Origin of the sequence: Heyndrickxia sp. FSL W8-0496, assembly GCF_038007825.1 — a bacterium.
In the GTDB taxonomy this organism is placed as follows: Bacteria; Bacillota; Bacilli; order Bacillales; family Bacillaceae_C; genus Heyndrickxia; species Heyndrickxia oleronia.
Genome location: NZ_JBBOXX010000001.1, coordinates 3,922,260 through 3,979,930, shown reverse-complemented (window position 1 = coordinate 3,979,930; position 57,671 = coordinate 3,922,260). Strand labels below are relative to the sequence as shown.

At 35.4% G+C, this 57,671-nt stretch carries 47 protein-coding genes, 1 pseudogene and 1 riboswitch; of the genes and pseudogenes, 31 read left to right on the top strand and 17 right to left on the bottom strand.

What is annotated here, in order from left to right; genetic code table 11:
- Window positions 1-111: 111 nt before the first annotated feature.
- The 3 genes and pseudogenes from NST63_RS20115 to NST63_RS20105 all read left to right on the top strand — a co-directional run.
- A complete protein-coding gene (locus NST63_RS20115) occupies window positions 112-987 on the top strand; it encodes a CPBP family intramembrane glutamic endopeptidase (RefSeq protein WP_341043540.1) in 876 nt (291 codons plus the stop codon).
- A 235-nt stretch (window positions 988-1,222) separates the two neighbouring features.
- On the top strand, window positions 1,223-1,450 hold the full coding sequence (locus tag NST63_RS20110; RefSeq protein WP_341043538.1) for a hypothetical protein: 228 nt from the start codon (window positions 1,223-1,225) through the stop codon (window positions 1,448-1,450).
- A gap of 186 nt (window positions 1,451-1,636) precedes the next feature.
- A pseudogene (locus tag NST63_RS20105) lies at window positions 1,637-1,876 on the top strand (arsenate reductase); the annotation flags it as partial.
- A gap of 389 nt (window positions 1,877-2,265) precedes the next feature.
- Here NST63_RS20105 and NST63_RS20100 read toward each other — a convergent pair.
- Complete coding sequence (locus tag NST63_RS20100; protein WP_341043537.1) at window positions 2,266-3,021, bottom strand: GntR family transcriptional regulator; 756 nt, start codon at window positions 3,019-3,021, stop codon at window positions 2,266-2,268.
- A 75-nt stretch (window positions 3,022-3,096) separates the two neighbouring features.
- Here NST63_RS20100 and NST63_RS20095 point away from each other — a divergent pair, with 75 nt between their 5' ends.
- Window positions 3,097-3,624, top strand: a complete 528-nt coding sequence (locus NST63_RS20095; protein WP_212945810.1) for a YbhB/YbcL family Raf kinase inhibitor-like protein — start codon at window positions 3,097-3,099, stop codon at window positions 3,622-3,624.
- A 670-nt stretch (window positions 3,625-4,294) separates the two neighbouring features.
- On the opposite strand, the gene NST63_RS20090 is transcribed toward NST63_RS20095, so the two are convergent.
- Window positions 4,295-4,903 (bottom strand): bifunctional transcriptional activator/DNA repair enzyme AdaA, encoded by a 609-nt coding sequence (locus tag NST63_RS20090; protein ID WP_341043535.1) that lies wholly within the window; start codon window positions 4,901-4,903, stop codon window positions 4,295-4,297.
- A gap of 203 nt (window positions 4,904-5,106) precedes the next feature.
- On the opposite strand from NST63_RS20090, the gene NST63_RS20085 reads away from it, so the two are divergent.
- The 8 genes from NST63_RS20085 to NST63_RS20050 all read left to right on the top strand — a co-directional run bounded on the left by NST63_RS20085 (window position 5,107) and on the right by NST63_RS20050 (window position 14,764).
- On the top strand, window positions 5,107-5,742 hold the full coding sequence (locus NST63_RS20085) for a flavin reductase family protein (RefSeq protein ID WP_212945813.1): 636 nt from the start codon (window positions 5,107-5,109) through the stop codon (window positions 5,740-5,742).
- A 233-nt stretch (window positions 5,743-5,975) separates the two neighbouring features.
- A complete protein-coding gene (locus tag NST63_RS20080) occupies window positions 5,976-6,398 on the top strand; it encodes a hypothetical protein (RefSeq protein WP_341043534.1) in 423 nt (140 codons plus the stop codon).
- A 485-nt stretch (window positions 6,399-6,883) separates the two neighbouring features.
- Window positions 6,884-7,354 carry a DinB family protein gene (locus NST63_RS20075; protein ID WP_341043533.1) on the top strand — a complete coding sequence of 157 codons (471 nt, stop codon included), beginning with the start codon at window positions 6,884-6,886 and terminating at the stop codon, window positions 7,352-7,354.
- Between the two features lie 1,385 nt (window positions 7,355-8,739).
- Entirely contained in the window at window positions 8,740-9,102 is a 363-nt protein-coding gene (locus NST63_RS20070; RefSeq protein ID WP_058003284.1) for a DUF2294 domain-containing protein, read from the top strand.
- A 658-nt stretch (window positions 9,103-9,760) separates the two neighbouring features.
- Entirely contained in the window at window positions 9,761-11,269 is a 1,509-nt protein-coding gene (locus NST63_RS20065) for an NADH dehydrogenase subunit 5 (protein WP_341043532.1), read from the top strand.
- Entirely contained in the window at window positions 11,269-13,887 is a 2,619-nt protein-coding gene (locus NST63_RS20060) for a DUF2309 domain-containing protein (RefSeq protein ID WP_341043531.1), read from the top strand. Before NST63_RS20065 ends, NST63_RS20060 begins: the two co-directional genes overlap by 1 nt.
- A 74-nt stretch (window positions 13,888-13,961) precedes the next feature.
- Window positions 13,962-14,462 (top strand): carbonic anhydrase, encoded by a 501-nt coding sequence (locus NST63_RS20055; RefSeq protein ID WP_212945817.1) that lies wholly within the window; start codon window positions 13,962-13,964, stop codon window positions 14,460-14,462.
- A gap of 128 nt (window positions 14,463-14,590) precedes the next feature.
- A complete protein-coding gene (locus tag NST63_RS20050) occupies window positions 14,591-14,764 on the top strand; it encodes a transposase (RefSeq protein WP_212945818.1) in 174 nt (57 codons plus the stop codon).
- A 33-nt stretch (window positions 14,765-14,797) separates the two neighbouring features.
- On the opposite strand, the gene NST63_RS20045 is transcribed toward NST63_RS20050, so the two are convergent.
- Both NST63_RS20045 and NST63_RS20040 read right to left on the bottom strand, forming a co-directional pair.
- A complete protein-coding gene (locus tag NST63_RS20045) occupies window positions 14,798-15,250 on the bottom strand; it encodes a hypothetical protein (RefSeq protein WP_341043530.1) in 453 nt (150 codons plus the stop codon).
- Window positions 15,228-16,031 carry a hypothetical protein gene (locus NST63_RS20040; RefSeq protein ID WP_341043529.1) on the bottom strand — a complete coding sequence of 268 codons (804 nt, stop codon included), beginning with the start codon at window positions 16,029-16,031 and terminating at the stop codon, window positions 15,228-15,230. The genes NST63_RS20045 and NST63_RS20040 overlap by 23 nt, the downstream gene beginning before the upstream one ends.
- Window positions 16,032-16,768: 737 nt before the next feature.
- Here NST63_RS20040 and NST63_RS20035 point away from each other — a divergent pair.
- Window positions 16,769-17,758: a tRNA dihydrouridine synthase gene (locus NST63_RS20035; protein ID WP_341044225.1), complete on the top strand. Its 990-nt coding sequence runs from the start codon at window positions 16,769-16,771 to the stop codon at window positions 17,756-17,758.
- 172 nt (window positions 17,759-17,930) lie between these two features.
- Here NST63_RS20035 and NST63_RS20030 read toward each other — a convergent pair whose 3' ends face one another.
- A complete protein-coding gene (locus NST63_RS20030; protein WP_341043528.1) occupies window positions 17,931-19,094 on the bottom strand; it encodes a sensor histidine kinase in 1,164 nt (387 codons plus the stop codon).
- A gap of 130 nt (window positions 19,095-19,224) precedes the next feature.
- Window positions 19,225-19,899, bottom strand: coding sequence for a response regulator transcription factor (locus tag NST63_RS20025; protein ID WP_341043527.1), 675 nt, complete (start codon window positions 19,897-19,899; stop codon window positions 19,225-19,227).
- 143 nt (window positions 19,900-20,042) lie between these two features.
- On the opposite strand from NST63_RS20025, the gene NST63_RS20020 reads away from it, so the two are divergent.
- Window positions 20,043-22,151, top strand: a complete 2,109-nt coding sequence (locus tag NST63_RS20020) for a multicopper oxidase family protein (protein ID WP_341043526.1) — start codon at window positions 20,043-20,045, stop codon at window positions 22,149-22,151.
- A gap of 331 nt (window positions 22,152-22,482) precedes the next feature.
- Here NST63_RS20020 and NST63_RS20015 read toward each other — a convergent pair whose 3' ends face one another.
- The gene (locus NST63_RS20015; RefSeq protein ID WP_212945938.1) at window positions 22,483-22,890 is read right to left on the bottom strand and encodes a nuclear transport factor 2 family protein; all 408 of its coding nucleotides are present in this window, start codon (window positions 22,888-22,890) and stop codon (window positions 22,483-22,485) included.
- Between the two features lie 261 nt (window positions 22,891-23,151).
- On the opposite strand from NST63_RS20015, the gene NST63_RS20010 reads away from it, so the two are divergent.
- Complete coding sequence (locus NST63_RS20010; protein WP_341043525.1) at window positions 23,152-23,547, top strand: VOC family protein; 396 nt, start codon at window positions 23,152-23,154, stop codon at window positions 23,545-23,547.
- A 176-nt stretch (window positions 23,548-23,723) separates the two neighbouring features.
- Here NST63_RS20010 and NST63_RS20005 read toward each other — a convergent pair whose 3' ends face one another.
- The 3 genes from NST63_RS20005 to NST63_RS19995 form a co-directional block, all read right to left on the bottom strand.
- Window positions 23,724-25,136, bottom strand: coding sequence for a PQQ-dependent sugar dehydrogenase (locus tag NST63_RS20005; protein WP_341043524.1), 1,413 nt, complete (start codon window positions 25,134-25,136; stop codon window positions 23,724-23,726).
- A 337-nt stretch (window positions 25,137-25,473) separates the two neighbouring features.
- Window positions 25,474-26,055 (bottom strand): hypothetical protein, encoded by a 582-nt coding sequence (locus NST63_RS20000; protein WP_212945825.1) that lies wholly within the window; start codon window positions 26,053-26,055, stop codon window positions 25,474-25,476.
- A gap of 135 nt (window positions 26,056-26,190) precedes the next feature.
- A complete protein-coding gene (locus tag NST63_RS19995; protein WP_341043523.1) occupies window positions 26,191-27,615 on the bottom strand; it encodes a vWA domain-containing protein in 1,425 nt (474 codons plus the stop codon).
- Window positions 27,616-27,983: 368 nt separating this feature from the next.
- On the opposite strand from NST63_RS19995, the gene NST63_RS19990 reads away from it, so the two are divergent.
- From NST63_RS19990 to NST63_RS19975, 4 genes are all read left to right on the top strand, one after another.
- A complete protein-coding gene (locus tag NST63_RS19990) occupies window positions 27,984-29,630 on the top strand; it encodes a restriction endonuclease (RefSeq protein ID WP_341043522.1) in 1,647 nt (548 codons plus the stop codon).
- Window positions 29,631-29,723: 93 nt separating this feature from the next.
- Window positions 29,724-30,044 carry a nucleoside triphosphate pyrophosphohydrolase gene (locus NST63_RS19985; protein ID WP_341043521.1) on the top strand — a complete coding sequence of 107 codons (321 nt, stop codon included), beginning with the start codon at window positions 29,724-29,726 and terminating at the stop codon, window positions 30,042-30,044.
- 3 nt (window positions 30,045-30,047) lie between these two features.
- Window positions 30,048-31,046, top strand: coding sequence for an HNH endonuclease (locus NST63_RS19980; protein ID WP_341043520.1), 999 nt, complete (start codon window positions 30,048-30,050; stop codon window positions 31,044-31,046).
- An 86-nt stretch (window positions 31,047-31,132) separates the two neighbouring features.
- Window positions 31,133-33,943 carry a DEAD/DEAH box helicase gene (locus NST63_RS19975; protein WP_341043519.1) on the top strand — a complete coding sequence of 937 codons (2,811 nt, stop codon included), beginning with the start codon at window positions 31,133-31,135 and terminating at the stop codon, window positions 33,941-33,943.
- Between the two features lie 19 nt (window positions 33,944-33,962).
- Here the strand turns inward: NST63_RS19975 and NST63_RS19970 are convergent, their stop codons facing one another.
- The gene (locus NST63_RS19970) at window positions 33,963-34,358 is read right to left on the bottom strand and encodes a (deoxy)nucleoside triphosphate pyrophosphohydrolase (protein WP_058003313.1); all 396 of its coding nucleotides are present in this window, start codon (window positions 34,356-34,358) and stop codon (window positions 33,963-33,965) included.
- Window positions 34,359-34,604: 246 nt separating this feature from the next.
- On the opposite strand from NST63_RS19970, the gene NST63_RS19965 reads away from it, so the two are divergent.
- Together NST63_RS19965 and NST63_RS19960 are read left to right on the top strand one after the other, a co-directional pair.
- Window positions 34,605-36,545, top strand: coding sequence for a DUF2075 domain-containing protein (locus NST63_RS19965; protein WP_341043518.1), 1,941 nt, complete (start codon window positions 34,605-34,607; stop codon window positions 36,543-36,545).
- Between the two features lie 517 nt (window positions 36,546-37,062).
- Window positions 37,063-39,303 carry an excinuclease ABC subunit UvrA gene (locus NST63_RS19960; RefSeq protein ID WP_341043517.1) on the top strand — a complete coding sequence of 747 codons (2,241 nt, stop codon included), beginning with the start codon at window positions 37,063-37,065 and terminating at the stop codon, window positions 39,301-39,303.
- A gap of 228 nt (window positions 39,304-39,531) precedes the next feature.
- Here NST63_RS19960 and NST63_RS19955 read toward each other — a convergent pair whose 3' ends face one another.
- Window positions 39,532-40,026 carry a membrane lipoprotein lipid attachment site-containing protein gene (locus NST63_RS19955; RefSeq protein WP_341043516.1) on the bottom strand — a complete coding sequence of 165 codons (495 nt, stop codon included), beginning with the start codon at window positions 40,024-40,026 and terminating at the stop codon, window positions 39,532-39,534.
- A 314-nt stretch (window positions 40,027-40,340) separates the two neighbouring features.
- On the opposite strand from NST63_RS19955, the gene NST63_RS19950 reads away from it, so the two are divergent.
- Together NST63_RS19950 and NST63_RS19945 are read left to right on the top strand one after the other, a co-directional pair.
- A complete protein-coding gene (locus tag NST63_RS19950; protein WP_212945829.1) occupies window positions 40,341-40,853 on the top strand; it encodes an Imm6 family immunity protein in 513 nt (170 codons plus the stop codon).
- Between the two features lie 239 nt (window positions 40,854-41,092).
- On the top strand, window positions 41,093-41,788 hold the full coding sequence (locus NST63_RS19945) for a DUF6946 family protein (RefSeq protein WP_341043515.1): 696 nt from the start codon (window positions 41,093-41,095) through the stop codon (window positions 41,786-41,788).
- A gap of 269 nt (window positions 41,789-42,057) precedes the next feature.
- On the opposite strand, the gene NST63_RS19940 is transcribed toward NST63_RS19945, so the two are convergent.
- Window positions 42,058-43,662 carry a M20/M25/M40 family metallo-hydrolase gene (locus NST63_RS19940; protein ID WP_341043514.1) on the bottom strand — a complete coding sequence of 535 codons (1,605 nt, stop codon included), beginning with the start codon at window positions 43,660-43,662 and terminating at the stop codon, window positions 42,058-42,060.
- 404 nt (window positions 43,663-44,066) lie between these two features.
- A riboswitch (cyclic di-GMP riboswitch) is annotated at window positions 44,067-44,153 on the top strand.
- 144 nt (window positions 44,154-44,297) lie between these two features.
- Here NST63_RS19940 and NST63_RS19935 point away from each other — a divergent pair.
- From NST63_RS19935 to NST63_RS19905, 7 genes are all read left to right on the top strand, one after another.
- Window positions 44,298-44,666 (top strand): hypothetical protein, encoded by a 369-nt coding sequence (locus NST63_RS19935; RefSeq protein WP_341043513.1) that lies wholly within the window; start codon window positions 44,298-44,300, stop codon window positions 44,664-44,666.
- 44 nt (window positions 44,667-44,710) lie between these two features.
- Window positions 44,711-45,421, top strand: a complete 711-nt coding sequence (locus NST63_RS19930) for a hypothetical protein (RefSeq protein ID WP_341043512.1) — start codon at window positions 44,711-44,713, stop codon at window positions 45,419-45,421.
- A gap of 76 nt (window positions 45,422-45,497) precedes the next feature.
- The gene (locus NST63_RS19925; protein ID WP_212945833.1) at window positions 45,498-46,688 is read left to right on the top strand and encodes a methyl-accepting chemotaxis protein; all 1,191 of its coding nucleotides are present in this window, start codon (window positions 45,498-45,500) and stop codon (window positions 46,686-46,688) included.
- 330 nt (window positions 46,689-47,018) lie between these two features.
- On the top strand, window positions 47,019-48,668 hold the full coding sequence (locus NST63_RS19920) for a pyridoxal phosphate-dependent decarboxylase family protein (RefSeq protein ID WP_341043511.1): 1,650 nt from the start codon (window positions 47,019-47,021) through the stop codon (window positions 48,666-48,668).
- Window positions 48,669-48,967: 299 nt separating this feature from the next.
- On the top strand, window positions 48,968-50,137 hold the full coding sequence (locus tag NST63_RS19915; protein WP_058003321.1) for a DUF4317 family protein: 1,170 nt from the start codon (window positions 48,968-48,970) through the stop codon (window positions 50,135-50,137).
- Between the two features lie 209 nt (window positions 50,138-50,346).
- The gene (locus tag NST63_RS19910; protein ID WP_341043510.1) at window positions 50,347-50,844 is read left to right on the top strand and encodes an LURP-one-related/scramblase family protein; all 498 of its coding nucleotides are present in this window, start codon (window positions 50,347-50,349) and stop codon (window positions 50,842-50,844) included.
- A 411-nt stretch (window positions 50,845-51,255) separates the two neighbouring features.
- Window positions 51,256-52,332 carry a mechanosensitive ion channel family protein gene (locus tag NST63_RS19905; protein ID WP_341043509.1) on the top strand — a complete coding sequence of 359 codons (1,077 nt, stop codon included), beginning with the start codon at window positions 51,256-51,258 and terminating at the stop codon, window positions 52,330-52,332.
- Between the two features lie 187 nt (window positions 52,333-52,519).
- Here NST63_RS19905 and NST63_RS19900 read toward each other — a convergent pair whose 3' ends face one another.
- From NST63_RS19900 to NST63_RS19885, 4 genes are read right to left on the bottom strand one after another with little or no spacing between them, the layout of a single operon-like run.
- Entirely contained in the window at window positions 52,520-53,317 is a 798-nt protein-coding gene (locus tag NST63_RS19900; protein ID WP_212945837.1) for a PHP domain-containing protein, read from the bottom strand.
- 12 nt (window positions 53,318-53,329) lie between these two features.
- Complete coding sequence (locus NST63_RS19895) at window positions 53,330-54,154, bottom strand: energy-coupling factor transporter transmembrane component T family protein (RefSeq protein WP_341043508.1); 825 nt, start codon at window positions 54,152-54,154, stop codon at window positions 53,330-53,332.
- Complete coding sequence (locus tag NST63_RS19890) at window positions 54,133-55,839, bottom strand: ABC transporter ATP-binding protein (protein ID WP_341043507.1); 1,707 nt, start codon at window positions 55,837-55,839, stop codon at window positions 54,133-54,135. Before NST63_RS19890 ends, NST63_RS19895 begins: the two co-directional genes overlap by 22 nt.
- Window positions 55,836-56,657 carry a cell division protein FtsQ gene (locus NST63_RS19885; RefSeq protein ID WP_212945940.1) on the bottom strand — a complete coding sequence of 274 codons (822 nt, stop codon included), beginning with the start codon at window positions 56,655-56,657 and terminating at the stop codon, window positions 55,836-55,838. Before NST63_RS19885 ends, NST63_RS19890 begins: the two co-directional genes overlap by 4 nt.
- Before the next feature lie 196 nt (window positions 56,658-56,853).
- Between NST63_RS19885 and NST63_RS19880 the strand changes: the two genes are divergently transcribed.
- Window positions 56,854-57,669: a MurR/RpiR family transcriptional regulator gene (locus NST63_RS19880; protein ID WP_341043506.1), complete on the top strand. Its 816-nt coding sequence runs from the start codon at window positions 56,854-56,856 to the stop codon at window positions 57,667-57,669.
- The last annotated feature ends 2 nt before the right edge of the window (window positions 57,670-57,671 follow it).

Sequence of the window (57,671 nt, the reverse complement as noted above, 5' to 3'; positions counted from 1 at the left end):
ATTTTGTTCTTATCATATATGACTTTGTTATGACCAAACAGCACTTCAATCTTATGACTTTTTGAAGATAAACTAAAAAAAATTAACCCTATAACAAGGAGAGATGACAGAATGGCGCATTTTAAACCTCAAAAAAAAGCGATCCATCAAAATAAAAAGAAGTTGAGGCTTTATTCATTTATTCAATTCCCCCTAGTTTGGATGGTGCTTGGGGCATTTGTAATTATTCTAGCTGATGGTCAGCTAAGCTCATTAGTCGGAGGTTCAAAAGGATTTGAATCCATCAGTTTGGCAATTATAGAAATCGCTGTGGCTGTTGTTTTGTATTTGCTTACAATGAAATACTTGGCTCATCGGAGGGTGTCGGAGCTCTCACTTAAAAATGCTATTAATGAAGTGGCTTTTGGCGTACTAATTGGTTTGATCTTTATCGGTATTTCAACCTTGATTATTTTTTTACTTGACGGTTACTCTTTTAAATGGTTATCAGCAAGCATAAGCTCTGTGTTACTGCCCGCGATTTCAACAGCCCTTGGAGCAGCATTTGTTGAAGAATTGCTTTTTCGGGGAATTGCCTATCAAGCAATAGAGAGTATGATAGGCAGGTGGATAGCACTTGTTGTTACTTCCCTGTTCTTTGGCATCGCACATCTAGGAAACCCGGACGCTACAATTTGGAGTTCTGTCGCGATTGTCATCCAAGCAGGTGTCCTTCTTGGTTCGGCCTTCCTTTGGCGCCGAAGTCTCTGGTTTGTTATTGGTATCCACTTTGCTTGGAATGCAATAGAAGGACTCTTGGGTATACCCGTCTCGGGACACCCTTCAACAGGCCTTTTTTCTGCAAAGGTAACAGGTCCATTCCTTCTAACGGGCGGTGATTTTGGTATCGAAGCTTCCGTAGTTCCCGTGATAATTAGTTTGCTTCTCGCTATTCCTATGCTAATTTTGGCTAAAACTAATAAAAGGCGAAGTTCACATGTAGAATAACCAACATTTTTAACCCAATAATTTTAAACGGCTATAACTATGCTGATAATAATCCAATTATGAATATTGATCCATTAGGAAGTTTTTCTTTTAAATTTAATTTGGGATTTAAGAGTTATGTAAAAGGTACAATTGGGTGGAGGAATATTAAGATATCATATAACTTAACGAGTGGTTTTTTCCTTATTCCTTTATTAAGAGGGATTAAAAAAAATATATTAAAGGTGATATTCGATTGAAATATTTAGCTATCTTATTATTTTTTATAATTGGAATTTATTTACTTTATTCTGGAATCAGACTTTTTAATAAAGAGAGAGAAAACGATAAAAAATGGTGGGATTACTTAGATGTAATTTTAGATATTATATCCGATCCAATTTCAAGCGAAGGGCTTCGTATTTATTTAGGAGGGTTACTAATTATAGCTGGATTACTGCTGGTATTCTTCAATGTATTATGATTCATTTTCTTACTCACATTACTATAATTGTAATGACGGTAGAAAAAAAGGGAAAAAGGAATTTTCGGGGACTTTAATTGGAGAAAGAACAGTGTGCAAAGATTATCACTAAATAAAAATAAAAATGGCCAAGTAAATAAACAAATTACTGGCCATTTTTATTTTTTTATTAAAAGCTAAAAAAAGAATCCTAATGCGTTTAGAGCAATGAAGGAAGTAGGAATAGTTACTTCAAATCAAACCTTAGATATTATCGATCCCCAACTTTTAAACAAGGCAGACCATGTAGTAACTCTTTGTGGTTTTGCTTCTGACAAATGTCCTGTCACTCCAACGAAAGTTAAAAGAATACATTGGGGATTTGATGATCCTGAGAAAGCAAAAGGTACTGAAGAAGGGAATTTGTCAGTATTTAATAGAGTTTGAGATGAAATAGGAGAATGTATAGATCGTTATGGTTAGATTAATAATTTTGTACCAACCAAACCCCTAAAGTACTATTTCAAAAGGGTTATGAAGTCCTGCGAATAAGAGTATTTGAGAGATAAGCGTATTAAACTGAGGGAGTTTAAGAAGAGTTCTTATATTACCTTGCATTTACATGACTATTAATTATTTGAAATATTACTTAAACAACTCTTTTGAAACTTACATAATAACAAAAGACTGTTCGTATAATATGTACTCTAGAGAGTATACACTTAAAATATTATAATGTGATTGATGCTAGCTCTGCAAGACATGATAAAGAAAAAAGAGAGATTGAGTACACTCAATCTCTCTTTTTTCTTTATTTGATACTGATGGTACTTCTTTTATCTATTGTCAAAAATGATATCCGCGGTGAATTGGATATGTTCTCTAAAAAGCTCTACTGCACGATTAGCGTCTCTGCTAAGAACAGCATCTGATAATGCTTTATGTTCGGCACGGCCATTACGAGCTGATTGCTGAGGGACCGAACAATTGCGATAAAATTCGCTCAAATCCCAAAGTCGTCTGCAGATATCCAAGAGAATCGTATTTGGACATGCGGCGATAAGTTGGTAATGAAATTGGCGGTGAATTTCTAACCATTCTTTTCGAATAGTAAGCTTCTCATTCTCATCCTCATATTCGATCGTTTGAGATAATTTGTGGTATGCAGCAATTACATCAGCTTCCCAAGTAAGATCACCATGGGCGATGGAAAGACGTAATGCTTTTGATTCATTAATCAACCGGGCCTCTATAATGTTATTCAATTCTACTTCTGAAACATTCTTTACCGAAAACCCGTGATTCGGATTTTGCAAAACCAACCCTTGACTCGCCAGTCGAGTAAGTGCCTCTCGAACGACAGCAACAGAGACAGTAAAACTTTTTGCTAATTCCGAAACGGTTAAAAGAGACCCCGGTTCATATTTTCCAGCCATAATATCAGCCCATAGTATCTTAGTGACATTTTCGCTTAAAGTCGACGAGCCATTTCTTCTAGCCATGAAATCTACACCTTTCTTTATGTAAATATAGATTAAAAATATTTTACACTGACATCTACCGAAAAACAAGGTAAATTCGATTATACGCAACAGAATCGATTTTATTTTACAAAATCGATTCTGTTGCGTATAATCAAAATGTAATAAAAAAAGGAGGTTATTTATATGAACAACAACCCATTATCGAGGTTACCGAAAGTTCCAAGCTTTGAGGTAACGAGTAATAATTTTGAGGATGGCCATTCTCTCCCTGCTGAACACTACTCCTCGGGAATAGAGAATGGCGAAGATCTTTCGCCACATTTAAAATGGACAGGTGCCCCAGAAGGAACAAAAAGTTTTGCTGTAACCTGTTATGACGCAGATGCTCCAACGGGATCAGGTTTGTGGCATTGGGCTGTTATTGATATCCCTGCCAACGTTAACGAACTTCCAGCCGGAGCAGGAGATGAAAATGGAAGTGGATTGCCAAAAGGCGCATTACAAATACCAAACGATTTGAGACTCAAACGTTTTATCGGAGCAGCTCCTCCAGTAGGGCATGGTCCTCATCGATATTATTTTGTTGTCCACGCATTGGATGTTGAGAATATCGGTGTGGATACTAACGCAACGCCTGCTCTTTTAGGATTTACTATGCTTGGACACACGTTAGGAAGAGCGGTTTTAGTAGCAGAAGGGGAAATCAAGTAATCAAATCCATTTAGTGTAGTAGGACGATAATTATGAAAAAATATTGTTTTTAATGGTCTCAAAGATACGAATGTCCAATTCTCCGAACAAATCAGGAAAGTACAGAGGAAGTGGTCAAGCTGAACGATTCTAATCATCCTATATGTCCCTTGTGCCATCTGGAGATTAAATGTTTAAAACATACAGTTCTTTGTGGTTGTGGTAGTAAAATCAAAATAAAAAAACCTGAAGAAAAACATATCCTTCTTATATACTAAAGGTTAAACGGATGCTTATAATGTATATCAATTTCAGTATTTCCACCTATAAGATTTATTAAAGAAATTTCTATGTAAGAGCCCTCGGGTAATAAGTGGAGATAAAAGCACTAGTTTGTGAACAATTACACTTAAATAACGGGGGCAAGAGTTAAAGATCCAGCTACCAATTTGGTGGCTTTTTCTTCTTCGACTAAAGAGGCAGGTTAATTTAAGTGAATGGTTTCACATAAAAATGCGAATAACCAGTTTCTGAGCATTTGAATTCTGAAGATAAATAAAACATTATCAAGGACAATATATCACAAAAGATAACTTAATTTTAGTATCTCGATTTTTTCTCAATGGTACCACTTAAGTTGATTTCTCTTCATAATTTTATCAACCGTGCGCTAAAAAATAGTAGAACTTCTTTAATTTCCAGTCCTTTTATTCTGATGATAGAGAACGTTTTGGCGGCGATATTGAACAGGAGTATGGCCAGTTTTCTTTTTAAATAAGGTAATGAAGTAAGCTGAGTTTGGCATGCCAACAGAACTGGCTATTTCTGAAACAGCTTTAGTTGTTTCAATCAATTCTTTTTCTGCTGCTTTTATCCTAACATGTTGAACATACTCTAAAGGTGTAATCCCGCAAATCTTTTTAAAAGTTCGGTGAAGGTGATAGGGACTCCCATGAACCTTATTAGCTATCATTTCTAATGAAAGTTTTTCTGTGAAATTTTGATCAATATAGTCTGTGATCAGTGAGATCCATTCGTGATCTGGCAATTTTTCATTCATTGGATTGCAACGTTTACATGGGCGGTAATGTGCCTGCAAAGCTTGTTGCGCATATTGAAATATACATACATTTTCTTTTTTGGGGATTCGTGATTTGCAAGAGGGCTTGCAAAAAACTCTTGTAGTCTTTACAGCATAAAAAAATTGACCATTGTAAGAAGCGTCGTTATTAATGATGGCACGCCATTTTTCGTTCGTTATTTCATCGTGAAATCGATCGGCTTGAAATCCATTGTTCACCTGTTCTCAACTCCTTTTTACATAATTATGATAAATGTTTATAAGTTAATAAGAAAGTAATTTAGAATAAAATAGCAATAAAACAAAACTTTAAGAAAATTTTGTTTTGATATCTTGCTGTCCAATTTGCAAAAGGTATTTATCTTCAATTTTTTCTTATATACTTTATTCTGCCATATTAAAAAAATTGGAGGTAGTAATCGATGCATAAAATGATTAAACCTAATATTCTCTATTTTGGAACACCAGTTGTTCTCATTAGTACTTTAAATGATGATGAAACACCGAATTTAGCTCCCATGTCATCAGCATGGTGGCTGAATCAGTCATGTATGCTTGGAATGAGTACCAGATCTCAAACTGTTCAAAACTTGTTGAGGGAAGGACAATGTGTTCTCAATCTACCATCAGCAAATCTTGTTGAAGCTGTCGACAAACTAGCTCTCTTAACAGGGAGAAATCCAGTTCCAGAGTCCAAGAAAGATATGTATCGCTATGAACCAAATAAATTCGGAACGGCTGGTCTTACTCCTATTCCTTCTCATTTTGTAAACACACCTCGTGTAAAAGAGTGCCCTGTTCATTTAGAGGCCATTGTAGAACAGGTCCATCAATTTGCCAGCCCTAGTTCTATCGTAGCCATTGAAGTAAAAATAGTTAGTTGTCATATTGAAGAAGATCTCTTAATGGGAGGAGAGAAGCATTACATCAATCCAGAAAAGTGGAATCCACTTATTATGAATTTTTGTGAATTCTTCGGTCTCAGTCCTAAATTACATCCATCGAAACTAGCTGAACCATTTATGAAGAAAAATTATAGAGACAAGAAAGATATTTGAGGAAAACTCTAAGTAAATGGGAAAATAGGATGTGACTGCAAGAGTTTAAGGTCCAGTTGCCATTTCGGCGGCTTTTTCTTATTTGACTAACGGGCAGGTTAGTTCAATAAGAAAAAAGGAAGAAAAGACCAATACCATAATATATAATTAAAGAAAGGAGGGGTTTATTTAACTGGCGGGTTAGTGCTATAAGATATACTCCGAAGACTTAATTTGATAAATGGAGGCTGACTATGAATTCTCACTCTATTGGAGTCAACATTAAGAAAATTTTATCATTAGTTGGATGTCTTGTATTATTGATGATACTTGGTGCTTGTACAAGTGAAGAAACCTCAAATCAGTCAGGATTTAAAGCGCAATATTTTGAAGGAAAAAGTGATAATTGGTATGTGAAAATGGTAAGCGAAACGGAAAGCACAAGGAACTATACAATCTCTTATATTGGAGAGGGAAATAGACCATTAAGTTTTAGATATGAAATATATGAAACTTCATACTTCACAGAACCTGGTGAGGGAGAATTAAAAAACCAAGAGGAATTTGATATTTATATAAAATGTAACGGACCATGTCATGCAGTTTCTAATAGTATTCCTGTAAAAATAGAATGGGAAGGAAAAGAAGAAGAGTTCGTAATTCGTAGTAAAAAATAATAGTATGATGATGGTAATTTAAGCATAGTTCTATCCTAAACTTTTTGAATTATTTTCTATGGCAGTAATTTGAACAATTAAGCACAAAACATCACTAAACGTGCGTTTTAGAAAAAACAGACCTCAATTTTGTCTTTGATTTCATAGATAAATTTGAGGATTTTATGAAGGGGAATTCTTAACGTAGCTTTAAAATAAAAATTGAAAAACGAATATATTTGATAAAACAATTTTTAGGGAAATAGGGAATATCTGTTAATTTGTGAAGAATTATACTTAAAACTAAAAGGGGCAATAGTTATAGAAGATGAGGTCGCTGCTGCGATCTTTTTTTTGTTCCACTAAAGAGGCAGGTTAGCTTTATAACGACCTAGAACTTTATGGTATTATATAGTAATTATATATTTATGGGGGATGTTAAAAAAGAAATTTTAAGAATGACGCCTAAAGATAGATTTAATAAAGACATTTAGGAGGAGAGAAATATGCAAAAGGTTGTTGATGGAATTAATTATTGGATAAAAAGATTACCAGAAGAGTATAATTCTATGTCTGAAAAAGAAATTTCTAATCGACCATTACCAAATAAGTGGTCTAAAAAAGAGATTTTAGGACATCTTTGTGACTCTGCGATAAATAATATTGAAAGCTTTATAAAAATTCAATACGAAGAACCATTGTATGTTATTCAATCGTATAATCAAAACCATTGGGTAATAGTTCAGAATTATCAAGATAGATCACTTGATGAAATAATAAACCTTTTTCAAGCATTAAATAAGCAAGTTGTTAATATTGTTAAGAATATTCCTAACGAAAAGCTATCCAACCTTTGCGACATAGGAAATAATCAGTATCAGACCCTAGAGTGGCTTATAAAAGATTATCTTGAACATCTGGAACACCATATTCACAAACAAATCTTAATTGAAAATAGATTATATGGGCAGAATTAAACATCATTATCATAAATTACTTTATTTAACGTTGTAAATCAGTGTTTTCTGATACTTCCCCTAAATAGATAAGTTGGAACTAATTATTGGCGTTTACGATTTTAAATCAATGAAGAGCAGTGAATTAATTAATTTTCTTGTATATAAGCTAACGGGTGATTTAATGAATTAAGGAACTGTGATCGCAGTTCCTTTTTTTATGCTGCTAAAGGGGCAGCATTCCTGTAATGACTGAACAGATTAATTATGTATCAAAAATTAATTAAGTTTGTGAATAAATGTACTTAAACAAACGAGGGCTTTTGTTTAATATGGAAATTAGTTTATTTCTGGTTAGAAAAAAGGAATGTCTCCAAAATTGAGACATTCCTTTAGATTATTTAGAGTACAACTTACTTTCAATAAAACAAAACATAGAAGAGGTGAGGAAATCAAAAAAATACAATTTTGCTTAAAATATACATTTTGTGCAACTTCAAAAAGTTATGCATCTTTTCCCTTTACTAATAGGCAGGTTAAGGAATTTACTTTGGGTATTAGGAAAAATTAATAAAATATGTTCTCCTTTATCAAATAGAGCGTCATATAAAGGAAATAACCATCTATTATTTGATTTCTATGGATTCATACTAGGTAGTTTTTCTAGCCACCGATTTTTCATAATTTCAATGCCGTCTATTCCATAAAAGTAAGTATTTACTGAAGAATGTCGCAAAACTATTTCCAACAATACCATATCCATTAAGAATATAAATGCAATACATCATCAATTTCTCGGAGAAGGGGAGAGACTATTGATGAAGTTACTCTGCCCCCTACAATAGTAGAAAATGGAGTATTATTTTCTAAAAAAATGCTTTCATATTTTTATTTGTTTCTTTTCAAGTTTTTTCCTTTTAAAAAGTATGGTTTCACCTCTTTTTATAGAACTTTGTGCAAAGTCAGTCATCACCTGCATTCCAATATTTATTCGCCTAAATCCTATGACGAATACTTCCATTTTCAATATCATATAGTATCCGCTTATCACTAACCATTGATCATAGTCGATTAAAAGCTGTCCTCTGACATAAGGAAATTAAAGTTAAAGCTTTGTATTATTTCAAACTGTCTACTTGACAGTTTGAAATTCTGTACTGCAAAATAGCTTTTATAGTACTGCAAAAACAGGACTATATTCTTTTATCAGTATCTTGAAACTAAAATAAGGGGATCAACTTGAGGGTATTTTTGTATGTTAAATAATTTAAGCAAAAAAATGTAGAAGGTGAATGAATACATCTAAGATAACATATAAAAGTACACAAATAATCTGGCAGCATTAATTCGAATATAAATTAATAGTTGTTAGTATTGTACATTTTTTTGAGGAGGATATAGCATACATGGAAAAATCGAAAGGATTTATTGAATCAGAAATAAGTAAGGCAATTACTAAATGGGAAAAGGACTTTCTTGGACGCGGATCTCTATCTGTTAAAACCAATATATTGCAGGACATGATCATTGTGAATTTACAAGGTATTTTAACACCAGCTGAATATACTGTATGTGAAACAAAAACAGGGATGTTAACAATAAAAAGAACGCGTTCGGAGCTCGTTGAATCAGGTATAGAAGACCTTTATGAAATTATACTAAATATAACTGGTGAGAAGGTGAAAAGTTTCCATACTGACTTAAGCTCTCGTACGGGGGAACGAGTGATGGTATTTAAATTATTTAATGATATTGAGTCAAAATTTTAATGTCATAAACATAATAAAAAAGACCATATCATTATATAACTGAAGGTAAGATAATATATTAAATAAATACTCTAATAAAAAGTTAGCAAATCTGATATTTAAGTGCTTGATTTGGGATGAAGAAAAAGTAAACTATTAAGTTTTCAATGATTTGCCTAAATTATATCCCAATATTCTTCATTGAAAAAAATAATAAAAAAATATTTATAGACTCTACTAAAATACATATAGACTATTTGTTTACGAACAGTAAATTGCTTATGGTGTTTACAAAATAAAGTCGCGACAAGTTGACAAATTTTATAATTCGATTTAAATTATACTTAACCAGTGAGTGCTTATTTTATAATATTAAATATTACTAGGACTTAGGCATTTTTCTAATTTTATATTGGCTGAATGAAAAAGTTTCCTAAATATATGAATAGCACGTAATTCGCTTATTTGATAAGTATAATTATATTAAACCAATAAAAGGTAGCTCTTCAAAAAACTTGGATAAAGTTAGTTGAAGTGAAACCGACAATTTTCAAAATTCATTGATTAAAGAAGATCATTGGATTTTTAAAGTTGTCGGTTTTTTTATTGGTTAAATTAACTAAACATGAACTGTAATTCACAAGAATTTTTTAAAGTCATTTAGTAGGGAGCATTACAAATGTTAGTTTCATTATTTTTTATTACGCTTAGTGTGGCTTGCCTAAGTGGATTACTATTTTTACATCCAAAAATACCCTTACGTTATGTTCGAATTCATATCTATATAATTGCCTTGCCCCCATTGGCCTCATTACTTGCACTTATTAATACTAATATGAATGAAGTTGTGGGACCTTGGAACTTAGATTCCTTAGCTTGGTTATTGGCATTGTTTGTTCTTTCAATGGGATTAATTATTCAACGTTTTTCCGTACGATACTTAATGGGAGATCACTCTTATAGAAAGTACTTTACACTTTTTACATTTACTACAGTTGCAGCTTCGATGGCGTGGTTAAGTGATGATCTACGCTTAATGGTCATTTGTTGGGGGGCAACACTTTTAGGATTGACTTTACTTATAAGGCTAAACCGTAGTTGGAAAGTAGCTAATGAAGCAGCAAAAGTAACTGGTCGCTTCTTTACAATTAGCTGGTTTGCTTTGTTGTCCGCGGTCGTTTGGCTTTATTTGGTCACGGGTCAATGGCAGATATCTTTCGTTTTAACTGATAATGGTTTAGCTCAGCTTGGACCAATGGAGAGAACAGGGATTAATTTATTGATTTTATTGGCTGTGATGATACCGGCCGCCCAATGGCCATTCCAACGTTGGTTAATAGAGTCAGTCGTTGCTCCTACTCCTGTTTCTGCGATTATGCATGCAGGCTTAGTAAATGCAGGAGGTATCATCTTAACGAGATTCTCCTCACTATTTAATGGGGATATGATGCAGATTCTTTTACTTATACTTGCTAGTATTTCCGTATTCATTGGAACAGGAATTAGTTTGGTCCATGTTGATTATAAACGTCAGTTAGTTGGATCAACAATTGCACAAATGGGATTTATGCTTATTCAGTGTGCATTAGGTGCTTATTTAGCTGCTATTATTCATTTAGTTTTACATGGCTTATTTAAAGCTACATTGTTTTTGCAGGCTGGTTCAGCAGCTCACGGTTATCGTGCACCATCTAGCCTTAATGAAAAACCATCAAATTTATGGATGATGTCTGGTCGGGTTTTAGGCTTACTTGCAGGTGTTGCTTTTTGGTTTATGGCTCCAGATGATGGGTATCAACTAGTTAGTGCAATAATCCTTGGATGGTCATTGTCTGTTTCTTGGACACAGCTTGTTGTTTTTGGAAAGGGGAGAATTGGCAAAATTGCTGGCTTAGCTTTTATGATTGGATTTTCCGGCGTTTATTTTTTCATTCACGATCTCTTCTACCAGTGGTTGCAAACAACTGTTTCTCAAAGTTTTCAACCTCCAATGTGGGCTGTCATCTTTGTCGTTTGCTTCTTACTAGTTGGTCATGCTATAGGTGCTTTGGCTGTCCGTAAACAATCTTCTACTTTATTTGCTGTACTCTATCTTTGGTTTGTTCGATTTGGTGAGGCAAAACCTAAGTCGGTAGAAAGTCATCCAAGCTACCTTAAGAAATTTATACATCAAGGAGGTAATCAGTGATGAGTGTAACAGCAGTATTGACGAAGGAAACCATTAAAAATAAAAAAATTGAATTTAAAGAACATGATGTTCACGATTTAGTTGTATCTGCTAGTCGAGTAATTGCACCACTTTCGCCAATCTCTATTTTTGCAGCACGTAACCCTTGGGCGGGACTTGAAAAACAATCCTTTGAACAAGTGGCACATTTGCTCAAAACTAGTCGTGATGTGGATATCTATCCTAGTGCCTCCATCCTTCGTTCGGCAAAGGAACGCGGTGAGATTGATGAGTCTTTTCTTCAGATGGGATTACAGAGATGGCTTGACTCACAATCCTTTCATATACCTAGGGAGACTGCTGAGCGTTTTTGTCAGGCAGCATTAAAATTAGATCCATTACCTTCTAGTCTCCTCTCATCACCTGTGTTAAATAAATTGGGGACTGAAATCATGGACTTGGATATGAATCGTATCGGCAACTTTTCAAGCCAACCCATAAGTGCCAAATTAAAAAATCAAGACGGTGAAAGGATAATCAATACGCTCGATTATCATGTTATCAAATGGTGTAAATTATATCTGGATGATTCTCAGACAGGTTGGACCATGCCAAATCGAGACAAAGGTTTCTATCATGCATGGCACCGTCTCATTCAACATGATCCATTGCTTAGCAAGAATCAGCGTAAAAGTTTAAAACACTTACCTCTTGAGGCACATACAGCTTTACTAGAGGTATTATCTGCATTGGGAATCTCTCATTCAGAAATACCGACTTATCTGGAAGGACATCTTCTTTCCTTACCTGGATGGGCAGGTATGATGCTTTGGCGTTCTCAACAATCGAGTCATGAACATGACCTTCTAACAGAATATTTAGCCGTTCGAATTTGCATGGAATGGGCGCTAGTAAAACCTTATTTACCTTTGTCAAATCAACAATCTGAGGAAAAAGGTTCAATAAAAACACTTTTAGCATCATGGATCCATTGGGGGAACTTATCAACCGAGGAATGGTCGCTGATGTCTTCCTTTGAACAACTCGAATATTTATCTTTTGCCAATCGTTTTGATGAGACGATTCGCCGAAAGCTTTGGTTGGAAGCTTGGGAACAAACACATACAGAACGATTAAGAGAGAAGATTACTACAAACCAACATGAGGCTAAAAATAAAAAATCCGTTTTAGCTCAATTAGCATTTTGTATTGATGTACGTTCAGAACCCTTTCGAAGACAACTTGAAAAAGAAGGGCCGTTTGAAACAATAGGCGTTGCTGGTTTCTTTGGTTTACCGATTGCCATTAGTGAGCTTGGTAGTCATCACGTCCATGCATCCATGCCGGTTATACAAAAACCTAAACATCAAATAAAAGAATTCACAGATGAACAAAAACAGGAAACCTTTCAACAACGCAAGCAGGTAGAAAATTCATTGAGCTATACATTTAAGATGATGAAACACAATGCCCTTACAAGCTTACTTTTACCAGAAATTAGTGGACCCTGGCTTAGCATGCGAATGCTTGCACGGAGCTTTGTGCCAAGAAAAGCAGATTATTTCATTCGTAAACTTCGGAAAAATTGGTTAGACAAACCCGAAACTAATCTCTCGCTTCATTATGATCATGACATAGATTCTGGGATACCTGTTGGTTTTTCAGAAGAGGAGAAAGTGGATTATGTGCGCCAAGCCCTACAATTGATGGGACTCACTGAGGGTATTGCACCATTAGTCGTGATATGTGGGCATGGTAGTCAAAGTATTAATAATCCCTATGCTTCTGCTCTTGACTGTGGAGCATGTGGTGGTGCTGCGGGAGGATTTAATGCAAGGGTGTTAGCCACCCTATGCAATCTTCCAGAGGTAAGGGAAGTGCTCGCCCTAGAAGGTATTAACATTCCAAAGGAGACGGTTTTTGTAGCTGCAGAGCATAATACAACAGTAGATGAATTACATTGGATTTATGTCCCTGAACTTTCAAAATCGGCACAAGAAGCATTTGATCATATCAATGCTATTCTACCGAAAGTAACCCATCAAGCAAATGAAGAACGTCTCACTAAATTACCCAATTTCAACATGAAACATAAAAATCCTAGGGCTGAAGCACACCGATTTGCTGAAGATTGGAGTGAGATACGCCCGGAATGGGGATTAGCACGCAATGCCTCTTTTATTATCGGGCAACGTGAATTAACGCAGGATTGTGATTTAGAGGGGAGATCCTTCCTTCATAATTATGATTGGAGACAGGATGAAAGTGGTCATCTTCTAGCTAATATCATTGCAGGGCCAGGAACGGTTTCCCAAATGATAAATTTACAGTATTACGCTTCAACGGTAGCACCTCATTACTATGGTAGTGGAAATAAAGCGACCCAAACTGTAACAGCAAATCTAGGTGTGATGCAAGGGAATGCAAGTGACTTATTACCTGGACTACCTTGGCAATCCGTCATGCTATCAGATTTCGAATTTTTTCATGATCCACTTCGTTTGTTAATAGTTATCCAAGCACCTGAGAAATATGTAGAACGTTTATTAAATAATGATGTAGCATTTCGAGAAAAAGTTCAAAATGGGTGGGTTAGACTTGCTAGTGTTGATTCAAATGGTTGTTGGAAAAACTGGTAACTAAAAAATCAACATTCGCGTTACTCAAAAAAATTCATAAAAATGATTCTAATAATTATGAAGGAGCATGTTATATGAATATTAATAAAAATAAAAAAGTATTAGTAATAACAGACGTTGAACAAGAATTGGTACCTATCTTACAAAAAACAACTAATATTCAACCAGAAAATATGTTAACAATAGAAAGTTATGGTTGCATCATTTCACATCCTTATGGAGATATAATGAGGTCTGTTATAATGGCTATCTATGAGGAAAATGTTGAGGATATTTTCATTGTTGGAACAAAAGATAAAAGCCATCGCTCGATAAAGCTACCTACTCAACTTGAAAAAGACAAAATAAAAACGTTAGACTATCTTTTTAAAAATAGTACACCTGAATTACAAGGTGGTACGTTAGATGCTTGGCTAAATGGAAGTGGAAATGTTAGTGAAAATATCAAAAAGAGTGTTGAGGTTATTCGACATCATGCATTAGTTCCGTTACATGTTAATGTCCAAGGTTTAATGATTGATAATAACGGTGGGGTATTCTCAATTGTCGATCCTTCTACTAGTACAATGGTTTAATGTTTTACTAATAAAAACTTCCTACTTTTAATAAGTAGAATCAACTTTTAGTTACATGATGATTATGAAAGAAAAGTAACCCTGCCTGTACTGCACCCCAAAAAATCTAACCTTTGGGGTGTTTATTTATGGCTAAATATAGTGAGAAATTTAAATTGATGGTAGTTAAAGAATATCAAGAAGGAAAACTTGGATATAAGCTCTTAGCTCGTAAATATGGGGTGAAGTCACATAAGCTGGTTTTAACCTGGGTGAAAAACTATGAAAAATTCGGTGCAGGCAATAACGTTCCATGCGAATAATATATATACTTAATAACCCAGCTATCTCAAGGACTAATCGGCCCTGCCTACGCCAACAGCTAATTGCTCCCAAAGAATTCTTTCGACATCCCGCTTTTCAGAGTCTTTACAATTGATAATAATAATTACTTCGGACGTCTTTCCTTTTAGTGCTTTTCGATTTTTAGGCTTTTTCGAATGGATGTATAGATCAATGCAAAAGCCAAGAATAAATCCAAAAGCTGCTCCAATCAGTCCCCAAATGATAGGACCCCAATGAAGTTTGAATCCTCTACTTGCTCCTATTACAGAAAAAAATACAGCAAGAATCATTCCCTTACTCAATAATGATTTTCCATCTGAACGATGAATGGTATCAAAAATTTCTATATCCTCGGGACCGTTATCTAGAGGTACAGCAAATATTTCACTTATCCCCATTTTTTCTAATTTCGTGATAGCAATTTCTAATCGAGTTGAATATTCAAATGTTGCGTAAATTTGCATTCGATTTCACCCTAGCTGCCTTAATTTTAAAATCACTGGATTGGTATTTGCTTTTTAAAAACATTTTTTGTTCCGCTTCAAATAATTTATTATTTTCCACAACATTCATGTAGGTCTGAAATATATTAAAAAAATACAATGAAGGCATATAAAGCAGCCATTGTTTATTTAAAACCTTCGTTGATTTATCGATATCTCCAAGCATTAAGTAATGTATTCCTTCTATGAAGTGTGAGTAATGAACAAACATAACAGTCACAATCAGGGTAAAAAAAGCAGAGATAATCTGGTGAAGATATAATTGTCCAACGCTAGGAACGGTCATTGACCAAAACATTGCGACTAAAGGACTTCTTTTATCAAGATAATTAACTTCAAATGGTTTTACAGTTAACGCATTAACAGGGGGTTCTTCTTTTTCGGCTAATAAATATAGGTTGTTCATTTCCACAGTCGTACGGTAGCTGTCCCATATCGCAAAGATGTAGAGAGGAATATACATATAGACATAATTCACATTTAATACTTCTTTCGCTAATTCAAATTTTCCCATGAAAGAATAAACCATTGCGAGGTTTAGATGCGAAATCTGATTGATAAATACTTCCCATATAATTAGAGCGAAGCCTCGTATATACTTATGTAATAATAGATGCCCATAACCAGGAAAAGTAGTTGACCATAAAGCAACGATATAGGGATTTCTTGGGTGAATATAGGTTGTTCCCCAAATACTAACATTTGCGATTTCCCGTCGAAACGTTTTGTTCATCTTATACATATAAGTCCTCCGAGTCATTCTTTGTTTCGTTGATGCCCAATCATTTTATTTTTTATAGTCTGAAATCCATATATAAGTAAGGCTAAAAGGGGTCCCCGTATAAAAAATCTTTGGATAAAGGATTTGGTACCACTTTGTTCGCTTTTTTGCGATCAATAACAATCCTAACGACAAAACTTGTCAGAAATAATATCCCCCAGAATAGGAAAAGTATAAAAAAATCAACACTCTAAAAAATTAGTCTCTTTTTTCCAATATAACGAATGCAGAAAGTGGTTTCAGTCTTGTGCGAGTGAATATTGATGAATTTTCGGCTAGGTACACGATTAAAATGCTAAATGTCTATAGAAACGGATAATCGGTTAGTGGAGTGAGTGACGACGAAATCATTGAAGAAAAACAAGCGATTGAACGATCGACTCAATGCGGTGTAAAATAAATACGTCGTCTTTTAGACATTAGGGGGTCAATAGTATCACTCCATCAAATGGATAAGAATAGTTTCAACAATATACAAGAGAAACATGGATCATGTATCTCACTCTACTACCCCAAATGCTTTTTCTTTGCTGTTTTTATTTGTTCATAGTAAAGTTTATAATGTTTGCAATTTACTATCGATTGATAAAAAGTGAGTGGGCATGGTATAAGTGTAAAGGTAGCAGAAATTTTTGCTTTTTTTATTTTGGGACGAGAGTTAGAACATGTATCCCATAATGAGAGGACTGGATTTGATTATGACAGACAATTTTTGGCGTGATTTACCACGACCATTTTTTATACTAGCACCAATGGAAGATGTGACGGATGTTGTTTTCCGCCATGTAGTGAGTGAAGCAGCAAGACCGGATGTGTTTTTTACAGAGTTTACAAACACGGTGAGCTTTTGTCATCCAGAGGGGAACCAAAGTGTGCGTGGACGTTTGACTTTTACTGAAGATGAACAACCAATGGTGGCCCATATATGGGGAGATCAGCCCGAATATTTTCGGCAAACGAGCATTGGTGTAGCGAAAATGGGCTTTAAGGGTGTGGACATCAATATGGGTTGCCCTGTGCATAATGTGGCAGCCAAAGGGAAGGGAAGCGGCCTGATCCTTCGTCCAGAAGTCGCTGCGGAAATCATCCAAGCAGCTAAAGCTGGGGGATTGCCTGTTAGTGTGAAGACAAGGCTTGGTTACACGTATGTAGACGAATGGATGGACTGGTTAACACATGTATTGAAACAAGACATCGCTAATCTTTCTATCCATCTGCGCACAAGAAAGGAAATGAGTAAAGTAGATGCTCATTGGGAGCTAATTCCAGAGATCAAGAAGCTTCGTGATCAGGTGGCACCAGATACACTGTTGACGATCAATGGGGATATTCCTGACCGTCAAACTGGCTTGAAGCTTGTTGAACAATATGGTGTGGACGGGGTAATGATTGGGCGTGGTATTTTTACCAATCCATTTGCCTTTGAAAAAGAGCCGAAGGAACATAGTAGTGAGGAATTACTGGATCTCTTAAGATTACAGCTGGATCTTCATGATAAATATTCAGAAGAATTTGAGACACGTCCATTCAAACACCTTCTTCGCTTTTTTAAGATATACATCAAAGGGTTTAGAGGGGCGAGTGAATTAAGAAATCAATTGATGAGCACAAAGTCCACTGATGAAGTGCGTGAGATGATTGATAGTTTTATGGCAAAAGTAGAAGATTTAGGTGAACCTCAAAAGTAAAAGTTTATATATACAGTTCATTGGCTGGTGTGAGTTCGGTAATAAATTGGACTCATACCAGCCAATTTATATCAAGGTTTCATGAGGGAACAAATATCTCTTTTTAAACTCAATTTTTAATCCTTCTTCAATTTGCATAAAAGTGAGGAAGGATTTTTGAATTGAAATTACTTCAAGGAATTGGTAAATAAATTTTAAATGTAGTGCCTGTCCCTACTTGACTTTCCACTTCAATTTTCCCTTCATGCAACTCTATATAGGCCTTAACTATTGATAGGCCAATTCCTGTACCACCTGTTTGACGGCTGCGCGATTCATCTCCTCTATAGAAACGCTCGAATATGAACTGTATATCTTCAGAAGATAGTCCAACTCCATTATCCGTAACAGAAATAATGGTTTCGTTTTGATTGTTATCCGCTTCAATCATTACTTTTGATGTCGTTTGACCATGCGTTAATGCGTTTGTGACAAGGTTAAAAAGCACTTGTAAGATCTTATCCTTATCAACCCAAATTGTTTTTACATCGTTTTTGTTAAAAATGATTTCAGCATGATGTTTTTTAAATATGAATTGTGTTTTTTGCATAAGCTGTTCAAAAACATCATTCAAATCTACCTTTTCTTTGATTATTTCAATTTGATGGGCATCGAATTTTGATAAGTATAATAAATCGTTGATAATGGTTGTTAACCTTTGTATCTCATTAAATATGGATTCATATTTTTCGTTCGTTATTGTTTTTTGTTGAATATGCAATAACTCTATTTCTCCTTGAATGATCATTAGGGGAGTTTTTAATTCATGCGCAACATCTGAAACGAGTGATTTACGGGCTGTCTCTGCATCTTTGATATTTTGTTTCATGCTTTCCAATGCCTCGCCTATTTTTTTGAACTCATCATTACGTTTCATTTGAAAATTAATGGTGGAATCCCCTTGTTCGTATTTTCTTATTTTTTCCGTAATGATATTAATAGGTTTGGTAAGAGTTCTGGAAAGCAACAGAATTAAAATTATAGCAAAAGACAAACCTAACAGTGAGGCTAAAGCAATGATTCCGTACATGTATTGGCCCCAAGTATTCTTTACTACATATATCTGTTGTTGGGTTGGAGTCATTACGTATAGCATTCCAATTCTTTGTGAACCTTCTTTAAGTGAAGATGGAAAGGCAGTTTTTATAACAGTTTGTTCAACTATATCTTCCGATTTCCACAAAACATTTTGATTGCGATCAATAAGAACAAATGGCATATCCGTCGGAAGCTCCTCATTCTGAATACCTTCCCAAGAATGGTTTCTCTTAAAATAATCCTCCATGAAAGTTTCCACTTTCCTAATCTCCTCTTTATTTGCAAAATAAGAGAGGTCCCGACTTATAAAAAATAAAAGTTGTATCATGGAAATGAACAAAATTACCATCAAAAGGATCACACTTGTCATTGAAAGAATGATCTTCGTTCTAATGTTCATCGTTCACACCAAATCGATAACCGAACCCGTAAACGGTTTGGATATAACCATTAATTTTTTTTCTTACTTTACTAATATGGGCATCAACGGTCCTAACATCGATAATCTCTTCGTCATTAAAGACATGCTGCAATATTTGTTCACGGCTAAATACTTGGTTTGGTGAAGCTGATAGAAATTCCAAAATTTTATATTCGGTAGGAGTTAGCATAATTTCTTTTCCGTCTAGCCGCACCCGAAGAGAAACAGGCGATATTTCTAGTAATCCAAATGAGCGTATAGTTTCAGAAGTAGTTTCCGGAAGGGTCATTCGTCGTAACAAGGATTGTATTCTCGCTGACATTTCTCTTAAGCTAAAGGGCTTAACCATATAGTCATCGGCACCCACCCCCAAACCAATAATCTTATCTGTTTCTTCAGCTTTTGCGGTAATCATGATAATCCCATACGGTCCCATTTCCCGTAACTTCCGACAAACTTCAATTCCACTCAACTCTGGAAGCATCCAATCGAGAAGGACAATATCGGGATTTATCTTGGCTGCTAATTGGAGGGCTTTCAGACCATCCTCAGCAACTTCCACTTCATAACCTTCACCTTTTAAAAATTCGTCTATAATCATTGCAAGTTTTGTTTCATCCTCCACTACTAACACCTTTTTCATAACCGCTTCCCCCTTCCTTTTATCCAATTATAACGAATAAAACACACTTTTAAATACCATCAAATAACCTTTAAGGTTTCATCACAAGTTCGCAACATTTGCTGGCTAAAATGAAGGTACAAAATCTTGAAAGGGGTAGAGTTATGTTTGGATTTGTTTTCGGTGGAAGTTATATACTTCCAGTAATCATGTTCATTTTTTTGTGTATTGCAAGTGTAATTGTAACTAATCTCTCTTATGCAGAAAGCAATAAACATCTTCTAAAGAGAAAGAACTTTTTATTCGTTGCGTGCCTCCTTGCGCTTATAGCAGGAGTTCTCTGGTATGCATGCATATTGATCATGTTTCTGGAAAATGGTTGGTTATTTGTTGAAGGAGTAATTAAAGCAATTCTTCCAACCTCTTTAATTGGATTCGTGGCTGTGATTATGTACACATTCCCTCGATTAAAGTCGATGCAGGGATTAAAAGATGATATTACAGATAATAAAACCCTAGCAAAAGTGACAGATCCTTTTATGGTCGTTCCTATCTATGCCGCAATGGTATCAACTGGGATCATCGTTTATCGTAATATATTTTCTCAGCCAATAAGACCTAATCTTTATGAAATTGCTCAAGCACCTGTGTGTCTACTTTTAATCCTTATTATCCCGACCTATATTTCGATTCGTAAAAATAAATTAGCTATGCAAGGTCAAATGATGTTGCTGTCTTTAGGTAAAAGGTTTTTAAAACTTCTAAAAACTGTAATGGTTCTTGGATTCATCGGTATTCTTTTTGTAGTACTCAACGTTCTGATCGGTGTAAAAACATCGAAACTTCCGGAATCATCTGATATGATGAATCATCATCTGATTGATGAAGGTGGCGGTACGCCTACCATGCATTCAAATCAAGGAGCTCATTCCGGCCACCACGATCAATCAGAAATGGTAGAAGTAAAAGATTTAACAGGTAATATATCCGCACCGTCAGATAAAAAGTTTGTTTTAGTAGCAGAACAAAAGGAAATTACACTCCAGTCAGGGAAGAAAGTGAAAGCATGGGTCTATAACGGAACCATCGCTCCACAACTTCGTGTAAAAGAAGGAGAAATGATCGAAATTAAATTGGAAAACAAAGACATAGAAAGTGGAGTGACGATTCATTGGCATGGTTATAATGTACCAAATGCGATGGATGGTGTACCGGGAATGACTCAAGATGCTGTTAAACCAGGAGAGTCTTTCACCTATAAGTTTCGCGCAAATCAAGTCGGCACATACTGGTTTCATTCTCATCAACAATCCTCCGAACAAGTACAAAGAGGCCTTTTTGGATCCCTAATTGTTGACCCGAAAAATGAAACCGAACCTATAGATGAGGATATAACGGGGATCGATCATATTTGGCAAACCGATCAGGATAAGACAATGTCTTTTAGTTTATTTGATGAAAGACAATTAAAGCAAATAGAACCTGGGAAGCGAGTAAGATTACGGATTATTAATGCGGATAATCTATCGAGAAAATACTTATTACAGGGAGTTGATTATAAAATAATCAGCATTGACGGTGTTCCAATTAAGAACCCCGGCCAAATATCGGATAAAACTGCACTCCGGGTTGCGGCAGGTGGAAGATATGATGTCGTTTTTACAATGCCAAGCAATCCCGTCTTATTTAAAATAGGAGATTCCAATGACGACCAGTCGCCTAGTATAATTTTTAATAAAAATTCAGATACAGGGAAAGTAGTATTCACAGAGGAGCAAGATGAGTTTAGTCCTGAACATTATGGGGAAGTATTGAAAAATGACTTAACAAAAACCAAACATTTTGATCGGGAATTCCTCATGATATTTTCAAATGAAATGGGTTTTTATGACGGGTTACCTAATTTTCTATGGACGATTAACGGTAAGGTTTTCCCAAAAACGCCTACCTTTATTGTAAAAGAAGGAGAAAAGATTAAAACAACGTTTGTAAATAGAAGCTTTGCCGAACATCCTATGCATCTACATGGACATCACATGACTGTATTAAAGAAAAATGGAAGAAAGGTAAAAACCCCTTGGGTAACAGATACTCTTAATGTACGAGAAGGTGAATCTTATGAGGTGGCTTTTGTTGCAGATAATCCAGGCATGTGGATGGACCATTGTCACAATCTTCCTCATGCAGCTGCGGGGATGATGCTACATCTAATGTATGATCAAGTTATGCCCTCCTATGAAATGGGAACAAAATCAGGAAATACACCGGAGTAAAGATGAAGCAGAAAAATTTAGCTCTTTTAACGAAAAAATGAATAAAGGAAGGATAGATAGAAAAATGAGGACAATTTTATAGTTATTAGTGGGTGTTTTGCCGCAGCATAATTATTAACGCCCTTATTCACTTAATAAAAATGGGTTTGATGGTGAAAATCAGATAGTTGCTAACATTAAAGTGAAAAAAGCTTCTCATAAGTTGATCAAACTTGTGGGGAGCTTTTTTCTTATTTTTTCTTAATTATAGAAAGAAGGTTTAAATGGCTGAATGATCAGTTGAATCTTCTATTTTAATTATTGTTCGACATACATAGTTTCAACTAATACGTTAAAATGCCCCGTTCTTGTTAGGGCTATCCTCGGGCACTGCTTGTCCTACATCCCACATTTCAACGATTTGGTTATCTTGGAAACGGAAAATATGGATTATAGCCCATCCAAGGTCATCAGGATTTTGCCTCACATGGGAGTGAACCGCAACTGTATCTGCCTCTTCGATAGCCATTTTGACCTCAAGAATCTTTTCAGGATTACTGGCAGCATCCTCTTCCATTGCGTTCATGAGGGAATCGGCATCGCCACGGAAAAAAGGGTTGTGGTGTAGAAAATTAGGACCTATGTATTTTTGATAGGCTTCGCGAACTTGCCCGGATGCAACAAGCTGTAGAAAATCTACGGCTTTCTCCTTTAACGTGTAAGTTGGTGTATCGTGCTGTTCTATACTCAATTCAATCATCCTTTCCATTTATTAATACATTAAGGAAAGCTTAAAGGATTTATCTTCCTATGTAAATTGTTGACATACATTTTGGATAAGTTTTAGGAAGGAATATTGAGAAGGTTAGAATTTACTTTATAGGAATGGCTGAATCTTATACAAAGCAAAAAACTATACGAAAACAGCTTTTATAAAAGCAGGAGTAATAAATTTTAATGTAGAAATACATACTGAAAGATTGTAGGTACACCAAATTTGGAGGAAAAATGGGAGGATGTTATGGGGAGACTAGTTCATTTCGAAATTCATGTGGATGATATGGAACGGGCGAAGAAGTTTTATGGAGAGGTTTTTGGTTGGAGATTTGAAGATTGGAGCGAGTATGCAGGAATGCCTTATTTCGGGGCTGTGACTGGTGAAGATCATGAGCTTGGCATTAACGGAGCTTTGATGAAACGTCAGAGTCCTCCTCCAGAAGCGAATCAGCCTTTAAATGGTTTTGCTTGTACTATGGGAGTGGAGGATTACGATGCTACTGAAGCAAAAATTATGAGTAATGGTGGCAAAGTTGCCATGCCAAAGTATGCGCTACCTGGAATGGCATGGCAGGGCTATTATATTGATACGGAAGGGAATATCTTTGGCATCCATCAACCGGATGAGAATGCAAAATAGAATTCTATATATTGAAAAAAAGAACTAGGTATCCAGTCGTATTAAATTTAGGGATGTGGAATCAATCTCCATATCCCTTTAGTATTTTTTGTATGGCAGAATCTAGGTTGGAAAAGTCGGTCGGACAATGGGGTCTATATGACCGATGTTTTGCTGTCTTATTTGGATTATCCAAATCACAAAACAATCTCCATCACCCTACCTTGGTTTAAATCCGTCACTTTTATAGAGCCATATACCCCTAAATAAAGTCTAGTTTGATCCATATTCGTTCCCAAACTAACATAATAAGCTGACTCTGAACCAAAGTCATCATCGGTTTCAATCACACTAAAATCATTTCCCCTCGTATAAGCTAGAACGCCTTTAATTGGAGGTCGTGCATCTTCTTTTTGGGCAAGATCGGTGAACACAACGCTTCCTTTTAAATATGGGATTCCATCTCCCATATAGGCTTGCACTCCTGTAAGTGCAGTTCCGGCAAACTTATCGGGGCGAGGATCTTTATGAAAATAACTAGTTAGAGGCTGAAGCCGACTCACTGAAGTTTTTACTGCTTCATTGTAATAAGCAATCGTTTTCTCCTTCAGAGTCGGGTCTGCAGAGCAATCCCTTATCGTTGAAGTTGGTAAAACACCTTCCCATCCCCGCCAGCCAAAGTTAATAAATCCTTTATGGTTAAGGGGAGATTTCGTTAAAGCAGCTTGAATGAGGTGAGTAACTGGTATAGGTTTATAATGGACGAAAGAAAAAATCGACTCGACCAAATCCTGTCCGACATTTCCCACATATTTGATATACTGATTCCCAAATCTTTGAAATGATATCCCTGGTATATTGCGAACTCCTTTGGCGATTACGGTAAGGGTTTCTTGAATGGGTACCGGCAGCTCATTAAAGCGTGTGACGACGGGTGGGTTATAGATACTCGTATCCTTATTAACATCGATTTCGATGATTTTACCGAATATCTCCATATCATCCTGACTTAAATTAAATGGATCATAGCCTGCACCACCATCTCCGTTTGTGAAAACAAGCTTTCCTGTTTCAGGTGAAAAGTTCAAGCTATTCACACCATTATGATTAAAGAACGGTCTTCTCAAGTTAAGTAATGTCCGTCGTTTTTGAGGCTGACGATTTCGTTGTAACACCCATTCTTCTACTGTATCAATATGCTCATACTGGGTCTCTCTATTTATCCACTTTAGGTTTAACGTGCTGGGATCACACGGGTCAGGCTTAAAGGGTTTAGGAAGAGCACCCGGTCCTTGTGTGCCTGCTACCGAATAATGTAGATAAAACAAACCGTTATAATAAAAATGTGGATGAAACGCCAGTCCCAGCAGTCCCCGTTCATCATAGCCACGACCCGAAACACCTGGTTCAGAGGAACCTAGTTTGATAACTTGAGGGCGAATATCTAAAAAAGTCCGAATATCACCGTTTCCTATGTAAAAGATCTCTCCGACCTGGGTTGCAATAAATAATCTTTCCATTGAGTCACCTGGAAGTACAGTCGTTTTCATAACAGTGGGCAAATTAATCTTACTAATAAGGGGCCGTAAACGAACCTTTACTTTGATCAACTCATTCACATCCTTTCTTATTTCTTTTTTATAAGAATATGATGAGAACGGTTCGACTAGTCAATAAATCATAAAGTTGAAAATATCTTTATTCAATATTTTGAGGGATTGTTAGAGGGAAATTAAATAAGTGGACGGTCACTAGTTTTTAAATCTAGTAACCGTCCACTGGATCCACTGTTTAGCATGTTGATGGAATCTGAGACTAATCGATGATCTGATGAAGAAATAACAGTCATATGAGTAACAAAATTTTTATTCCAGGTAGGTGGAGAAGGGTGGTACCTCATCCAGTATTGGTGTATGGTGAAGCGTAAAAGGAACCTGCTACTCCACATTAATCAGCCACGTTGACACCCATCGCATAATGACTGTTCGGTAAATAGTAAACTTCCAGTCTTTTTCCCTTCATATTTTTTTCAAAATAATCTTGGCGTATCCATAGATGGGTAGCTTGAATGGTTACATCTTCAAACATAATTTCATACACCACTCTCGGTCCAGACTCTGGGTTATCATACTCGACCTCTGTCGGGACGCCAATGATCTTTTCAAATTGCTTGTTTTCATAAGCGGCCTTATCTTTATAGATCATTTTCACATTTACCATGAGTTGAGTGGAAGCATAGAAAAAAGCGATGGTGATAAAAACACCTAACAGTTTCCAAATCCAATTGCGGGTCATAAAAATTAATGTGATAAAGATCGAACAGAAAACAAATGTGAAACAAACACCACTAATCAGCTGAATGATCTCATGAACGATCCAATCATTTTTGAAGAAAAATGAAATTCCAAAAATGATAAGCGTCAAAATGAAAAATATGAGGCACAGGATCATAAAGAACATGCCAATTCGTTCCCCTAAGGTCTTTACATTATTTATGGTGAACAATCGATTGATAAACTTTGGTTTCATCGCTTTCACCCTTTCTATGAGAAACTAGTTACTAATTATACGTTCCATTTGCAAAAAGGTTTTAAACATTCACGATGATGGTCCAAGCTTTTTTAAATCCTTCCAACTAATCTAGAGAAGCAGAAGAACCGTCCCCTACCACGTTTTGCCGCTTTCTTTTCTGAGTTTCCACATTCTATCTGTCCATTCTTTTACCTTTTTATCGATTTCACTGGCTCTGTCATTGATTTCGTTATATTTTTCTTGAGATAGTTGGGAAGCAATATTTCGTAATTGTTCGTTTCTTTCCGATTTCCAATCTCGGAGGGTGGACGATGTTTCCGAATCGATCCACTGGTTTTCCTCCATTAACTGGATGGCTTGCGTAAACCTATCATTTTCTCGTGATATCACATTTTTCAAAGGTTCACTTAGCGTATCAACTCGTTTTTGCTCCGCTAAAATTTCCCATGGACCAGGAGCCTTTGTAAATGACCATGCAAGATCACCCGCGGAAGGTAGCCATTGTGTTTCTATTGTTTTGCTTAAGTCATTTGGATTATTAGCAGAATAATACTTGCCGTTTCCTGCTTCTGCTACTTTCTTTAATTGATCTTCTGATTTTGAATCTACATCAAAGCCGATAATGTTTACTTTATACTCACTATTTTCAGATGCGAATGCTTCCGCTTCTTTGACCGGATTTCCTTCGCAAGTTTCTGCACCGTCACTGACGATATAAATGGTCGTATCAGCATCATAGGCTTTAGACATTTCCTTCGCTTTCTTTATCGCTCCTGCAAGTGGTGTCCAGCCTTTCGCTTGAAAAGAATTTACTGCTGTAACAAACTTTTTTTCGTCGTATTTCCCCATCGTATATTTCTCTTCAATGGCACTACATGATTTTTTCATATCTTTATCAGCTGAACTCCCAACATGACCATATACAATGAGAGAAACTTCACTGGATTGGCCACTGGTTTTCGCAAAACGTTTAACTGCATCTTTAGCAATTTCCATCTTCATTTTGCCGCCAACCTGTTGCAGCATACTTGAGCTCGCATCCAGTAATATGATTGCTTTTGAGCTTTTCGTTTCCCCAGTTTCTGTATTCGTCGTCTTCTCTGGTTCCGGCAAATCAGGTTCTTCAAAGTTAGGTGAAAATGCTTCTACCGGTTCAATGACATCCTTATAATAGGGACTTCCAAGTAAATAGATCATCCCTTTTTTTAGCATTTCCGGGTCCTTCGTTTCTTTAGCTAACGACTTTAATTGTCCGGTCAGCTTCTCCTTTTGTTCACTGTCCATTTCGGTCGGGAACAATGCCGTTTCTTTTGTTTCTTGTTCCTTCGTCGTATCTTTTACTAAAATTCCAGCTTTCTGCTCCTTTAAAGCCTCTATTGTCGAGTCCAACTTAATATCGTTTAGGTTTGATTGCCAATTATTCTCCTCTTTCTTTTGCGTCGCTGATGCCTTTTCTGTCTTTTTGGAATCAGTGTTTTCTTTATTGGAGACTTTTTCACCCTGGCAGCCAACAAGCAGCAAAAAAACGATGATTAAAATTCCTAACAGCTTTTTCATATCCCCACTCCCCTGTAAGCAAAAAGTATTAGATTGTAGCACTAATAAATTGTGGATTATACTATATCTTCCAATTATAGCGAATTACTTTTCCTATTTTTTCTTATAATTAAAAATTGAAACTTAATACCTATGATACTAGGAAAAAGGTACTGTTTTAGTCGTAGAGAAAATATATGTGAAACCGAATCCAGCTCTTAAATGTGTACTATTATTTCTAGTTCCATCGCCCCTTGATTATGAACTAGTTCATATAACGTATATAATTTCTATTTTTCTTCCAAAATGTGTCGAAATAGTTAATTCCAATATTATATACTATAGATATCCAATAGTTTTCCAATAAGTAATTGAAGGAGGATTCCCTAATGTATTGGAAAGAAATTAAGCACGAAGGGTTACATAAGTATCGTGTTATAAAGGGTAATGATCAGTATGTTGTTGAACAAAAGGCACGTGTACAGTTGCAACAATGGGATGAAATGTGGGATAGGAAACAAGAAGCAGAAAGAAAAAAGATTGAACGTGAAAAAGCAGCAATAGAAAAGGTTCAGAAGAAGGCTATGGCTGAGCAACAAACACAGGATGCTATTGACGAACTAGAAATGATTGATAACACATTAATATATACTTTAGAAATAGATGATAGAATCGATTGGGATTCTTTAAAGGATCTATCAGATTTTAAAGATCCAAAACCCATAGCTCCAAACAAACCATTGTATTCTTCAGAACCACAAAAAGAGTCATACAAACCTAAACTTAAATTATGGGATAAGATTTTACCTTCAATTAAGCAAAAGAAAATTGATGAATCTATGAAGGTCTATGAAGAAGCTCTAGATATTTGGAGAAAGGAAACAGAAAAGATAAATTCTAAATATGAAAAAGAAGTAGATGAATTTAAGGAACGTTTAAAGAATTGGGAGGAAGAGAAAGAATCCTTTGAACGTGAACAGAAAGAAAAAAACGATGCAATTGAAAAGAAGAAAGAGCAATATTTATCAGGTGAAAGTGAATCAATTATTGATTATTGCGACATGGTATTGTCTAATTCAAACTATCCTGATTACTTTCCCCAAGAATTTGATATAGACTATAATTCTCAAAATAAAACATTAATTGTGGAGTATATTCTTCCTGACATTTCAGACTTGCCTACCCTAAAAGGGGTTAAATACATTGCTACAAAAGATGAGTATAAAGAATCGTATTTATCTGAGACTGTAGTCAAAAAAATGTATGATAAGTTGCTTTATGATATTACATTACGGACTATACATGAATTATACGAAGCGGATGCAATTAGTGCAATAGATTCAATAGTCTTTAATGGATGGGTAAATACATTGAATAAAGCAACTGGGAAGAAACAAGATATCTGTATATTATCGATTCAAACCAATAAAGAAGAATTTTTAGAAATTAATTTGAAGCTGGTTGATTCAAAGTCATGTTTTAAAAATTTTAAAGGTATCGGGAGTAGTAAATTATTTAGTCTAACACCAATTGCACCTATTTTAAAAATTAATAGGGAAGATAGTCGTTTCGTTGATGCATATAATGTCACTGGAAAGGTTGATGAGGATACTAATCTGGCTGCTATGGATTGGCAAGATTTTGAGCATTTAATAAGGGAATTATTTGAAAAGGAATTTAACACTTCTGGGGGAGAAGTAAAAATAACAAGAGCAAGCAAAGATGGTGGTGTGGACGCAGTTGCATTTGATCCAGATCCTATTAGAGGAGGTAAAATTGTTATACAGGCAAAGAGGTATACAAATGTAGTTGGTGTTTCAGCAGTTAGAGATTTATATGGAACTGTAATGAATGAAGGTGCAACCAAGGGTATATTAGTTTCAACTGCAGATTTTGGGCCAGATGCCTATAATTTTGCAAAAGATAAGCCGCTTACTTTATTAAACGGTAATAATCTTTTGCACTTGCTTCATAAACACGGTCATAAAGCGAAGATAGATTTAAAAGAGGCAAAATTAATAATGAAGGAAAAATAAATAATAAGTTAAGCATTATTCTTTATCAGGATAATTAGCAAGAAGAGGTTATAATGTGTTTTTTTATTTCTATCAATCATTTCGGGGGTCATTATGCCTACTTATAATAAACTAGTACGTGATCATATACCAGAAATCATCGAAAAACAGGGAAAACAGTGTTCTACAAAAATACTTGATTATGAAGAATACATAAAAGAACTAAAGAAGAAAAGTTTTGAGGAATTAGAAGAGTACATTAACGCTGAATCGAATAAAGCTGCTTTAGAGGAATTGGCTGACGTGTTGGAAATTATTCATGCATTAGCTAAATATCATGGTGCATCCATTGAACAGTTGGAAGAAATCCGTATGCAGAAGGAGACAGAAAGAGGCAGTTTTAATCGGAGGATTTTCTTGATTGAGGCAGATTAACCGATGCGCCATAAATTACAAATAGGTGAAATGAAAGCTAACTATTTAACTGATAAAGATATTTGGGGCTGTTTCAATTATATTTTTTCACCTCGTTCAAAGAATTCAACTACCTATAAATTTGTGTTGATAAAAAGTATTATTGAAAATTTATATAATGTGAATGCTCAGCTGGAATTGGGATATGGTCAATTATTCAGCAGCTTTGCAAAAATATATTGGAATCTAGTCATTCACCATGATTTTAATCAAATTAATGTGATTGGAAAAAAATCAGAAGTTCAAAACATCCTTTTAGATGTACAAACTAAGTATTCAATCCCAAATACAGTTGTATTCGATAAATTATCAAGTGAACTACAATTATATATTATTTTGAAAGTTAAAAAACGATGTAAATTAAATGTGATGGGTGCTATATACGGGGATACTAATGGAACAATCTATGATTTTGATAATAAAAAAGAATATCTGATATTAAACGGTTCATTTTATTCATTCATGCAACAATTTCAGAGGGTATTAACCTATTTAACAAACTACCATTTAGCGATGTTTCTAGAGAAATATAATGATCAAGGCGATACAACTAATCTTCTTTTAAAAGTTGAGAACGTATCAAGGCGATCTTCTTTAGCTCAGTTTTATCAATTATTAGAGTCTTACTTTAACAGAAACTGTTTCTATTGTGGGAAAGCAATCAAAAAGAAGGATGGAGTTCATGTAGATCATTTTATTCCATGGAGTTTTGTTCAAGCTGATCAATTATGGAATTTAGTTCTATCATGTAGGGTGTGTAATCTTTCTAAAAGTGATAGGTTAACAGATAATATATATTTAAATGCACTAATTGACCGAAATGATAAACTGCAAACTATTTCCTCGCTTCAAATGAGAAAAGATATGCAGATTTATACATCGAATAAATTGAAGCAGCTTTATCAATTCACAATTGATAACGGATACACAGATATCTGGCGGCCACAGAAGCTGGTAAATTAAGTGTGATGACTTAAATTTATACATTTTTAGATAAGAGATTAAGAGTTATTATACTAGAACTTACTTTGAATTTTTAGGAGTCCAACATGAATACTGGAAAAAAACTTATTGTGAATTCAACAAAGGGAAATCTATTAAATGAGCTTATTTCATCCATTCGAGAATGTGAACGTTTTTCTTTTAGTGTAGCATTTATTAATTTTAGCGGTCTACAGCTCTTATTGGACGCGTTCAAAGATTTTGAGGAGAAGGGAAGTAAAGGGAGGATCATTACCTCTACTTATCTAAATTTTACGGAATCAAAGGCATTAAAAAGGATAAGTGATTTTGATAATATCGATTTAAAAGTATTTGTAACTGATAGAGAAATTGGGTTTCATACAAAAGCCTATATATTTGAATATACAGATCATTATAAAGTGATTATTGGCTCTTCTAATATTACACAAAGTGCTTTAAAGAGTAATATTGAGTGGAATGTTGAAATTATCTTAAAGGATGATGAGTATTTTATAAAAGATGTTCTTAAGGAATATGATCTATTATGGAATAGTAGTCAAGTGGCTGATGATGATTTCATCAAGAAATACGAAGATTTCTTGAGTAAATTAACAAATAATAATCTAAACCAATCTATCATATATGAACATGCTGAATATATTGTTCCAAATCGAATGCAAAGAAGGGCAATGGAGAATTTAGAACGAATACGATCATTTGGGGAAGAAAAGGCACTAGTCATTGCTGCAACTGGTACAGGTAAAACATATATGTCAGCTTTTGATGTTAAAAGTTATGAACCGAAAAAGCTTCTATTTATCGTGCATAGAGAAGAAATTTTAATAAAGGCTAAAGAAACGTTTGAAACATTAATTCCAAATTTGGGTGTAACTTTTGGTCTTTTTACCGGAAATGAAAAGCAAAAAGACGCAGATTATGTATTCACAACAATACAAACTATTTCAAGATATTTTAGAGACTTCGATGCTAACGAATTTGATTATATGATTATAGATGAGGCACACCATGCAACAAGCCCATCCTATCAAACAGTACTTAATCATTTTAAACCAAAATTTTTATTGGGAATGACGGCAACACCAGAGCGGGGCGACCATCAAAATGTGTTTGATCTGTTTGATAATAATATAGCTTTAGAAGTTCGCCTTCATGAGGCTTTAGAAGATGAGTTAGTCATTCCTTTTCATTATTTTGGAATTACTGATATTGACGGGATTGATTTAAGTGATGTAAATTTGGATGATATAAATGAGATTACTAAACGGTTAAAGGTGAATGAACGGGTCGATTTTATTGTTGAGAAAATGAATTTTTATGGATTTGATGGGAAAAAGCAAAAGGGACTCGGGTTTTGTGCCAGCATTGAGCATGCAAAGTATATGGCCGAGGAATTTAATAAACGGGGATATAATAGTATTTGTCTTTACGGGCAGCATTCACCGGAAGAACGTTCCTATTATATTCACAAATTGGAAGATAACAACGATGATTTATCCTTTATCTTTTCCGTTGATATTTTTAATGAAGGAGTAGATATTCCTTCTGTTAATACTGTGTTGATGCTTCGACCAACCGATTCTCCGATTGTTTTTATTCAACAATTAGGACGAGGACTGCGTAAACATAAGAGTAAGAGTTTTTTAACAGTCCTTGATTTTATCGGAAATCATAATAAAACCTTTTTGATTGCTATGGCGCTAAATGGAAGTAGATATTATGATAAAGAAAGTTTGAAAGTTGCCGTTGCGACAGGATTTGCGAATATTCCTGGTTGTACTCATATACAAATGGATAGAATTTCTCAGGAGCGAATCTTATCACAAATTGATCAAGAAAATTTCAATTCAATGAAATATCTTAAAGAAGAGTACTTTGAATTTAAGAAAATGAATCAAGGTCATACACCATATTTATTAATAGATTATTTGAAATACGATGGTGCACCCGATCCAGTAAAGTTTGTAAATAAAGAAAAAACATATTTAGGGTTTTTAGCCAAGGTAGAGAAAGATAACCAATTGAAGTCTCTTTTACAAGATAATGACTTTGAAAATGTCTTAAAAGAATTGTCTAGCATGCTTCCTATAAAAAGGATTTACGAATTCATTGTGATTAAATACCTTATTAGGCATGAGACAATCACTATTGGAGAAGCTAAGAATGAAATTTTAAAAATGGTGAAATTTGTCGATGAAGACAGTATACATCATGCCTTTGAATACTTAAACCAAGATTATTATGATTCAGTACAAAAAAAGAACAAGTTGAAATTATTTAATTATATGAATGGATATTTAATTAAAACGGATAGATTTAATAATCTATTAAATAATATCGAATTTAAGAAATATATAGAGGATATTGTTACATATGGAATTTTTCGGTACGAAAAGGAATTTAAGCAAGAATATTATGGTGTACCTCATTTTAAATTATTCGAGCAATATCAGATGGTGGATGCAGCACTTCTTTCAAATTATCGAAAGATACATAGTTCGTTTAGGGGATCTGGTTTATTAACCAATGGTAATGACTATTTTCTATATATTGATCTTCATAAGGAAGAGAACATTAAGGAAAGTATTAATTATCAGGATAAATTTATTAATGAAAGATTATTTCAATGGCAAACGCCAAATAGTACAAGTCAGGATTCCGAAAGAGGAAAGAATATTCTTTATAATAAGCAGAGAGGAATTAATCTGCACTTATTTATCAGAAAGTACAAAGAAATTGACGGCAAGATTGAACCCTATATTTATATAGGCAGAGGAAATACAGTAGAGTTTGAAGGGGAAAAGCCTATTACAGTAAAATTTGAATTAGAATATCCGGTTCCATCCAGCTTGTATACTGAATTTACGAAAAAAGTATAGTCTTCTCCATGGGAGAAGACTATTTTTCATTTATGAGTTGGTTAACTGCTGGTATATCTGCGGGTGCCCATTTTAATGATTCTAAATTTTCTTTTTTGAACCAAACTAGTTTTGAATGTTCACTTGGAGTTGGAGTCCCTTCAATAATTTTACATTTAATAGAGATCAGGTTAATTATAAATGTTTCATATTCATGTATGTTTTCATTAAATAAATCAGTGATTTCAATCGTGCAATTTAATTCTTCTTTTATTTCACGAACTAGTGCAGAATAAATATCTTCATCTTTTTCCACTTTACCACCAGGAAATTCCCATCGATTTGGGATGGACATTTCTGGTGACCGTAATGCACACAGAATTTCGTTTTGCTCATTTTCAATAATTGCTGCTACAACTTTAACATTTTTTTTCATAATATCCTCCTACCAACAAAGCTTTTATTATCATAACATAGGGGCAAATTCAAAACTAATTTAAGGTTATTTTGATTGGAGATGTTGCTTTGTAACTCTAGGTTTCAGAAAAATGGGACTTTTGATCGGTTTTACTTTTTTATTAAACTGTGCTCCTGTATAATTTTTACTATGGATCCAATCGAATTAAAACTAGGCTCCATTTGATATATCAGTACAGTATAGTAACTAGGAGACATTGGTGAAATGATTATATACGAAGCAACTAAAACTGAATTTATCTCGGATGTAACAAATGAACTATTAGTTGAGCGCTTATATGATTCCTATCAAGAAAAAATTGGACGAACATCAAAACAGGAAATTCTATCATGGGAGAATTCACTTCAACGTATGTCGAACGTGATGCAAGATAAGGATATACCAGAGGATGCAGCGGTTGCAATTGAATTTAGAATTCCTAACACATCTAAACGGGTAGATTTTATTGTAGCTGGAAATGATGGGAATCAAGATCATGTTGTAATTGTAGAGTTAAAGCAATGGTCAGAAGTCGAAAAGATAATAGGAAAAGATGCGTTAGTAAGTACGTATCTTGGTAGGGGGAAAAGGGCGGTTACTCATCCCTCATATCAAGCGTGGACATATGCAGCTCTAATTAAAGATTTTAATGAAAATATCCAGGAAAAAAATATTGAACTAATACCATGTGCATATTTACATAATTATAGAAAAAGTGCCAATGATCCTTTAACTGATGAACATTATCAAGAGCACCTAGATAAGGCACCGGTTTTTGTGAAAGGTGAGATTCAAAAATTAAGAGATTTTATAAAAAAATATGTTCGAAAGGGAGATCATAATCAGTTAATCTATCAAATTGAGCATGGTAGAATCCGTCCTTCAAAATCACTACAAGATTCATTGTCAAATATGTTAAAGGGTAATGAAGAATTTATTATGATTGACGAGCAAAAAGTGTTTTATGAGGATGCCTTTCATCTTGCATTAGAATGTGTGGAAAGTGAAAAGAAACACGTTATGGTTATTGAAGGTGGGCCGGGGACTGGGAAATCTGTATTGGCTATAAATTTACTTGTAAATCTAATTAATAAAGATTTAATGACCTTATATGTTTCAAAAAATGCTGCACCGAGAGAAGTATATGCCTCCAAACTAAAAGGCACAATTAAAAAAACAGAAATAGATCATTTATTTAAAGGCTCAGGGAGTTTTACCGAGTCAAAATTAAATGAGTTTGATGTCATCATTGTCGACGAGGCACACCGGTTGAACGAGAAGTCTGGATTTTATGGGAATCAAGGTGATAATCAGGTAAAAGAATTAATTAATGCATCTAAATTTACTATCTTTTTTATTGATGAAAATCAAAAAGTAACATTAAAGGATATTGGAAGCATCGATTTAATAGAAAAGTATGCGAAAGAATTTAATGCAGAAATGATTAAAGGTGAACTAGTATCACAATTTCGTTGTGATGGATCAGATGCATATTTAGCTTGGTTAGATGATGTACTTCAAATACGAGAAACGGCAAATTCAATCTATTATGGTGTTGATTACGATTTTCGTATCTATGACAATCCCCATAATATGTTACATGAAATTGAGAAATTAAATTTAGTGAATAGTAAATCACGCATGCTGGCTGGATATTGCTGGGAATGGCCGACAGCACAAAGGAGTAATACAAACCATAAAGATATAGTGATTCCAGAATATGATTTTGAAATAAGTTGGAATTTACAAGATAGTATCTGGGCGATAGATCAAAATTCTGTTAGCGAAGCGGGATGTATACATACTGCACAAGGATTAGAATTTGATTATGTTGGGGTCATTATTGGACCGGATATGAGATTTGAAAATGGAGAGGTAATTACTGATTTTACCAAGCGGGCAAAGACTGATCAATCGTTAAAAGGGATAAAAAAAATGGCAAAGGATGATCCAGTAAAAGCACAAGCCATTGCCGATCAAATCATACGTAATACTTACCGGACTCTGATGACACGTGGTCAAAAAGGGTGTTTTATTTTTTGCACAGATCCTGAACTAAACGAATATTTCAAAAAACGTTTAAGGAAGAGTACCTCTTATGAAGACCTTTCGCCAAAATGGGATGTTAAGGTGGCTGAAGAAGTGAAGCTGTATGAAAAATTATAATCGTCACTTTTATAGGTATATGGAAAAGCACTCAATTTAATATGAGTGCTTATTAAATTAATGGTTAAAGATAGCTTTGGATATTTCTGGTTGTTTTTTTTTAGGTAGATACGTAAGTCCACAAATAACTGACAGGACCGAACAAGACTAAAATGTTTGGATCATTTTCGTATTACGTGAAGGAAAAAATTCTTGTGAGGTGGAAAACAGTAGAGAGGATTATGAAAGTAATATCGATCCCCTAAGATCTTTACAGTATTTATGGTAAACAATCGATTGATATACTATGGTTTCATCGCTTTCTCCCTTCCTATGAAAAACAAGATAATATATATACGTTCCACTTACAATGGTTTTAAAATTCACGATAATGGTCAAAGCTTTTTTACATCCTTTGAAACTAATCCAAAGAAGCAGAAGAACCGTCCCCATGCTTGCAATTTCAAATCTACTATTGGTATGATTGGATTTCCCAAGTCGAGCGTTTGAATATTTAATTTATAAAGGAGAGGATTGAATGAGGCAGGAGTTTATTGAGTTAATTAATGCAAGGGAAAACAATTTGAAAAATATTGATGTGCAGATTCCTAAAGGGAAAATTACGATTTTTACAGGTGTATCTGGTTCAGGTAAGTCATCGATTGTTTTTGATACGATTGCTCAAGAAGCAGGGCGTCAACTAAATGAGACTTTTAGTAGTTTTGCACGTCAGTTTCTACCCAAATACAGTAGGCCAGAGGTTGATGAAATCAACAATCTCTCCACTGCGATTGTAGTTGATCAAAAACGTCTAGGTGGAAATGCGCGGTCTACACTTGGAACGGCGACAGACATTAATTCCTTGATGAGATTGCTTTTTTCCCGTTTTGCCCAACCGGCTATCGGGTATGCAAATGCCTATTCTTTTAATGATCCTAGTGGTATGTGTCCGAAATGCGAAGGAATTGGAAAAATTATTACATTAAACACGGATGCTGCGCTGGATATGGAAAAGTCTCTAAACGAAGGAGCCATTCTACTATCGGGTTTTGCACCGGGTACATGGCAATGGAAAGCTTATGCTGAATCTGGCTTTTTCGACAAAGATAAAAAATTAAAAGACTATACAAAAGAAGAATTCGATCAATTGGTCTATGCAGAGCCACAAAAAGTAAAGTTAAATTACATGGGTAATGAAATGAACGCAACTTACCAGGGCATAGCAGTAAAATTTATGCAGCAAAATGTGAATAGAGAAAAAGAGACAACGAAAGCTGCCGCGAAGAAACTGAAAGATTATGCAATCACCTGTACATGTCCCTCCTGTGAAGGCACTCGATATAACGAGAAAGTGATGTCTTCGAAAATAAATGGCTATTCCATTTATGATCTAACAGACATGCAGTTAGATGAGTTAATGAAGATTCTAATGGAAATAGATGAACCCAATGCTAAACCGATTATAGCTGGTATTGTCGAACGGTTAAAAAGCCTGTGTGATATCGGATTAAGTTATTTGACTCTCACTAGGGAAACACCAACCTTATCTGGTGGTGAGTCGCAAAGGGTAAAAATGGTGAAATATTTGTCTAGCAACTTAACAGGGTTAATGTACATATTCGATGAACCAAGCACTGGACTTCACCCACGCGATGTTTATCGGTTAAATGAATTGCTTGTCAAATTACGTGACAAGGGCAACACCGTTTTAGTTGTGGAGCATGACCCGGATGTTATACAAATTGCAGACTATATCATTGATGTGGGACCGAATGCGGGCTCTGGTGGAGGCAATATTATGTATAGTGGCAGTTACCAGGGCTTATTGTCTTCTGAAACATTAACAGCGAAGTATTTAAGCAGCAAAACGGAAATCAATGCAAAACCAAGATCGGTTTCTGATTTTCTGGAAAGTAGAAAAAGCAACCTTCATAATTTGAAAAACGTCAGCCTTCGCATACCAAAAGGGGTTTTCACTGCTGTTACGGGAGTAGCGGGATCTGGTAAAAGTACGCTTGTCAATGAAGTCTTTGTAAAAGATTTTCCGGAGGCGATTCGCATTGACCAAAGCCCAGTCCATGCTAATATTCGTTCGAATCCAGCAACCTTTTCCGGAATTATGGATGCCATCCGCAAGGCATTTTCAGACGCTAATAATGTAGAAAGCGGATTATTTAGTTACAATTCAAAGGGTGCCTGTGAAACTTGTGGTGGAACTGGAATTGTCCAGCTCAATCTTTCCTTTATGGATGTTATGGAAGTAGAATGCAGTGATTGTAATGGCAGCCGTTTCAAGCAGGATGTGCTCCAATACTTATATAAGGGTAAGAATATTGTAGAAATCATGGAGATGTCCGTCGCTGAAGCTTTAGATTTCTTCGAAGTAAAAAGCATTCAATCCAAGCTGAAAAGCATGAACACAGTTGGTCTAGGCTATCTGTCATTAGGACAGCCACTCAACACATTATCTGGTGGTGAATGTCAAAGACTGAAACTAGCAAAGGAACTGAACACAAAGGGGAATATATATATACTTGATGAACCAACTACAGGATTGCATATGTCAGATGTCTCTAACATTCTGCGCATTATTAATAAACTAGTTGATAAAGGGAATACCGTCGTAGTCATTGAACATCATCTAGATGTCATCCGCAATTGTGATTGGATCATAGATTTAGGTCCAGATGGTGGTACCGCTGGTGGAGAAATCCTTTATGAAGGCCCACCAATGGGCATCCTGGATTGTGAGAAATCAGTAACTGCGAAGTATCTATAAGAAGTTATTGGACGGGTTCTTGTCCTTCCATTATGGAGGAAAGAATGCCGTCTGTTTTGTTTAGAGTTTATTAGATAAGAGTGATAGGTCATAAAAATAGATACAATTTTTTCTGTGCTCCTACGTTTGAATGTATTTTCAAACTCCTCAAGAAAGAAATGTGCTTAATAATTAAGAAGGAATCATATGCAAAAAGCACTCAATTTTTAAATGAGTGTTTTTTGCACACTAGTTGGTAATAAATGAAATTAATAAATACCTACCTTCTTTTTGTAAAAACTGAAAAACGATTTCAGAATTGTTTTGGGCGAATCCGACGGTTATAACATCATTTTCTAAATGATGAAACCTGTATTCAAAATGATTGTAATCAATAGATTGTAAGAAGGCTTGTTCATGAGCATCATCAAATATAAAAGTGTTCGTCTTCTGATTAATAGTCACATTCGAGTTCTTTATTGTTTCAAGATAGCTATAGTCTTTATTTATCATAGCTTGAATGGTTTTAAATGAGAGATTCATCGTTTCTCTCAATTGTTCAGAAGTAAGAGCTGGTCTTTCCTCTAGTTGTTTTTTTAATTCATTATTTTCTTGAGCTAATACGTCTGATTTACTTTCATTAGTACTACTTGTTTGTTGGGAGGCATTCCCTTTAACAGTATCCTTATTAGAGCAACCCACTAAAGCTAATAACAGAGTAAAAGCAATGATTATTTGTTTCACGATACACTTCCCTCCTTACTAGGGATTCTAACATAATGAATATTAAAAATCTTCAATATTTGATAAAGAAGCGAAAAAACATAAATGTATAACTGAAAATATGCTTCAACTATCCTCTTCTGATTAGAGATAGACCTTGATATCATGATACCGCTATTTAAGCTGCACTTGGATGTAAACAAAAAATGACCTTTCACCACTTCCAATGTTGCTGGGAAAGGAAAAGGAAAAAGAGCTTAATTGAAAAAAAGCATTAAAGTAACGGGTGGGATGTTTAAAAATGAAAAGTATATTTAATTTGTTGGAGGTTAATTATGGCTAATACTAGCTTTAGTAGTTTAACAGAAGATGGTAAAGTAATATTTTTTCTTGGACTTTCAGAAAAAGTTTTGTCGATATTTTCACAAAGGGAAGATCGAATTTTAGCCCAAGAAGTTATAAATAAATGTTGGGAGTGGCTAAAAAGTAAAGAAAATATAGGGGATATTCTTTATGAATTATTAGATAATGAGGAAAATGGTATAACAATAATTCAAGAGATGTCAGATAATGAATCAGATGTAAACGCTTGGAACTGCATTATTGATGCAGTTGCTTACACTTGTAGAAAAGCATTTGAAAGAGAAGATGTCAAATATTATCCAGAACCAATTGCTTTAGTTGATGATACTTTAGTAGACCATTTTATGGATTGTTTTGAAAGATGTATAGAGGATTCAGATAGTTATATTCAAAGGATAATTTTTTTCTTGGATAATTATAAGAATGGAAATATTGCGAGTGATTTGCGTACAGAAGTTTTAAGTGAATTAAATATACAAAATTAACTAACTCTATTATTTAACGAATTCTTTTTGATTAATTTAAAAAAGGTTGTCTGCAATTAAAAATAGGAGAGAAGAAGTTGAGCCTATTTGAGTAAAACAATATATAATTGGAATATATAAAAAGGAACAATAGTTTAATTCTACATTAGAAGCAAAAATTTAAGAACAATATAAGGATTGGAAGACATTTATCTTTTAAATCTATTAGTCAATAAGAAAACAAAATAGGGGAGAGAAAAATGGCTAAATTCTTTATTCCATCTCGAGGTCCTCTTTCGTGGAGAGAATCTCTTGCAGATTCAGACAAACAATGGAAAAAGGGGTATTCAGCTTATGAATTAGCTCATTGTTGGGAAGAAGCTACTAATCTTCCTTCTTGCGTGGATACGATATTTAAACAGAGCGAATTTCCTTTGTTCCACGATGTGGAGGTATTATTAGCATTCCCTGAGTATAAGGTACCTTTACCTGGTGGAAATGCAAGCTCGCAAAACGATCTTTATGTTCTTGCGAAGTCTAATAATGAACTATTAACGATAATGGTTGAAGGAAAAGTTTCAGAGCCCTTTGGGAAAACTGTTGAAAATTGGTTAGGTAAGAGTCCTAGTGATGGTAAACAAAAAAGATTAGAATCCTTACTTAATATACTGGGGTTACATAAAGAAAGTGTAGGTAATATAAGATACCAATTACTTCATAGAGCATCATCAGCAGTGCTTGAAGCAAGGAAGGTAAATGCTCGTCATTCTCTTATGCTTGTTCACTCATTTAGCGAAACTAGAAAATGGTTTGAAGACTATGTAAACTTTGTAAAACTGTTTAATTTTTCCCCGAATAAGGATGGAATTGTTGGTCCAGTAGAATTGAATGGAGTAAATATGTATTTTGGATGGGTTACAGGTGAAAAAACACAAAAAGAATGGAAGCATTTTTAGAATAAGTCCCCATCAAAGGATTTCTATTATTATTTATGTTTATGCTTCACATAAAGTGAGAATATCGGAGAAAATGTGTTTCAAGTATAGTGTTTGAAACACATAAAGCGAAAATATTGAAGAAAATGTGTTTCAGGTATAGTGATTGAAACAGAGAATACAAATGATTTAGGAAATCCTTTTCATTTAATTTGAAAAAGTTTAAATGCTCACAAACCAAAATCAAGGCCCGTGAGCATTCTTTATTCAAGATAATCCCCATCCAAAACTTACCTACCAAACAACCCCAAAATCAATTTCTCAACCAATACAGGAGTCCGCACAAACGCACTTTCCTTATGCAATCTCTCTGATAATTGATGTGCATCCTTACCAAAAGCACCCACATTAAGCACTGGCGCTCTAAGCTTTTTCATGTCCTCAAAGGGAATAAAATATCCATCTCCCCAAATCGGTGTGTTTTTCTCGTAACTTGTCCATCCATCGTTTTGGTCAGTATAGTTGACATAGCTTAAATCACATATTCCATTAAAATAGTTAACTGGCTTTAGTGGAATATTCATTTGCTCGGTCATTTCTGACAACAATTGAACGGCTTTTTGAATCAATGGGTTGTCTGATGAATTAACCGCTGGGTAATACGGTGGCGTGAATAAGAGTATGACCCCTGGTGCTAATTCCTGACAATTGTGCATGAGTTGGTCGGCAACAAAGAAGGATTGATCCCGTTCATCTAACTCATCTATTTGTAAGGCTTTCGAATGGATGGCATCAACAAATGGATCGCCAAACTTATCGCGGGCATAGGATTCAAGCTGTTCAAAGCGCAATACACGTACATCACCAATCCCTTGGATATTTTCTTGCTTACAAAGGGCTTGGTAGTTTTCATTGCAGCGAGAGACCGCTTCTTTGGCAACCTGCTCAAACCGATCCATGATGTCCTTTGCTGAGCGCTGCATCATAAAGACATTATAGAGTGCTTGGGCACGGGCTGGGGTTTGCGTCGAGTATGTTAGTTTTAAATCCTTTTGTTGTAGTGAAACAGGCAGTGGTGTTTTTTCTCCTAGATGTTCTTCCTGGAATAGGGGATTCCACTCCATTTGTTGATTGAAATAAGCGGCAATATAGTTGGCAGTCATGCCTTTTAATGGTTCACCGACATGTGTTTCCTTGCCATAAAATAAGGCGGATGGCATGATTTTTCCGATGGTTCCTGTATAAATATAGTAGTTCTCATCCTCTGGATTTTGGGAAAAGGAGGATTCACTATTTAAGAATAACTGATAGACAAGACCGTGTTCTTCACTTAGATTCACCAATTTTTTTACAGCAGCACGCATTCCTGATGAATTGACTTCTTCATCAGGAACCGTAACGAGCAATAGATTAATCGGCCACTCCTCGGAAATGGCTTTCTCGATCAGTCCCATATGAATGGCCAGCCCGATTTTCATATCCATTGTTCCGCGCCCAAATACATACTCACCTGATTCTAAATCCTTCACGGCATTTTTGGATAAGCGATCCTTATGCTGCTTGAGTGCTTCTGTCAATTGAAGTGGCTTCCGACAAATCGGCTGTAGCTGCCCATATTCTTCTGTTTCAACGGTATCAAAATGACTAATAAGAACCACCGTATCTGAAGCATGTTCATGTTTATATAGGGCCGTTAAAAAAGAGCGTCCTTTATCAATCGGATCTAATGTTAGATAATCAGGGTGTTCGCTGAAATATGGAAGGTGACTCATCTTTTTATGCAATTTTATCGAGAAGCGTTTTTCACCTTCTGAGAAGGTTTCACTTTCCCAACCGACAAGCTCATAAAGCAAGCCCTCTAAATCTTTTGGTGAGTTCCATAATAATTTGCTCATGGGAATCTCCTTTCTGCTAGATTACTAGTTAAAATCGTAAGGCAGCAGCTTACCCACCATCTTTTTTATAGAATTTAATCATTCTTAATATAAAAATCATTCTGAATATATCCATCTTACCAAGAACTTGTAAATAAATAAATATGCTTGAAGATCCCTTTATTCACGCTTGCTATCAAAACTTCAAGCTCATCATGCCAGCATAATCAGAAGGAGAGAAGCATTTGAAGATAGTTCAAACAGCTTAACACTAATCATCCTCTAGCAGGTTAAAAGTAATGATACTTAATTACTAGGCAAACCATATATAAATCAAGCGAAATAGTCTAATTCGACAAAAAATTACAAAAAATTCATATTGTAATAGTTCTATGTTATCATGAGTTTAGTACTACTTTTTAAAAAATTGAAAAAGGCAAACTTATCGAAAGGTAAGGACGCAAAGCTACGAGTCTAAAATCCTTAGGGATAATGATCGTCGGGTTGCCGAGAATAATGATAACAAGCGATTATTCGATGATCAGGCTATCCTTATCTATATTTGGGATAGCTTTTTTTATTGCACTCCTATGAAAAGAACGTGCAAATGGTAACAAATGAAAAGAGCAAATTATATGGAGAAAGGAGATTTAAAGATGATCGTTGTTGATAAAAAGAAATATAAAATGGCCATTAATGAGGTCGAGAAAGAGGTTCATGTACAGGTACATGGATTAATGAGAGAAGAAGATGCAGAAGGTTATATGATAGATTTACAGGATACGATTAATAAAGTATCAAAGCACGAATATACGTTTGTTGTCGACGGGACTCACCAAACACCTGTCCCTTCAAAGGTTGTACCACAGTTGGAGCAAACAATGCAATTTTATTCTAGCTTAGGCTTTAAGGATATCCTTGTAGTAAAGCCTGCCTCTAAAATTGCTCAAGTGCAAATTAGGAACGTACTTGAAAGAATTAATTTCACAGGTACATTTATCGATAAAGTACAGCATTCTATGTAATGTTAGCCATCATTAAATTTATTAGCTGAAAGGAAGATCAACCAGTGCAAACAGCTCAAGAATTGTATACATATGAAATTATCACGAAGGAACAAACCGATTTAATTCAGCAAGCAGCTGAGTGTCTAGCTCGTACATTTATTGGAGTGGATGTTTCAGGAAAATGGGTCCAAGAACCGATGGTAGGTCAATTAAATATAGAGTATGAAGATTTCTATCAGTTTACTAAGGATTATTTAGACTCTACAGTAGAGCAGGGATATTGTGCAGTCGCGTGTGATGCTCATAATAATGTTGTAGGTGTGCTTGCTGGAGATACCAATGCACCAGAGATTATCGGTGAAGATATATTTGAAGGCTCTTTTTATGATATGAATGTTATTCTACGTGTGCTTGAGGATGTGGACAAACGTTTCATGGATGATTATCAAAAAAGAAACGGAAAAGAAATTGAAGATGGAGAGCTATTACACTTATTCATGTTAGGAGTGATAGCAGAGCATGACCGCCACGATATTATTCAGCAATTAGGAGATAAATTGATAACAAAGGCATCATCACAAGGGTTAAAGGCTGTTTTAGGAGAAGCGACAAATCCGAAGTCGATGCGTGTAATGGAAAAATATCATAATATGAAAAAATATCAAGATATAGAAGGAAATTATATTGTACATAGATATCAGGAAAATAGTCAGTTGAATGGCATTCCTGCAAGTGTAGCGGATGGAACATATATCGTTATCAGGGAGCTATAAAATATTCAAACCAGCATAGATGAACTTGTGTGAGATTTGAATAAAAAATAATAGGAGTTAGGGGCATTTATTTATCATGGAAGCTATTATGCTAGGAATAATTGTTATCTTATTGGGGGTATCGGTGTATTTTGCTTACCGATATTTTTCACTAAAACATAGTCCTCATTTTAATAAAGAAATAATAAATGTAATGAAAGAAATATCAGCAGGAAAGATGGATGAAAAAACTTCTGATCATGGTGCGTATAATCCATTAATTGAGTATTTTAGCGGTGTAAGGGAAAAGTTTTTTTCTTTTTCAAAAAATGTACATGAAAAAGGGGAAAACCTTGCTGAAACTGGTGAATATGCTTCTGAGAAAGCGGATATTGTTAGAGCAGCAATTGATGAGGTAGGAAGAGGATTACAGAAACAATTAGTAGCAACAGAAGAAAGTGCTGCATCGATGGAAGAAATGGCACAGGCTATCGAAGATCTATCCGTGAGATCCAACCAAATTTCAGAACAATCGAGTACTACCTTAGAATTGACACAAGAGGGAAACGAGAAGCTAAAGGACTCCTTAGAAAAAATGGAGCACTTTAATCAAACGATCAATACAACATTTAATGCAATAAATAAGCTTGGAGAAAAATCTCAAGAAATCGGCACGATTGTAAAAGTGATTACTGGTATTTCAGAACAAATTAATTTATTAGCATTGAATGCGGCGATAGAAGCTGCCCGCGCGGGTGAACATGGTAAAGGATTTGCTGTTGTTGCTGATGAAGTTCGAAAATTGGCCGAACAGTCACGCCAGTCTTCTTCGGAAGTTTCAAATATTGTGAAGAATATACAAGAAGAAACAGAAATAGTTGTTCATTCCATGCAGCAGGGAACAGAAGAATTTAAAGATACAAATACGACCATTGTAGAGGTTGGAAACATGTTCGAAAAGATTGTATCTACGACAAAGATCATTGCTGAAAATAATGAAAATTCTTCTGCTAGTTCGGAGGAATTATCCTCTGCAACACAACAGATAATGGAAACAATCGTAGAGATAGCTTCAATCTCACGGGAATCTGTTGAAATGTTTGAGGAACTCATAGAAATTAGTGATGATGAACTCCATACAATGCAAAAACTTGTTCAGGAAGCAAAAAATCTTATCGGGTTGAAAAATGATGTAAATAAATTATTATTTACAATGGGTCATGGTGCTGAAACTGAAGAAGCGAAAGTGGTTCAAAATGCTGATTATAAGGTTAATAAGGCAGTTTAAACCTATTAATCTTGCTGGCTGATAAGTATAAGAGTGCTTCTCATAGGTTTAACTGACTTGTGGGAAGCTTTTTTTATACAGAGCAAAACTGAAAAAGTAAATTAGAAAAATTTTTGTCTTAAACTAGGACAATAAAATGGAAAAATAAATCAGAAGGTTTGTAGTTCGAATGTAGGTAACGTATTCTTTTTCAACGGTTAATTTCTCTTAATATGTAGGTCCAATTTGCCATCATGCTCGTTCTTATGGATGCAGCAGGACGTTCTGATTGGATTCTAGTTTTCTTGAAATAAAAACGACTGCTAGTAATAACATCAGGGAGGTAAAGCAATGAAAGAAATACAAAAATTGTTTCCTAGTATGGACGGAAATGACTTTCAAAGAGAGGAATTATTGTCCTACTTTAAGACCATTTTAACGAAAATAGATGAATTAAAGGATCCAAACAAACTAACGCTAGGAGAAATGCCCGAGTACTCAGAGGATTATTATAATCGTGTTATTCAACAGGCTAGTGTTCCGGAAACGGGTGAATCGATGGAGGAAGTGATTCAGAGGCTTCTAAAATTGGTAGAAGGACACCGGTACGTCAATCGAAATTATGTGGCAAATGCAGCACCTCTTCCGAATATTGCTAGTATCATCGGGAACTTAGTCATGGTTCTAGTCAATGGTAACAATCTTTGGGATGTGGAAGGACAAGCAGCAGCTACAGCAGAAATCGAAGTAACAAGTATGCTATCTAAACTTATCGGATACGATGAAAGCCTTAGTGCAGGATATACAACGTGGGGTGGACAAGGGGCTGTCTTTAATTCTTTACGTCTTGCGATTGCCCGTTACGCACCTTTCTCTAATCAAAAGGGTGTACCGCAAAATCTCTATTGCTTCTGTTCCGAGCTATCACACTACAGTCTGTATAAATCTGTAGAGGCAACTGGGATTGGTGTGGAAAACATGATCCGTGTAAAAGTGAATGAGGATCATTCTATGAATCTAGAAGATTTAAAAGAAAAAATGGAGCATGTTATTGCAAAAGGCGGCGTTCCTCTTTATGTCCTTGCCACAATGGGCACAACTGATACATTTGGCATTGATGACATGGAGGGAATTAAGCGGATTGCAGATGAATTGGAACGCACATATGACATCAATCCAATCTATATCCATGCAGACTCAGCTATGGGCGGCATGTATACTTTCTTTAATCATTACGACTTTGAAAATAATCCTTTGCGATTTGAAAACGACGTGAATGAGGTATTGAAATCCTACCAACAGAAGTTTAAACATATCAACCTTGCAGATAGTATGGTCTTTGATTTCCACAAGCTTGGACAAACACCCTATATTACGAGTTTATTTTTAGTCAAAAACAGAGAGAATCTGAAGTATGTTGATTTAGATGCAGCGGAAACGCCGTATGTTGGAAATCGTGGTTATGGTAGCTATCATACAGGCTACACACTCGAATGCTCGCGAATGGGTAGTGCTTTAGCAATTTATGCTTCTTTATTGGCTTTTGGAATCGAAGGGTATCAAGAACTTTTAGCCAATTACATACGTGTCAATATTGCTTTTAGAAAGAAGTTATCAAAAGAAATTTCGAATGTAGTGATCACGAATGAGATTTCTCCGATCACAACATTTCGTTTTTATCCTGAAGAGACAAAATGGAATGATGAATTGAACGGACTTTTAACAATAGAAGAAATATCGGAAATCAATCAATTTAATGACGAGTTTGCAGAAGTCATTGGTGCCGAACGGGATACCGTCTTCTTTGGAAATACAAAAAAGCAGCGCCTAGTGGAGGCAGCAAACACAAGCAAGCGGATCTCTCTCTATGCGCATAAATTTTTTGCGATCTCGCCCTATACCACAATAGAAGAGGTGGACCGTTATGTTGGATTTCTAAAAGAACACCTAGAACTTTTTCTAAAGACGAGAAATAACGAGAATTTCATGATAAGAGCCTAAAGATTTTAACGTTACATAATGAAAAAACCTGTAACCTAAATAAAATGCTCACAATCGTTTATAAGGGAAGGTTGTGAGCATTTTATATTTATTGAATTTTATCCTATTAACAAGCCCTTCCAAAATTGCCCCTTATCGTGGTAAAAAGTTTGAAAAACACTTAGAAATTTATCATCAATATTCGCCCCTTGAAAACTGCTCTTTCAAGGGGATTCCCGCTTGCTAACAAAACTGAAAAAATATCAAGTATTACTATTTTCTCGTCTGACCAGTATAATCAGGGATGGGAGATGAGATTAATGAATAAAAAAGACATCGCAAGTATCCGAAATCAATTTAAATTAAATAGTAGATATATCAATATTCGAGAAATATTTAATGTATATGTAAAGAAAGAAACCGGAGAGATTTATCATCAGGTTTGCCAGCCGTTTGAAATGCTAGAGCAGGAAGAACAAGAGCTGTTTTTAACCAACTTTAAGAAGGTTTTGACTGGTGGACTTGACTCCAAGCTGTTTGAACTGAAATTTCGCCGAGATGAGGAAGAGAGCACACAAATGACTCTTTTCAATGGATTGCATGCTACATCTACGGATGAATGGAACGAAAAAATGCTCCAAATCGTAGAGAAAATGTTTGCCCATGCAAAGTATGAATTTGATACGGTAGTAACGTTTATTCGCGGCGAGTATCAAAAGGCAACAAGGAAGCGAAATATGGAATCGGAGGAAGGCGGAGATGACGAGGTATATTCCAGTCAGTTTGTCCTTTGCAGTCTCAATAAAACCGATCAGCCGAAAAAAGCGTTGCTTTTTGATTATATTGAAAAAGAATTTAAAGCCAATAATGCCGTGGATCCGATTATTAATTTAGCAGCTCCATTAGCTGGTTTTCTGTTTCCTGCCTTTAATGATAATTCAGCTGATGTGAATCATATTCTTTATAATGGTGGAAAAGCGAATCAACCGAGTGAAATTTTTATCGTGGATGTCCTCCAATGTGAAGAGATCATTACAGCGGTAGAAGAAAAGGACAGCTTCGACCAAATTTTAAAGATAGTAGTAGGAGACGAAGTGGATTCCAAGGTCATTTCGAATGTCTATGAGGAAATTGATAAGATCGTACAGGAGAGTCAAGAAAATGAAGAAAATGAAGAAAGTGAACCTCCTAAACTGGATTCCAAGGGCATCGAACGAATTTTAGAGGCTAGCGGCGTTGAAAATGTAAGCTCAGACAAAGTCGAGCATGCCTTCAAAAGTGTTGTATTTGATGAAAAACACGAAATCAAAGCAAGCAGCGTCATTCCGAAATCGATTAAAATCGAAACGAAGATTGCCAACGTAACCATTAACCCGAAAGACCTCAAAAATCTTAAGTATATCACTTATAATGGAAAGAAATGCTTAGTATTAGAGGTTGATGAAGAAGTCGTTGTCGAAGGATTTCGATTGGAATCAGGAGAACTCTAGTGGGGACGGTTCTTCTGCTTCCTTAACTTTTTTTAATAGGAAACTGTTAATAATATTTGAGAGGGTAAGACCTGCCACGATCACCGGGTTCCAATCGAAGTCGAACTTAGTGGTAGATGAATTGATTTTATATTTAAAATGTAAATATGTAGGGTAGAACAATAATATACTTATAGTATAGTAATATGCTATATCAAAGGGGGCATATTATGAAGCAGCTCTATATAAAGCAAAAGGTATTCAGTTTAAGTGGGAAATTTACAGTAAAGGATGAGCAGGAAAAGGACGTTTATTACGTGGAGGGAAGTTTTATGAAAGTTCCTAAAACGTTCTCCATTTTCAATACAACAAAAGATGAAATTGCGCTCATTACGAAAAAGGTGTTTAGCTTCTTGCCAAAGTTTTTTGTTGAGGTCAATGGTCAAGAGGTGTTAACGATTAAGAAGGAGTTTTCTTTCCTTAAAGCACGCTATACGATTGATTCTACAGGCATTGAAGTACTTGGTAATTGGTGGGATATGAATTTCCAGGTTTTACAGCATGGTGAACTGGTTGGTAAAGTGAGCAAGGAATGGTTTACTTGGGGCGATAGCTACAAAGTGCAAATATTGAATGATGAGATGGAAGCCATCATGATTGCCCTCGTTGTCGCAATGGATTGTGTGAAGGCTGATGATAATGCCGCTTCCTCGGTAATTACGCCTTAATGTAGGGATGAATGATATGAAATGCTGACAGGTTTTCATTAGAAACTCATAATTAAAATTACTTCAGAAAAGCAGGGAAATGATGAACGGATTCCCTGCTTTTTATTATCTGTTTCCTGTGTAGCTGTTTCCTCAGAAAAAGTAATTTATATTAGTCTATTTAACTCATTCTGCCTTAAAAGGCTATTATTTTTACCTAATTTTCAACAGAGGATTAGAACGATTTTTCATGGCCGTCCTTCAAAGTATTGTTTCATTAAGGGTATTTTGAATTATTAAACATTAAGGTGTCAAAAAAAAGATGGACTTTATACCCATCCTTCTTTTTTATTTATTTGCTAGAATATACTTCATGGAGTTTTTACTTTAATCTACTAAAGTAAAATTAGATAAAATAATGAAGGTGAAAACATGGATACTCGTACATTAGAAAATTGGATTTTTTCCTTTAATTATAAGAGCTTAATCATTATTGCAGCAGTTGTAATTGGAATGTTACTATTGCGATGGATTATTCTTACGATTCTCAAAAAGCTTCCCAAACATCATGCTGTGTTGAGAAGTATAGTAAATTGGTTCACATTTTATGGAACTTTGGTATTTTTGCTCCTATACTTTTCAAAAGCAAAATGGATGTTTGCCGTGATATTTAAATTCGGTAAAGTGGATGTAACGCTATTCCTAATTATTGTGGCCGTTTTAATTATTACTTTGGCTAGTCGACTTTCAAAAATTTCTACAAATGTTTTATTGCCGGGAATATACAATCGATACCATTTAGATAAAGGTACGAGATATACATTTGACAGAGTTGTGCATTATTCCATTATGATTATTGCCATTATTGTCAGCTTAACGACAGTGGGGATAAATCTAAGTGCATTAACCGTGTTTGCAGGCATGATCAGTGTTGGAATTGGGTTTGGACTTCAAAACATTACTTCCAACTTTATCTCTGGGGTTATTATCTTGTTTGAACGACCTATAAAAGTCGGGGATCGCGTTCTTATCGATAACATTATAGGAGACGTTGAAAAAATTAATATGCGGGCGACAGTTATTAAAACAGGTACCAATGAACATATTATTGTACCGAATTCATACTTTTTAGGAGAAAAGGTGGTTAATCGTTCGTTTAGTGATCCAAAAATTCGACTAACCATCCCTTTTAATGTTGCATACGGAACAGATGTAGAAAAATTAAGAGATATGCTCATGGAGATTGCAAGAGAGGAAAGCTTAGTTTCACCAGCAGTTTTAATGGATCCGGAACCATCTGTGAGTTTTGTAGGCTTTGGAGATTTCTGTCTGAATTTCGAATTATCGATAATGATATCCGATTATAATCAGCTTGGGACAATAAAAAGTAATATAAACTTTAGAATAAATAAGCTGTTTATGGAAAAGAAAATAGAATTTCCATACCCGCAACGGAATTTGATTATAAAAAATATGGATAGAGAGATAGAGAACAATCACATTTTTTAATAAAAAGACTATTACAGACTTGTGGATTTTTGATTCATTTAAATTTGTGAGGCAAAAGTCAAAGAAAGCATCAAATAATAAAATTGCCAAATGATGGATCTTATGAGCCCACCTCGGAATAGTATAAAAAAATGAAAAAGTATGCCCCCTTGGTAAAGTTTAATCGCCTTAAGGGACATACTTTTTCTTATGAGAAAAAGGAAACGGGAGAACCGTCCCCATGCTTACTCTGGGTTGCTAGCAATTCTTTCATCAATTTTTTAGTCAATGAGGCTGATTTGACTCGTAAGTGTAAATCAGGTGCGATGATGATAGCGTATTGTTTATTTTTGATTGCTTTCTTTAGTTCGGAAATGGTTGAACATGGAGCGTCGAATGTATTTACGACGGATCCGTACTGCAAATACTGATGTGTATCACTTCCTGCTACAACAGGTAGGCTTAATTCCTTTGCGAAGTGGTATACATTTTTCTGGTTGACCTCAATGCCTAACGAATGAAGATCTTTCCCGTTTAAATCTAGTGCATCCAGTCTTTTCAACTGATCTGGTTCATGCTGGGTCAAAGGGGTGCTAGGACGAAATGGATGACCTCCAATTTTAATCACTTCAAAGGATTCTGTCAGATACATCAATTCATTAAAAGGGATGAAATTGTTTTCCTCTAGATGTGGCTTTAAATGATGAAACATCTCTACAATTGATTCACGCTTACTGATCAATAATATATGTCCAATTTCCTTCACATCCACCTCCATACCAGGGAAAATTTTTAGCCCTTCGACTGAATAATAATCCTCTTGATAAGGAAAATGTGTATCTAAATAATGATAAACCTCTAAAAAGTTTGAAGTATTAAAATGCTCAGTTAAAGCAATGGCATCAAGTCCTGCAGCTTTTGCTTCTGTCACCATTTCCTGACAGTATTTTGGCGAAAAGCTCGATTTCTTTGAAATTTTAATATGAGTATGAAAATCAATATTCATTTGAAAACTCCTTTACTTATCGTAGTGGCTTGCAGTTAGAAAAAGCACAATGACGTATAAAATACTTATAAAAAGAAACGCAAAATCATCTTTACCCATTTGTAGCGAGGCAAGCTTTAATTTTTTTACTTTCGGATTTTTAAATGCATTTTTACTTCCTTTTGTTTCAAGCGCCTCTACGGTTGTGCGAGCTCGTTTAGCTGTGCTTAAAAGCAGCGGATAGAATGACATAACAGCTAATTTAATGAAATAACAAATCGATCGCCAGTAAAATATCCCTTTTTTAGAAGGTGCTTTCCCTCGTAATCGATAAGACATGAAAACATGATTATATTCTTCAAGTAGCAACGGAAGCATTCGGTATCCATATGAAATAGAAAACGCTACTTGTCCTGGTACACCAATACTGAGTAATCCAACACTAAGTTTCTCTGGGGTCATTGAACAAAAAACCGTTATGCTGGCTAATGAGACCACTGAGAGCTTAACTGTCAACATTAACAATGGTTGCAGGATAGTCCAATCGCCACCAAAGAAAAGGGAAGCCACTAATAAATAGCCACCTTGACCAAACAAACCAAGAATCAATATGAGTAAAATTAATCGGCTTACCTTTGTCATGATTGTCGTTAGTATCGTTGCAGCCAGTAGTCCAAATAAGATCACTTCATTATGAATAAACCATGGAGCGATTCCAAATAAAATATACCAAGCAAACAGAATACGAGGGTTTCTCCTTGAAATGAATGTTTGATCATTTGCATATGCCGTATTCATCAGTTCGATTTTGATCTGTTCCACATTTAACTTATCAATCATGCTTTTTGCAAAGTCCATATGCGTTCCTCCTGAAAGATTTCAACAAATGAGTCGATTGAATACGCGGCCGGTGAAAGTTGAAGCAGATGGCTGAGTTCGACAATTTGGGGCGGAATGATGCCAGCTCTCCGCATTAAAGGTAAATTTGAAAATAATCCTTCTTTATTACCGTCATAAATCACTTCTCCATTATTCATTACGATCACGCGTGTCGACCATTCACTCACTAATTGCATGTCATGAGTCGCGATCATGACCAATTCGGTATGGTGCTCCAACTGATTGATAAATTGGGTCAGGTGCTTACGTGTGGCGATATCAAGATTCGCTGTTGGTTCATCTAAGAGAATAATTGATGGATCCATCGCCGCACCTATCGCAAGTGAAGCCCGGCGTTGCTGCCCACCACTCATAAGACGACTGTCTTTATGTTGTAATTCCGTAAGATTAAAGAGTTCTAATATGTGATCTACTTTTTCCTTATATCCCTTTCTTTTACGTGCCTTTAAAAAGAATTCCACATCTTTGCGAACGGAGTCTTCAATAAACATTTGCTCGGGATTTTGATAAATATACGTTACTTGATCTGCTAGTTGTTCTGGTGATTGATGGGTCGTTTCGTTTCCCATCACCTTCACGACTCCTGATGCTGGCTTTCGAATTCCGGTCATAAGGCGCATTAATGTCGATTTTCCTGCACCGTTATTACCTACAATTGCTACTTTCTCACCTTTATAGAAAGACAAGTTGATATTTTGTAAGATATGATTATATGAACGATTAACTGTTTTGTAAGAAAAAGCGACATGATGAAACGAAGCTACAGGCTCATTTGGATGGTCATGATTTCTTTGAATAGACTGCGCCATTTTACGATGAACTTTGCTTGCGAAATGATGTTCTGCCTCACCTAGTGTAATAGGAAGTGAAGCGGTATCACCAAGTTCATAAGCTGCCTGAGTCACCTGAGGAGGATAGATTTGACGCTTGGTTAATTCCTCAACAGCTGTAAGAGCTTCTTTAACAGGTTTTTTCCATACCGATTGTCCTTTATCCAACAACAAAACAGAGGTACAATAATCAGCAATAAACTCGGTATGATGTTCAATAACAATAATAGTTTTTTCATGCTTTTGATTTAGTTTTTGGAGAATGGAATACATTTTCTTTGCATGAAATGGATCGAGTTGGGCAATCGGTTCGTCTAAGACGATAATATCTGGATTAAGTGCTAAGCAGCCAGCTAGTGCCAGCAAGTGCTTTTGGCCACCACTAAGCTGCCAGACAAATTCATTTTCCAAATGGTCAAGTTCAACAAGCTGAAGGGCTTTACGTGCACGTTCTTTATAATCCTCAAAGCCATAATGAAGTGGTGCAAAGGCGGCATCTTCCAATACTCTGGCTTGGACAAGCTGATTTTCAAAATCTTGATATACATAGCCGACATGCTCTGAAAGCGCGGCGACAGAGCTTGTTGTGATATCCAATCCTTGAACAGTAGCTGATCCTGCAAAATCACCTGTGTAATAATGAGGAATTAGACCGTTCATTAATTTACACAATGTTGATTTTCCACTTCCATTTCCACCAATAATCGCGAGGAATTCACCTTGTTCAACTTTTACATCTATGTTGTGCAGAACTGGTTTTGTTTCATTAGGGTAAGTAAAGGTCACATGTTGAATATCAATCACAGTGTTCATGCTGTCTTTTTCCTTTCTTTTTTAGACCGTGAAACAATGGTATAAATAACGATGGCAGAAATGATGCCTGCGATACCAAGGCTAATCCACGTTAACATGGATTCAGAGTCTTCAGCGAATGGGGCTTCCCATTCAAAAATGTTCAAATCGGTTTCAGAAATGAACTCAAATCCAAATGCGGAAAATGCCAATATGACTGATGCGATGACAAGTTTCGGATGCAAGATTCCACGAATAGAATGAGCATTTTGCTGCGTGCGCGGTTTCATCCCAAGCAGAGGCTCAATTTTCCCATAAAGACGTGGTACTAAATACAAAGTAGGAAGCAATGCGAATAGAATCCCGGAAAATAAGACATCATTCAAGAAGGAAAACCCTTCAACGATGACAACACTTTCTGGAAGTCCAGCAATTGCTTCAAAATCATCCACACCAATCCACACCTTACCAATATCAACCATCATGCTGATTAGCTGGTGAATCACAACGCCGGAAATGGCTGCAATTCCAACTTGGAGTTTGTTTTTAGGATTGGTAACCATCACACCTGCAATATACATAGCTAATGAGAAAGAGATAAATTTTTCTAATTCCCCAAAACCACCGAACTGTCCAAGCATTAATTCTCCAAAGATCACTTCGCCAAGGGAAGCTCCTACAGCGGCGTAAAACGGATGAAACAAAATACAAATAGTCAGCGGAATAAAAGCAAAATACTCAATGGAAAATTCAACGGGTCCTAAGTAAATAGACGGGACAAGCTCAGTGATCATGTTCGATAAACCATAAAGAGACATAGATAAAATAAAGACCATCATTTTTTGCGATTGAGTAAGTGTATCTTGTTTTTTCAAGGGAATCCCTCCTTTTGTAAGTTCTCCCTCATTCTAGTTCGTGAGTATTAATTAGACATACGTTTGATGTTAATATTAGGTAAATTTTTTATCATTTTTTATCATTTTGAAATTTTTTTATCAGAATATGTTAGTATGATGAAAAAAAGGTGGTTGCTATATGTTCGATGTACAAAATCTATCGCCAAGCCAGATGAAAATTGCACAGTGGATTTTACATAATGAATCAACAGTCATGATTGCTACGGAAAAAGAGATTGCGCAAGCAGTTGGCGTAAGTATTGCTTCTGTTTCACGTTTTTGGGACAAGGTAGGCTTTAAGAGCTTAAAAGCGTATAAACAATACGTAAAAGAAAAACGAGAAATTACGCCAGCCAAAAAAATGATAAATACTTTGGTTGAGCTAGAGTATACGGATGTTCAAAGTCATCATCTAAATCGCAGCATTCATCATCTGCAAACCACACTCAATCATTTTCAGCGTGAGCAGTTCGAACAAGCAATAGCAACCATTCGTCAAGCACGATGTCTATTTATTTATGCTCCAGGACCTTCTCTTAGTCTTGGAGAGTTAGTAAGCTATCGACTAAGCCGTTTTGGAATCAATATCCGTTTGCTTAGATGGATGGGAAGTGAAATGCTGGAAGAACTGATTCAAATGGATGAAGAGTGTGTCGTGTTACTATTTAGTTTTGGAAGGGTATTAAAAGAAGGCGAGGTCCTCTTAAAACATGCACATGTAAAAGGATTCAAGACGATTATTGTTAGTGATCAGCTTGTCATGGACATCCCTTTACCATATGATCTCTTTTTATATGCAGATCGAGGGGGGAAGGAAGAATTCCATTCAATGATAGCTCCATTATTTTTAATGGAAAACTTAATTATTGAAATCGGAAAAGATCAAAAATCATTATCCTTTATGGAAAAGCTACATGATATTCGCAAAACGTATAAAGAGGATTTACCACGCTGAGT

Bases quoted from the DNA above. Each gene is read 5' to 3' on its own strand.
- NST63_RS20115 (WP_341043540.1), top strand. From the start codon at position 112: ATGGCGCATTTTAAACCTCAAAAAAAAGCGATCCATCAAAATAAAAAG.
- NST63_RS20095 (WP_212945810.1), top strand. From the start codon at position 3,097: ATGAACAACAACCCATTATCGAGGTTACCGAAAGTTCCAAGCTTTGAG.
- NST63_RS20085 (WP_212945813.1), top strand. From the start codon at position 5,107: ATGCATAAAATGATTAAACCTAATATTCTCTATTTTGGAACACCAGTT.
- NST63_RS20080 (WP_341043534.1), top strand. From the start codon at position 5,976: ATGAATTCTCACTCTATTGGAGTCAACATTAAGAAAATTTTATCATTA.
- NST63_RS20075 (WP_341043533.1), top strand. From the start codon at position 6,884: ATGCAAAAGGTTGTTGATGGAATTAATTATTGGATAAAAAGATTACCA.
- NST63_RS20070 (WP_058003284.1), top strand. From the start codon at position 8,740: ATGGAAAAATCGAAAGGATTTATTGAATCAGAAATAAGTAAGGCAATT.
- NST63_RS20065 (WP_341043532.1), top strand. From the start codon at position 9,761: ATGTTAGTTTCATTATTTTTTATTACGCTTAGTGTGGCTTGCCTAAGT.
- NST63_RS20060 (WP_341043531.1), top strand. From the start codon at position 11,269: ATGAGTGTAACAGCAGTATTGACGAAGGAAACCATTAAAAATAAAAAA.
- NST63_RS20055 (WP_212945817.1), top strand. From the start codon at position 13,962: ATGAATATTAATAAAAATAAAAAAGTATTAGTAATAACAGACGTTGAA.
- NST63_RS20050 (WP_212945818.1), top strand. From the start codon at position 14,591: ATGGCTAAATATAGTGAGAAATTTAAATTGATGGTAGTTAAAGAATAT.
- NST63_RS20045 (WP_341043530.1), bottom strand. From the start codon at position 15,250: ATGCAAATTTACGCAACATTTGAATATTCAACTCGATTAGAAATTGCT.
- NST63_RS20040 (WP_341043529.1), bottom strand. From the start codon at position 16,031: ATGTATAAGATGAACAAAACGTTTCGACGGGAAATCGCAAATGTTAGT.
- NST63_RS20035 (WP_341044225.1), top strand. From the start codon at position 16,769: ATGACAGACAATTTTTGGCGTGATTTACCACGACCATTTTTTATACTA.
- NST63_RS20025 (WP_341043527.1), bottom strand. From the start codon at position 19,899: ATGAAAAAGGTGTTAGTAGTGGAGGATGAAACAAAACTTGCAATGATT.
- NST63_RS20020 (WP_341043526.1), top strand. From the start codon at position 20,043: ATGTTTGGATTTGTTTTCGGTGGAAGTTATATACTTCCAGTAATCATG.
- NST63_RS20015 (WP_212945938.1), bottom strand. From the start codon at position 22,890: ATGATTGAATTGAGTATAGAACAGCACGATACACCAACTTACACGTTA.
- NST63_RS20010 (WP_341043525.1), top strand. From the start codon at position 23,152: ATGGGGAGACTAGTTCATTTCGAAATTCATGTGGATGATATGGAACGG.
- NST63_RS20000 (WP_212945825.1), bottom strand. From the start codon at position 26,055: ATGAAACCAAAGTTTATCAATCGATTGTTCACCATAAATAATGTAAAG.
- NST63_RS19995 (WP_341043523.1), bottom strand. From the start codon at position 27,615: ATGAAAAAGCTGTTAGGAATTTTAATCATCGTTTTTTTGCTGCTTGTT.
- NST63_RS19990 (WP_341043522.1), top strand. From the start codon at position 27,984: ATGTATTGGAAAGAAATTAAGCACGAAGGGTTACATAAGTATCGTGTT.
- NST63_RS19985 (WP_341043521.1), top strand. From the start codon at position 29,724: ATGCCTACTTATAATAAACTAGTACGTGATCATATACCAGAAATCATC.
- NST63_RS19980 (WP_341043520.1), top strand. From the start codon at position 30,048: ATGCGCCATAAATTACAAATAGGTGAAATGAAAGCTAACTATTTAACT.
- NST63_RS19975 (WP_341043519.1), top strand. From the start codon at position 31,133: ATGAATACTGGAAAAAAACTTATTGTGAATTCAACAAAGGGAAATCTA.
- NST63_RS19970 (WP_058003313.1), bottom strand. From the start codon at position 34,358: ATGAAAAAAAATGTTAAAGTTGTAGCAGCAATTATTGAAAATGAGCAA.
- NST63_RS19965 (WP_341043518.1), top strand. From the start codon at position 34,605: ATGATTATATACGAAGCAACTAAAACTGAATTTATCTCGGATGTAACA.
- NST63_RS19960 (WP_341043517.1), top strand. From the start codon at position 37,063: ATGAGGCAGGAGTTTATTGAGTTAATTAATGCAAGGGAAAACAATTTG.
- NST63_RS19950 (WP_212945829.1), top strand. From the start codon at position 40,341: ATGGCTAATACTAGCTTTAGTAGTTTAACAGAAGATGGTAAAGTAATA.
- NST63_RS19945 (WP_341043515.1), top strand. From the start codon at position 41,093: ATGGCTAAATTCTTTATTCCATCTCGAGGTCCTCTTTCGTGGAGAGAA.
- NST63_RS19940 (WP_341043514.1), bottom strand. From the start codon at position 43,662: ATGAGCAAATTATTATGGAACTCACCAAAAGATTTAGAGGGCTTGCTT.
- NST63_RS19935 (WP_341043513.1), top strand. From the start codon at position 44,298: ATGATCGTTGTTGATAAAAAGAAATATAAAATGGCCATTAATGAGGTC.
- NST63_RS19925 (WP_212945833.1), top strand. From the start codon at position 45,498: ATGGAAGCTATTATGCTAGGAATAATTGTTATCTTATTGGGGGTATCG.
- NST63_RS19920 (WP_341043511.1), top strand. From the start codon at position 47,019: ATGAAAGAAATACAAAAATTGTTTCCTAGTATGGACGGAAATGACTTT.
- NST63_RS19915 (WP_058003321.1), top strand. From the start codon at position 48,968: ATGAATAAAAAAGACATCGCAAGTATCCGAAATCAATTTAAATTAAAT.
- NST63_RS19910 (WP_341043510.1), top strand. From the start codon at position 50,347: ATGAAGCAGCTCTATATAAAGCAAAAGGTATTCAGTTTAAGTGGGAAA.
- NST63_RS19905 (WP_341043509.1), top strand. From the start codon at position 51,256: ATGGATACTCGTACATTAGAAAATTGGATTTTTTCCTTTAATTATAAG.
- NST63_RS19900 (WP_212945837.1), bottom strand. From the start codon at position 53,317: ATGAATATTGATTTTCATACTCATATTAAAATTTCAAAGAAATCGAGC.
- NST63_RS19895 (WP_341043508.1), bottom strand. From the start codon at position 54,154: ATGGACTTTGCAAAAAGCATGATTGATAAGTTAAATGTGGAACAGATC.
- NST63_RS19890 (WP_341043507.1), bottom strand. From the start codon at position 55,839: ATGAACACTGTGATTGATATTCAACATGTGACCTTTACTTACCCTAAT.
- NST63_RS19885 (WP_212945940.1), bottom strand. From the start codon at position 56,657: ATGATGGTCTTTATTTTATCTATGTCTCTTTATGGTTTATCGAACATG.
- NST63_RS19880 (WP_341043506.1), top strand. From the start codon at position 56,854: ATGTTCGATGTACAAAATCTATCGCCAAGCCAGATGAAAATTGCACAG.